Raw genomic sequence first — 53,369 nt, forward strand, 5'->3', positions numbered from 1 at the left:
GGTCCGGCGCGCTGCCGGACGCCGCTACCGCCGGGCTCAGACCGGGACGCCGGTGCCGAGGTGCGCGGCCAGGAACGCGGCCGCGCTCGCCCGCTCGGTGGCGGGCACCTGGTCGTACCGGCCCGCGTGCGCGTGCAGCGTCTTCTCCGTCGAGCCGAGGGCGTCGAACAGCTCGAGCGCCGACGCCCGGTCGAAATCGCTGTCGTGCCAGGGAATTCGGTACTGCACCGGAACGGTGACCCGCCCGGCCAGTTCGAGCAGGGCGTCGTCCACGAAGACCGGCCCGAGGCTGAGTGCCGCGATCCGGGGATCGGCCGCCGCGAGCAGTAACCCGGTGACCACGCCGAGCGTGATCCCGGCGTAGCCGACCGGGGCGTCCGCGCCGATCTCGGGGAGCGCGAGCAGGGCATCGAGCGCGGCCCGGTACTCCGGGAGCGCCCGCTCGGCCACCCACCGGCTGTAGTCGGTGACGATCGGGGCGATGGGCTCGCCCGCCGCCCGCGCCCGGTGAATCGCCTCGCCGCAGTGCAGGTCCCGCTCGGAGCGGGGCCGGTCCCCGTGGCCGGGGGCGTCGAGCGCGGCGACGGTGTAGCCGGCCGTGCCGACGCTGTACCGGGCGCCCGCCACCAGCCCCGGCGCCTTCTTGTGCATGCCGCCCGCGTGCCCGCAGAGCAGCAGCGGCGCTCCCGTATTCGCGGTCGCGGGGGACCAGAGCACGCCGGTGCTCTCGCCCAGCGTGAAGTGCCGTTCGACGACACCGTTCGACGATGTCTCTGCAGTGAAGTGCATGGTCGTGCCTTTCGGGAATGCCTCGTCCGGCGCTCCCGGCGACACCTACGGCTGTCGCCCGACCGTGGACACGAGCGGGAGCACCCACCTGGTTGCTGCGAACATGGGGCTCACCTCCTCGCGTGCGATCACGGTCCTGGGCACGGTAGCAATCCGGGCCCGACACCGTCGACCGATTTATCGGGTCCGGTGCCGCGTCCCGGTCGTCCCGGAACTGGGACTTGTCCGGCCGAACCGCCCTCGGCATCGTCGCAGGTGGGGCCGAAATCGGGGCCACTCCCCGAAATTCGGCGAAATCGATGTCCTTTCAGGGACCAAAGTCCCTAGTCTTCGGTTAGACTTCCAGCGTCCGGGTTCGGCTTGAGCCGCCACGATCCGGGCGATCGGATACCGGTGGTCCGGGTCGGGTTGAGATAAGCAGCCCGGCCCGGCGCCATCCGCCCCTCCCCTGACTCTCACTCCCGCCCCGGCAGCGTCCCGGCCTCGGGCGCCTCGAGCAGGCGGAAACTGCCGAGCACGGTGAGGCCGTGCTGACGGAAACGGGCGAGGACGAGTTGGAGATCGCGGGTGCTGTCGGCGGGGCCGCTCAGCACCGTGGTGCCCGCCGCCGCTCCGGGGGTCGGGATCAACTCCGGGAAGCAGGCGAGCTGCTCGGGCGTCGGCTCGCCCGCGAGTACGAACCGGTACCACTGCGGAGCCACGGGGAACCACCTTCCGTCCTTCCGTGCCCCGCGGGCACCGACCGACCCACCAGTCTCCCCGCCGCACGCCCCGCGCGCCCCGCTCGCGGGCGAATCGGACGCGTTCCACCGCGACCTGTCGTGTTCCGCCCCGGTGTCAGCCCGCCGAATCCGGCTGCGCGCCCGGCAGTTCGCGCAGGATCGCCGCGGCGACGAGGTGGTTGCCGAGGTCGCTCAGGTGCACCCCGTCGCCCTGCCACGGCGCGGCGACCTCCGCGCCCGGCGGCACGCCGGGCGCCATGCCCAGCTCCCGCGCCACCGCCGTGAAACGCGGCCGCACGTCGACGAATCGGGCACCGCACTCCCGCGCGACGGCCGCGCAGACGGTGCCGTACCGGACGAGTTCGTCGTTCAGCGCGGCGGTGTCGGCGCCGGGCAGCCACCCGACGGGCGGCGGGGCGAGCAGCACGACGGCGGCCGCGCGCTCGCGCAGCGCCCGCACCGCCCGGCGCAGGTTCCGCTCGTAGTCCGCGCGGACCTCGGCCGCCGCCGCACCCGAGGAGGGCAGGCCCCACGCGTCATTGGTGCCGCAGCCGAGCACCGCGAACTCGGCGTCGGGCACCGGGCCCGCCTCGATCCGGGCGCGGACATCGGCCGACGTCGCGCCGCCCGCGCCGTGATTCACGCCGCGGATGTCGGTGCCGGGCAGCCGCGCCTGCAGCGCGACCTCGACGAGGTGCGCGAACCCCCGGTACCGCCACCGCGTCACCGTGACCGCGGTGCCGACCGGCGGCAGCCCGTAGGGGTCGTCGAGCGCGGGCGCGTACGCCTCCCCGGCGGCGACCAGGCTGTCGCCCCACCAGGAGATGCGCAGAACGGGGCGCGGATCAGTGGATATGGCTGCCTCCATTGATGTCGACGGTGCTGCCGGTCAGGTAGCCGGCGTCCTCGGAGGAGAGGAAGGTGATCACCGAGGCCACTTCGCGGGTGGTCGCGGTGCGGCCCAGCGGGATGGAGCCGCGGATGGCCTCCTCCTGCTCGGCGGTGCTGCCGACCCGGATGGCGGTGTCCACCGCGCCGGGGGTGACGGCGTTGATGGTGACCCCCGAGTCGCCGAGCTCGCGGGCCAGTGAGCGGGTGAAGCCGAGCACCGCGGCCTTGGCCGACGAGTACGGCACCTTGCCGAAGACGCCGCCGCCGCGCTGCGCCGAGACCGAGGACATGGTCACGATCCTGCCCCACCCGTTCGCGATCATGCCGGGCAGGAAGGCGCGGGTCACCAGGTAGGTGCCGGTGGCGTTGACCGCCAGCACCCGGTTCCACAGGTCGAGGGTGGTCTCCAGGAACGGGACCGGGGAGGTGATGCCCGCGATATTGGCGAGCGCGCCGACCGGGGGCAGCGCGCCCGCGGCGACCTCGGCGGCGACGGCGGCGTGCGCGCGGGTCACCGAATCCTCGTCGGCCACGTCGATCTCGTGGCCGAAGGCCGGCACCGAGTACTCGGCGCCGATCTCCGCGGCGACCTTGGCCGACTTCTCGCCGTCCAGGTCGAGGACGACGACGGCCCAGCCGTCCTCGGCGTAGCGGCGGGCGGTGGCGAGGCCGATGCCCTGGTCGGAGGTGGCGCCGGTGACGACGGCGGTGCGCTGGACGGTCATGGGGTGCTCCTTCGGTGGATGGCGCGCGGCGCCGTCTCGGGCGGCGGCGGTGATGCAGCCCACGCTACGACGCTCGACTGTCAACAGTCAACGGTTACCCGCCGACGGTTGACAGATCGGCGTGGGCGGGGTCACACTGAGCGCACTGTTGACAGTCGACGTAACGTTCCCCTCGGAAGCCGCACCCACGGTGCGCTAGGAGAAGACATGAGCACTGACGCTCTCGGGATGCGTGGCCCCGTACACGGCACGCCGGACGCCAAACGCGTCGCGATCGGCTCCTCGGTGGGCGCCGTGATCGAGACCTACGACTTCATCGGCTTCGGCACCGCGGCCGCGCTCTACTTCGGCACCGCCTTCTTCCCCAGCGGCGACCCGATGGTCGGCACGCTGGCCGCCTTCGCCACGCTCGGCGTCGGCTTCGCCGCTCGCCCGCTCGGCGGCATCCTCGGCGGGCACCTCGGCGACCGGATCGGCCGCAAACCGGTGCTGGTCGCCTCGCTGATCGTGATGGGGCTGGCCACCTTCGCCATCGGGCTGCTGCCCACCTACGCCGCCGTCGGGCTGTGGGCGCCCGCCCTGCTGGTCACCGTGCGGATCGTGCAGGGGCTGGCCTTCGGCGCCGAGTGGGGCGGCGCCATCCTGATGAGCTACGAGCATGCGCCGTGGAGGTCGAAGGGTCGCTACACCGGCATCGTGCAGGCGGGCTTCCCGGTCGGGCTGCTGCTGGCGAACCTGGTCTTCCTGGTCAGCGTGCACCTCGGCGGCGACTGGGCCTGGCGGGTGCCGTTCCTGGCCAGCATCGTGCTGGTCGCGGTCGGGCTGGTGATCCGCTCGAAGGTGCCGGAGTCGCCGGTCTTCGAGGATGTGAAGGAGAGCGGCGCCGTCGTCGCCTCGCCGGTGCTGGAGTCGGTGCGGAAGGACTGGCGCGACATCCTGCGCGGCATCGGGCTGCGGATCGCCGAGACCGCGGGCTACGCCGTCTCGATCACCTACATGATCTCCTACCTGCACGCCACCGGGCTGGCCGGGAAGTCGCAGACGCTGCTGGCGCTCTGCGTCGCCTCCGCGATCGGCATCGTCGCCACCGTCGCCTGGGCCGATCTCACCGACCGGGTCGGGCGCAGGCCGGTCTACCTCGGGGTCTGCGGGTTCGCGGTGCTCTTCGGCATCCCGATGTTCCTGCTCGTCAACACCGGGCTCTTCGTGCTGGTGATCGCGACCTTCGTGATCTCCTACGCGGTCTGCCAGAACGCGCTGGCGGGCGCGCAGGGCGCCTGGTTCCCCGAGCTGTTCGCCGCCGCCCGCCGCGCCTCCGGCGCCTCGCTGGCCTACCAGATCTCGGCCATGGTCGCCGGTTTCACCCCGTTCGCCACCACGCTGCTCTACGTCTGGCTCGGCTGGATCGGCCCGGCGCTGCTCTTCAGCGCCTACGGCGCGATCGGGCTGGTCTCGGCGCTGCTCACCCGGGAGACCTGGGGGCCGGGGGAGCGCCGGATCGCCGCGGCCGCCGACCGCACCCCCGACCCGGGCGCGGCCGCGCGCCCGGTCGCCGACACCAGGGAGAAGGAACTGCTGTGACCACCACCATCGACCGCCGCGCCCTCGTCGACGCCTTCGCCTACCGCATGCGGCACAACGTGCTCGACATGGGTGAGGAGCAGGGCCAGGGCTACGTCGGCCAGGCGCTCGGCGCCGCCGACCTGCTCGCCACCGTCTACGCCCAGCACCTGAACTATCGCCCCGCGGACCCGCACTGGGCCGGGCGCGACCGGTTCCTGCTCTCCACCGGGCACTACGCCATCGGGCTCTACGCCGCGCTCGCCGAGGCCGGGATCGTGCCCCGCGCAGAGTTGAGCACCTACGGCTCCGACGACTCCAGGCTGCCGATGTCCGGGATGGCCAGCTACACCCCCGGCATGGAGATCTCCGGCGGCTCGCTCGGGCACGGCCTGACCGTCGCGGTCGGCATGGCGCTCGGGCTGCGGCACCAGGGCTCGCCCGCCCGGGTCTTCAACTTCCTCTCCGACGGCGAGCTGGACGAGGGCTCGACCTGGGAGGCGGCCATGAGCGCGCACCACCACCGGCTCGGCAACCTGATCGCCATGGTCGACATCAACGCGCTGCAGGCCGACGGCGCCACCGCGGGCGTGCTGAGCACCGAGCCGGTGCCGGACAAGTGGCGGGCCTGCGGCTGGCGCACCTACCGGGTGGACGGCAACGACACCGCCGCGCTGCTCGCCGCCTTCGACGACGCCACCGCGCACGCCGAGCCGCACGGCGCCCCCGCCGTCGTGCTCTGCGACACCACGGTCGGCAAGGGCGTCCCGCTGCTGGAGAACCGCACCAAGGCGCACTTCATGCGCATCGATGAACACGAATGGCAGATCTGCCGCGAGCAGCTCACCGCCGGATACGAGGACGCGAAATGACCACCGCCGCACCGAAGCTCAAGACCTCGGCGATGATCGCCTCGTTCGTCGACCCCGGTCAGCGCACCACCGCCGCCCCCTTCGGGCACGCGCTGGTGGCCGCCGCGCGGGAGAACGAGAAGATCGTCGGGCTCTCCGCCGACCTGGCCAAGTACACCGACATGCACATCTTCGCCGAGGCCTTCCCGGAGCGCTTCTTCCAGATGGGCATGGCCGAGCAGCTGCTCTTCGGCGCGGCGGCGGGCATGGCCGAGACCGGGCTGATCCCCTTCGCCTCCACCTACTCGGTCTTCGCCGCCCGGCGCGCCTACGACTTCCTCTGCCTCGACATCGCCGAGCCCTTCCTGAACGTCAATATCGTCGGCGGGCTGCCCGGGCTGACCACCGGCTACGGCCCCAGCCACCAGGCCACCGAGGACATGGCGATCTTCCGCGGCATGCCGAACCTGACCATCGTCGACCCGTGCGACTCGGTCGACCTCGAGCAGGCCGTGCCGCAGCTCGCCGCCAGCCCCGGCCCGACCTACCTGCGGCTGCTGCGCGGCAAGGTCGCGACCGTGCTCGACGAGTACGACTACACCTTCGAGCTGGGTAAGGCCGCGGTGCTGCGCGGCGGCGCCGACGTGGTGCTGGTGAGCAGCGGGCTGATGACCATGCGGGCGCTGCAGGCCGCCGAGGCGCTGGCCGCGCACCGGGTGGACGTTGCGGTCGTGCATACCCCGACCATCAAGCCCTTCGACGCCGCCACGGTGCTCGCCGAGATCGACACCCCGCGGCTCGCGGTCACGCTGGAGAACCACACCGTGATTGGCGGGCTCTTCGAGACCGTCGCCGCCGAGGTGGTCAAGGCCGGGCTCGGCAGGCGGGTGGTGCCGATCGGGCTGCCCGACGAATTCCTCGACGCGGGCGCACTGCCGACGCTGCACGACCGCTACGGGCTGAGCACCGATCGGGTGGTCGCCCGGGTGCTGGCCGAGCTGGGCTGACCGGGACGGCTCGTGCCGGGGCGGGCGCGAGCCGTACCATTGTCGACAGACTGCTGTCGACAGTCGCCCGCTGACACCTGGAGGCACACGCATGGTCGCCCAACCCGCCGGACTGCTCGGACTGGAAAAGACCAGCCTGCGCCAGCAGGCGGTGGCCGCGCTGCGCACCGCCATCACCAGCGGCGCGCTCGCCCCGAGCAGCCCGCTGGTGGAGACCGAGCTCTCGGAGAAGCTCGCCATCAGCCGCGGCACGCTGCGCGAGGCCATGCGGCAGCTCCAGCAGGAGGGGCTGATCGTCGCGGGCGCCCGCGGCAGGCTCTACGTCCGGCACCTGGACGAGAAGGAGATCCGCGACATCTTCGCCGTGCGGGCCGCGCTGGAGTCGCTCGCCGTCCGGGAACTCGCCGAACGCCACGACCGCGCCGAGGTGCTGCCCCCGCTGCACACCGCGCTCGCGGCCATGACCCGCGCCGAGTACTCGCTCGACGAGCGCATCGAGACCGACCTCGAGTTCCACCGCGTGCTGTGCAGGCTCACCGGCAACGAGACCCTGGTGCACTCCTGGCAGTCGCTGGAGGGCTCGATCCGCATGTCCATCATGTGGGCCGGGATGGACAAGGCGGTGGGGAACATGGATGTCGGGCGGCACAGCGCCATCGTCGAGGCGATCGAGACCGGGGACGCGGACCAGGCCGCGGCCGCGGTGCGGCACCACATGGCCACCGCCGCCGACAACCTCGTCTCCTAGCGCGCGCGGAGCCCGTCGAGCAGGACGCGGGTCGTGCTCTCGACCCACTCCGCGGTGAGCCCGTCCGGCCCGCGGATGAGCATGGCGGCGAGCGCCGAGCCGATCACCACCTCCAGCAGGACGGCGCCGTCGAAGCCGGGCCGCAGCTCGCCGCGCTCGACGGCGGCGGCGAGGTGGCCGTCCAACCCGCGCCAGCCGTGCAGGGCGAAGCGGTCGAGCAGCCGCTGGTTCAGGGTGGCGTCCGCGGCCGCCTCGCCGATCAGGCCGGGGACGGCGAGCCGGGCCAGCGGTGAGGTGAGCAGGGCGGCGCAGCGGGCGACGATGGCGCGCAGGTCGGTCTCCAGTGCGCCGGTCGCCGCGACGGCGGAGGTGTCGGCGTCCCGGAAGACCGCCTCGTGCACCAGGTGCGCCTTGCCCGGCCAGCGGCGGTAGACGGCGGGGCGCGAGGTACCGGCCCGGTCGGCGATGGCGGCCATGGTGAGGTCGGCGTACCCGACCTCGGCGAGCAGCTCGGCGGCGGCGCTCAGGACCGCCGCATCGATCCTGGTGTCGCGGGGTCTGCCATTCTCGCCCGTCATTTCCGTGACACGCGTAACGTTTCGCCGGTGGGCACTCCCGTCACCGACCTGGGCGACATCACCGACGACAGCTTCGGCGGCAAGGCGGCCGGGCTCGCCGAACTGATGCGGCTCGGCCTCCCGGTGCCGCCCGGCTTCGCCATCGCCGACGCCGCCGCGGTCCCTGCTGCTGCCGTCATGGAACGATTCTCGCGCATGCGGGCCGCCGGATCGACGCCGGTGGCGGTGCGCTCGTCGGCCGCGGGGGAGGACGGCGCCGAGCTCTCCTTCGCCGGGCAGTACGAGACCGTCCTCGGGGTCGGCACCGAGCGGGACCTGGTCGCGGCGGTACACCGCTGCGTCGCCTCGGCCGAGTCCGGGCGCGCGGCGCACTACGGCGCGGGCGGCGCCATGCACGTCGTGGTCCAGCAGCTGGTCGACGCGGCGGCGGCCGGGGTGGTCTTCACCGCCGACCCGGTCTCCGGGCGCCGCGACCTGCTGGTGATCGATGCCGTGCACGGGCTGGGGGAGAAGCTGGTCGACGGCTCCGCGCGCTCGGACCACCACGTGCTGACCGCCGACGGCACCCCGGTGAGCAACGAGCTCGGCGCCGAGCCGGTGCTCTCGCCCGACCAGCTCGACGCGGTCCGCACGGGTGCCCAACGGGCCGCCGCGCACTGGGGTCGGCCGCTCGATCTGGAGTGGGCCATCGACCGCGCCGGGAACCTGTGGTGGCTGCAGGCCCGCCCGATCACCACGCTGCCCGGCGAGCTCGACGAGATGGACACCCCCGTGTCGGCCGGGCACGTCTACACCCGCTGCAATATCGGCGAGATGATGCCGGGTGCGTTCTGCCCGCTCACCGCGTCGGTCAGCGGGCACGCCATCGACTACGCCATGCAGATGGTGCAGGTGCAGGGCGGGGTGCAGAAGGGGTACGAGGAGCGGTGGCCGCAGGTCGGCTACTTCTACGGCCACATGTTCCTCAACCTCACCGAGGGCACGGCGCTGAGCTCCGGCATCCTCGGCAACTCGCGCGAGCAGTTCTCCCTGTCGATCTGCGGGCGGGTCGTCGACGAGCTGGAGGCGGCGCCGCCGAAGCCGTTCCTGCGCCGGCTGCGCAACACCGTGCGGCTGAGCGCCTTCACGCTCAGCGTCGGGCCCGCCATCCGCAGGCTGCCCGCCGAGATCGACGGGTTCCCGGTGCTCTCCGGCCGCGATCCGCGGGTGCTCCTGGCCCGGCTGGAGGCCGGGGTCGAGCTCTACCGCCGGGTCACGCTCACCCACGTCCGCTCGTCGTCGCGGGCGGCGGTGGCGGCGAACATCCTGGAGGACCGGCTGATCCGGGCCGCGGTACGGCGGGGTGCGAGCGAGGCGGACGGGCGCGCCGAGGCGATCCGGCTGCTGGCCGGGGCGGCCGACGTGGAGAGCGTCGTCATGGTCGAGCAGCTCACCGGCGTCGTCACCCTGCTCGCCCGCGACCGGGACGCCGCCGCGGAGTTCCTGGCCGCGGCCCCCGCCGCGGCCGTCGAGCGGCTGGTGGCGGCGGACACCCCGGCCGGGGCGGCGCTGCGCGCCTTCCTGGACCGGCACGGCCACCGCGGCTACCGCGAGCTGTGCATGCGCGACCCCTCCTGGGCCGACGACCCCGACGGTCTCGGCTCGATGATGCAGATCATGCTGCGCGCCCCCGCGCCGGATCGGGACGAGGCCGCGGCGCCCGGCCCGCGCGGCGGCGCCGTGCGGCTGCTCGCCCGCCTCGCCCGGGGCGGTGCCAGGGGTCGGGAGGAGACCAAGTCCAGGATGGCCCAGGTCGCGCACCGGCTCAAGCGCGGCTACCGCTACCTCGGCACGGTGCTGAGCGAGCGCGGCGACCTCCCCGACCCCGACCTGGTCTTCTTCTTCGATCGCGCGGAACTTGCGCGGCTGGTGGCGGGCGACACCGCCCTCGTGGCGCGGGCGGAGCAGCGCCGCAGGGCGCTGCCGTTCCAGGCCGCGCTGCACTTCGCCGACGTCTCGGTGGGGCGGCCGGAGCCGGCGCCGCCGCGCGCCGTGGTCGCCGTCCCGGCCGACGGGGAGGTCGTCGGCCGTCCCGCCGGGCGCGGGGTGGTCGAAGGGACGGTCCGGGTGGCGCACTCGGTCGTGGCGGCGCGCGACCTGCGCCCCGGCGAGGTGCTCGTCGCCCCGGTCACCGACGTGGGCTGGACCCCGTACTTCGCGGTGATCGCCGCGCTGGTCACCGATATCGGCAGCTCGGTCTCGCACGGCGCCGTGGTGGCCCGCGAGTACGGCCTGCCCTGCGTGGTGAACACCCTGGTGGCGACGGTCGCGCTGCGCACCGGCGACCGCGTCCGGGTGGACGGCGACCGCGGCGTGGTGACCCTGATCGACCGGCCCTGAACCGAATCCGAGGAGTGAGAACGTGCAGCACGTGCCCGGGGTATTCCCGCTCGACGAGTACCCCATCCACCAGATCCCGGCGCCCATCGAGTGGGTGGGCGGCGACCGCAACTTCTACGACCGCTCCTACTGGAACGCGCTCGACCACTCCGGCGAGCTCATGCTGATCACCGGCATCGGCTACTACCCGAACCTCGGCACCAAGGACGCCTTTCTGGTGATCCGCCGCGGCGACGAGCAGATCGCGCTGCACTTCGGTGACAAGATCGACAGCGACCGGCTGAACCAGCACTGCGGGAACTACCGGCTGGAGGTGGTCGAGCCGCTGACCACGTCCCGGCTGGTGATCGCCGAGACCGAGGGCGTCGCCGTCGACATGACCTGGCGCGCCGCCTTTCCCGCGATCCCGGAGCAGCGCCACGTCATGCGCTCGGGCAGCCACCGCACCATCATCGACGCGCAACGCTTCGCGCAGGTCGGCGCCTGGGAGGGCACGATCAGCATCGACGGCACCACCTACCCGGTGACCCCGGACCGCTTCACCGGCACCCGCGACCGCTCCTGGGGGCTGCGCCCGATCGGCGAGGCCGAGCCCGCCGGACGCCCGGCCGACCCGCCCTTCGGCGGCATGTGGTGGCTCTACGCCCCCATCGCCTTCGAGGACTTCGCCGTCGTGATCATCATCCAGGAGGACGCCGACGGCGAGCGCAGCCTCAACGACTGCCACCGGATCTGGCCCGACGGCCGCACCGAGCAGCTCGGCTGGCCGCTGGTCTCCACCCGCTACCACCCCGGCACCCGGCTGCCCGCCACCGGGACGCTGGCGCTGCGCACCCGCGACGGCGTCGAGGTGCGGCTGGAGCTGGAGTCGAAGCTGTTCCTCGCCATCGGCGTCGGCGGCGGGTACAGCCCCGACCCGGACTGGCTGCACGGCCAGTGGCACGGCGAGAAGTTCACCGAGCGCCGGAACTACGACATGACCGCGCCCGAGGTGGTCGGCAGGCTCCCCTTCGGGCTCACCGACAATGTCGGGCGCGCGGTCTGGCACGAGGAGGGGCGGGAGCCGCGGGTCGGCTGGGGGCTGTACGAGCACGGCGTGATCGGCGTGCACCGGCCGAGCGGCTTCACCGACTTCTTCCAGGCGGCGCCGGAGTAGCGGCTACGTCGCGGCGCTGCGCTCGCTGTCGAGGCGGTTCATCACCCAGCCCGCGCTGGCGCCGTGCACGAGCACGGACAGCACGATGGTGAAGGCGGTGACCGCCCAGATGGTCTCGCCCGCCTGCCCGAAATCGGTCTGCGCGAGCGCGTAGGCGACGTAGTACACCGAGCCGATCCCGCGCACCCCGAAGAAGGCGGTCACCCGGCGCTCCCTGGCATCCAGCTCCGGGCAGCGGCGCAGCGACAGCCAGGCCGCGGCCGGGCGCACCACGAAGACCAGCAGGATGCCGAGCAGGGCGCCGCGCCAGTCGAGCGCGGCCAGCAGCCCCGAGGTGAGCGCCGCGCCGAGCAGCAGCAGCACGACCAGGGTGAGGACGTGCTCCAGCTGCTCGACGAGGCTGTGCATCTCCTCGTGGTAGTCGTTGTCGCGCTCGATCCGCCGGATGGCGATGGCGCAGGCGAAGACCGCGATGAAGCCGTACCCGCCGATCAGCTCGGTGAGGCCGTAGACCGCGAGCACGGCGGCCAGCGCCACGATCGGCTCCCCGCGGTCGGCGAGCCTGGCATTGCGGATGGGGAAGCGGAAGAAGCCGCGGCCGAGCAGGTCGCCCGCGATCCAGCCCGCGGCGGCGCCGACCACCACCTTGCCGATCAGGTCCCACGCCACCCAGCCCGGCAGCCAGGTGAGGAGGGGGCCTGCGGTCGCGAGCATGATGGCGAGGTAGACGAAGGGGAAGGCGAGGGCGTCGTTGAGCCCGGCCTCCGAGGTGAGCGCGAACCGCACCTCGTCGTCCTCGGAGTCCGCGCCCTCGCCCGGCGTCGGCCCCTCGACCTGAACGTCCGAGGCGAGCACCGGGTCGGTCGGGGCGAGCACCGCGCCGAGCAGCACCGCCGCCGCGGGCGGCAGCGCCACCGCCCACCAGCCGAGCACCGCCACCGCCGCGATGCAGACCGGCATGGCGATGAGCAGCAGGTGCCAGGTGGAGCGCCAGGTCCGCCAGTGCAGCGGCCGGTCGATCGCCAGCCCGACGCCCATCAGCGCGACGATCACGCACAGCTCGGCGAGGTGCTCGATCACCGCCGGGTGTGAGAGCGGGGAGACCACGTCGATGCCGGTGCGCCCGATCGCGAGCCCGGCCAGTGCCCCGATCCCGACCACCAGCATCGGTGCGGTGATCGCCCGATCCTTGAACAGGCGGGGGAGGGTCGCCGCCAGCAGCAGCGCGATTCCGGCGGCCAGGTAGGCGCCTTCGATATCGTTCTCGGTCATCGCCGCGCCCGGCACCCATCTCTCGAAGCAGTAGCTCTGCTCTACCCGGCTGGACAGGAACCGAAACGGGGTATGCCGGTGCGGGTGTCAGCCCCCGGCGGCCTCGGGTTCGATCAGCGCGCGCAGCCGGGTGAGCGCCGCGCGCAGCCCGCGCATGTCGGCGGCGCCGAGGTGCGCGGCCCACTCCCGCTCCACCTCGGCGGCGACGGCGTTGCCGAAATCGGCGGCCGCCCGGCCGCGCGCGGTGAGCAGCACCAGCCTGGCGCGCCGGTCCGACGGGTCGGGGACCCGCTCGACGTAGCCGCCGCGCTCCACCTGATCCACCAGGAAACCCGCGGTCTGCTTGGTCACCTGGGCGCGCTCGGCGAGCGTGGTGAGCCGGGTGCCGTCCCGGTCGACCTGCGCGACCACCCGCGCCTGGGCCACCGTGATGTCACCGAAGCCGCTCGCCGCCAGCGCCGCCAGCACCCGCTGCTCCATGGCCCTGGCGGCGATCTGCATCAGCAGCCCGACATTCAGCTCCTCCGCCATCCCACTCCTTGACATCGGTACGAGAGGCTGACGATAATTGGTCAGACTCACTGACTAATACTAGCGGAGGTGTCACCATGGCCGCCTCGGTCGTCGTCGAACCGGATGTCGCGTGGCGGATCATCGCCGAGCAGCGCCGCGCCATCGCCGAGCTGCTGGCCGGGCTGGCGCAGGCGGAGTGGGATCGGCCCTCGCTCTGCGCGGGCTGGCGGATCCGCGAGGTCGCCGCGCACGTCGCCGTCACGCCGGACCCGCCGCCGCTCGGCGTCATCCTGGCCACCGCCGTGCGGGCGGGCGGGAACTACAACCGGATGGTCGACCGGCTCACCCGCCGCTCTTCGGGTCGGCCGACCGACGAGATCGTGGCGAGCCTGCGCGCACACGCGGATTCGCGCCGGTTGCCCGCGCTCACCAACTACCGCAATATCCTGATGGACACCCTCGTGCACGGTCAGGACATGGCGATTCCGCTCGGGCGCGCGCTCCGGGTCGACCCGGAGGCCGCCGCGGCGGCCGCCGCGCACGCGGTCACCGTCGGGCGGCCGGTCTTCGACCCGCACCGGCTGGACGGGATCGGCCTGTGCGCCGACGACGCCGGGTGGCGGCACGGCGCGGGACCCGAGATCCGCGGCCCGGCGCTCGCGCTGCTGCTGGCGATCACCGGCCGTACGGCCCGGCTGGACGAGCTCTCCGGGCCCGGTGTGGCGCTGCTCGCCGCGCGGCTCTCGTGAGACGAGCGCGTATGGAGTGATCCCGTGAACCATGTCCCGCTCGGCGGCTACGTCGCCGCGCTCGCCCCCGAACGCGGGGGATCACGCCGCGCGCCGTGGCTACTGGGCCGCGGGCGGGGTGCGTGGCCGCCACGTGCTGACCCCGTGACCGGCGATTCCGCTGCCCCCGTGGATGCGGACACCGCAGGGCGTGGCGTGCGCGCACCGCCCGACCGGTAATCCCTCGGCGCGATCCCGTGCTGTCGCTTGAACGCCGCGCTGAGCGCGAAGGCCGTTCCGTACCCCACGTGGTGCGCGATCGTTTCGACGGTGTCGTCGGAATCCCGCAACCGCTCCGCGGCCAGCGCCAACCGCCATTCGGTCAGGAACGCCATCGGCGGGAGGCCGACCAGCGTGGTGAAGCGCCGGGCCAGCGCGGCCCGCGACACCCCCACCGCCGCGGCCAGCTCGGCCACCGTCCACCGGTGCGCCGGATGCTGCTGGAGCAGCCGCAGCGCGCCGCCGACCAGGGGGTCGCGGTAGGCGGCGTACCAGGCCGGTGCGGTCCCGCGCGCGAACCAGGCGCGCAGGGCGCCGGTCACGACGAGGTCGAGCAGCCGGTCGAGCACGACGCTCCGGTCGCGCGCCGCCTCGTCGCCGAGCAGCGCGAGGGTCCGGTGGTCGAGGTCGTGGTCGCGCAGGACGACGAGTGGCGGGAGTGCCTGCAGCAGGCGGCGGCTCACCACGCCCGCGGCGGCGTAGCTGCCGTGCACGAGCAGGAGCGGACCGGCGGCCCAGCGGCGCGCGCCGGTGCCGGTCAGGTCGCCGAGCAGCTCACCGCTCGGCGCCGCCCGCCGCTCCTGCGCGGCGGCCACCGCCCGCGGCCCGGCCGCCGAACTGTCCGCCACCACGTGGGCCTCGCCCCCGCGGACGATCGCGAGCTCGCCCGGGTCGAGGCGCTGCGGGCGGTGGTCGGCGGTGACGAGCACGGCGCCCCCGCGGACCGGCACCACGACGGACAGCGCCGCCCGCGCCGGAATGTGCAGTGAGGGCGGGGCCGCGGCGCGCGGCGCGCGGTGGATCACGGCAGCGCGCCGAGGAAGGCGCGGAGCCGGGCCGCGAGTTCGTCCGGCACCTGCATGGGCAGTGAATGCGTCGTGCCCGGCCACAACTCGGCCTCGATGGCCGCGGTCGCGGCGCGCCGGACCGCCCGCTCCCCACCGGCGAGGGACCGCTCGGCGACCGCGATGTAGGTGGACCCGGCCAGCGCCGCCAGCTCGGCGTCGCCGAGCGGCCGCGGGACCGGGAGCGCGCCGCGGTACTGCTCGGCCGCGATCCGGATCATCTCGCCGACCGGCGTCGCCGCCCTGAGCTCCGCCACCGGCACCCCGCCGATCGCGGCGAGCGCGTACTCGCGCCACGCCCGCCTGCCCGGCAGCGTCGCCACCGTGGCCCAGAAGAAGGTCGCGGGCGGCGGCAGGCGCAGCGTGAACACCGGCTCCACCAGCAGGAGCGAGGCGAGCCGGTGCGGCGCGTGCAGCGCGACCGCCGTCGCCGTCGCGCCGCCGAAGGAGTGCCCGAGCAGGTGCACCCGCCCGCAGCCGAGCGCGGCCAGCGCTTCGTCGACCCAGCGGGCCTGGTCGGCCATGGAGGTCAGCGGGGCGGTCTGCACCGAGAGCCCGGCGTCCCCGATCGCGTCCAGCGCGACGAGGGGCCGGTCCAGCGCGGGGAGGTGCGCGGACCACATGGGTGCGCCGGAGCTGCGCCCGGGGAGCAGGACGACCGGGTCGGCGGTGCCGTCGTGCCAGGTGTAGGTGCGGACGGTCCCGTAGGAGGTGGGGACATCGTGGATGCCGCTCGGCTCCGGCCCCTCGGCCAGCGCTCGCCGGTACGCCCGCTCGTACGCGCGCTCGCCCTCCGGTGAACGGAACCGCCCCAGCTGCACCATGGTCTCCCCTTCGGCGTGCTCTCGTCGAAAAGGCTACCAATACGATCGTATTGGAGCAATATGATCGTATTGCCGACGACCGAGGAGGGGTATGCCGCCCGAACCCGAGAAACGCGCCGTCATCCTGGCCGCGGTCTGGTCGGTCATCGCCGACCGGGGGATCGCGGCGCTCTCCTTCCGGCACGTCGCGGCCGCCGCGGGCGTCTCGGTGGGGCTGGTGCAGCACTACTTCGGCTCGAAGGACAACCTCGTGCGCGCGAGCGCGGCCACCATGATCGACGGCTCGGCGCTCCGCTTCGCCGAGCCGCCCGCCGACCCGCGCGCCGAGCTGCGCCGCCTGATCGCGCACTCGGTGCCCGCGACGCCGGGCTCCCGGCGCGGGGTCGGCGTCTGGTACGCCTACATCGCCGCGAGCGTCGCCGACCCCGAACTCGCCGCGCTGCTCCGCGCCGCCAAGCGCGGGCAGGAGCGGAGCGCGGCCGAGCTGATCGCCGCCGCCGCGCCCGGCATCGAAGCAGGCTCGGCCGCACGGCGCTTGGTCGCGCTCGCCGACGGCCTCACCGCCCGGGTCGTCACCGGCGACCTCGAGCCCGCCGAAGCCGTTGCCGCGATCGACGCCGCCCTCGCCGATCTCGGGTGATCGCTACCACCCGAACAGCACGACCACCCCCGCGACCCAGCCCGCCCGGCCGGCCCGAGCAGTGCCGTGCGGCTGGTGCCGTCGGCATCGAACGGCGCGATCGACGCCGCTTTCGACAAGCAGCGGTGGTGGAGCGCGGCGCTCGCCCGCGAGCTACTGCACTGAACGGGCGGCGGCCGCGGCGGCGGGCTCGCGCAGGAAGGCGAGCAGCTCGGCATTGACCTCCGCCGGGCGTTCCTGCTGCACCCAGTGCCCGGCGCCGGGGATCATGACCTCGCGGTGCGGCCCGGTCAGGATCTCGCCCATGCGGTGCCGCGGCGTGGTGAGCAGGGTGAAGTCGTCGGTGCCCGCGAGGAAGAGCGCGGGCACGTCGATGGCGGGGGCGTCGGCGAGCAGCTCCCAGTTGCGGTCGATATTGCGGTACCAGTTCAGCCCGCCGGTGAACCCGGTGCGGGTGAACTCGGCGACGTAGTGCGCGAGTTCGTCGGCGTCGATCCAGTCCGGGTCGGTGTCGGGCTCGGGCAGCCGCGCCACGAACCCCTCCGGGCCCGGCGCCACCAGCCGGAGCATGGCCTCCTGCGCCTTCGGGTCGGCACCCGCGCGCAACCCGCTGAGCAGGCGGCGGAGCGCGGTGGCCGGGTCGGCGTCGAGCTCGGCGTCGGCGGGGCCGACCTCCTGGAAATACAGCATGTAGTAGAAGTTCTCGCCGAACCGCCTGGCCAGGATCCGCATGGGCGGCGCGGGCGGGCGCGGCGTCGGCGGCACGCTCAGCACCGCGACGGCGCTGGTCCGCTCCGGGTGCAGCTGCGCGAACCCGGCGGTGACGGTGGCGCCCCAGTCGTGCCCGACGACCACGGCCCGCTCGGCCCCGACGTCGTCGAGCAGCCCGGCGAGATCCCCGGTGAGGCAGGCGATGTCGTAATCCTCGACGGCCTCGGGGCGGTCCGAACCCCCGTAACCGCGCTGGTCGGGGGCGAGCACGTGATACCCCGCCGCGGCGAGCACGGGGATCTGGTGCCGCCAGGAGTACGCGAGTTCCGGGAAGCCGTGCGCCAGGAGCACGACGGGTGCGCCGCGGTCACCGGCCTCGGTGACCCGCAGCGTCACACCGTTGGTGCGGACCGGACGTTCGATGGGGCGATACATCCCCCCAATCAACCACAGCCCGCCCGCGCTACTCCCGGTGCAGCCGCTCGCGCACCGCCGCCATCCGCGCTGCCAGCTCGTCCGGGGCGATGAGGCCGCGCTCCAGCAGCGTGTGCGCGGTGACCACCGCCGAGCGGGTGCGGACCGGGAAGTCGCGGTAGACGGTCTCGCCGAGCGCGTCCTCGGCGTGCCTGCGCTCCAGGTTGTCCAGCGTGCCGCGCCAGGAGAGGCACTCGCAGGTGGCCTGCATGCTCGACTCCCACGGATCGGGCCTGCGGTCCAGGTCGGGCAGTGAACGTTCGCGCTCGGTGCCCGACGGCAGGGTATCGAGCAGGACGGCATAGGGCGCGGTCATGCGCGGGCCTCCCCGTGCATGGCGTCCTCGGCCTGGCTCGGCGGCTTCTGCGCGGTCCACCCGACCTGGGGCAGCGCGACCCCGATCATGGTGTCGCGGGTGACGATGGCAGCCAGCTGCTCCTCGGTCCAGCCCTCGGTGCCCGCCGGGCGCATGGGCATGACCATGAACCGCGACTTCTGGTTGGAGTCGTGCACCCGGACGTCCACCTCGGCCGGGAAGTGCAGCCCGAATTCGGCGAGCACCTCGCGCGGCCTGCGCACCAGCCGCCTGCGGTAGTTCGGCGTTCGGTACCAGTCCGGGGACATGCCGAGCACCGGGCGCGGGTAGCAGGAGCAGAGCGTGCAGACGATGACGTTGTGCACCTCGGGGGTGTTCTCCAGGACGTAGAAGAACGTGTAGTCGCTCGGCGTGCCGGAGCCGGTGGGGTCGCGCCAGTCGATCCCGACCTCCCTGCAGGTCTCGGTGCCGTCGGCGAGCAGCCGCGCCTTGAACTCCGGGTCGGTCCATGCCTTCGCCACCAGCTTCGAGCCGCCGTGCGGGCCGACCGTCTCGGCCCACTCGGCGAAGCGGCGGTGGTCCTCGCGGGAGAACAGCCCCTTCTCGATGGCGAGTTCGCGGATCGCGGTCTCCAGCACCTCGAATTCGCTGATCTCGCCCGCGGTCTCGATGGGCGCGTGGTCGTGGTCGTGGTCGTGGCTCACTGCGTGTCGTCCTCCTGTGCGGGGGTCAGCCAGTGTTCGGAGATCTCGGTCTGCAGGGTGTCGGCGGGGAAGCCGGTGTAGCCGGGCCAGAGGTCGTGCTGGCGGAAGCGGACCACGTAGAACGGCTCGGTGCGGCCGTCGTCGCGGCCCCACGCCTCGTCCTCGGGGATCACCCACTCCGGGCGGTGCTCCACGACGGTGCCGGTGCGGCCGCGGGTGTAGAGCTGGGTGCGGGTGTGGAACAGGGTGGTGGCCTCGCGCACGGTGACCCGGTCGCCGACGGCGAAGCGGCGGCCGGTCACCGCTGCACCCGCCGGGCGCGGACCTCGTCGAGCTTGGCGCTCAGCTCGTCCGGGGTGACGTACCCCTTGACCACCAGGGTCTTGGCGGCGACCAGGGCCCAGCGGGCGTAGTAGGGCAGGCCGAAGTAGAGCGTGGCGCCGAGGTCGTTCTCGGCGCGGCGGCGCTCCTCGGAGTTCCACACGCCGCGCCAGCCCAGGCACTCGCAGGTGACGTAGGTGTTCATCTCCCACTCCTCCTCGGTCTTCTCCAGGTAGGGGGCCGGGAGGTCGGGCTGGCCGCCGACGTCGTGCAGCACGTGCCGCAGCGCGGCGAACAGCTCGCCGGAGATCTCGTAGGGGGAGTCCAGCGGGGTGCGCGACACCGGCGCGATACCGGCCACGCGGGCGGCGAGCTGGTCGAACTGTTCCGGTGCGCTCATGGCGGCTCCGCGAAGGTGTCGGTGATGCCGGTCACATTTGATGCTCTTAGAACATAACACGTGCTCGCGGTGGTGACGTTTACGCCGCCGCGGCGGTGGAAATGCGGGGGCACAGTTCATCGGGACAGGGGACGGCGCAGATGGTCGCGGGATTGTCGAGGGCACGGCTGCTGGTGGCCACGCTGGGGTTGGCGCTGCTCGCCGGATGCGCCGAATCGCCGCCCGAGCAGCTCGGCCGGGAGGACCGCGCGGCCGCCGTCCCGGTCTTCGAACTGCACATGCCCGAGCAGGTCTGGCAGCGCACCGACACCCGGCTCGGCGAACCCGGCGTCGAGGAGCCGGTCACCCTCGTCCCCGAGCCGGACGGCATGGTCCGCATCGACCTGACCGGCGAGCAGATGGTCGACTACCTCGTCGCGCTGGACCACAACGCGCACGGCGGCATCTCCGCCGACGACCCCGAACTCGCCACCGCCGTCTACGACCTCGTGGTCCGGGTGATCGACACCATGCCCGCGCCCGCGCCCGGGCAGCCCGCGCCCAGCATCGTCGTCCCCGCCGCCGTGCTGCCCCCGGCCTGACCGCCGGATGGCGCTCCGGGGGCCGGGTCTGGTCTACTGTCCCGACCTCGAAAGCCCGGCCGGGCCGGGGCGCGCCGCTCCCGGCGACTCCACCCACGCTCGAGGCGAGGCACGAATGACAGTGACATCCGAGCACGACCTGCGCGAACTCTTCGGGCAGTCGGTGGCCGTCGCCGCGACGCTCGCGGGCGCGGAGCACGTGCTCGAGGCCGCCAACCCGGCCTTCTTCGCCGCCATCGACCGCGCGCCGGACGGTGTCGGGCGCCCGCTCGCCGCCCTGCTGCCCGGCGGCATCGGCGGTGACGTCCTCCCGGTGCTCGACCGGGTGTACCGCACCGGCGTGGCCGCCACCGTCCGGGACCTGCGGGTCGTGCTCGGGTCGGGGGCGGCCGCGCGGGAGGCGTTCTTCGACATCACCGTCGAACCCCGCGCGGGCGGACTCCAGGTGATCGGCGTCGAGACCACCCAGATCAAGCACGCTCAGCGGCTCCTCGCCGAGCAGCGGCTGCTGGTCGAGCACATCGCCAGGCAGGCGCCGCTCACCGAGGTGCTGGACGGCATGGCGCGCTCGATCGAGGGCCTGGTCCCCGAGCCGGTGCTGGTCTCGGTGCTGCTCGCCGACCCGGACGGCGCCCACCTGCGCCACGGCGCCGCCCCCAGCCTGCCCGACTTCTACAACGCGGCCATCGACGGCATCGCCACCGGCGACGGCGTCGGCTCCTGCGGCACCGCGGCGCACCGGCGGCAGCCGGTGATCGTCACCGACATCGCCACCGACCCCTTCTGGGACGACTTCCGCGCGCTCGCGCAGCGCGCCGGGCTCGCCGCCTGCTGGTCGACACCGATCCTGGCCAGGGACGGCGGCCTGCTCGGCACCTTCGCCATGTACCACCCGCGCCCGCGCGTCCCGCAGGACAGCGACCTCGCGCTCGCCCGGATCTTCGCCCGCACCGCCGCGCTCGCCATCGAACGGCACCGCATCGAGCAGGCCAAGGCCGAGGCCGAGGCGCGCGCCGAGGCCGCGCGCGCGGAGCTGGCCCGCGCGCTGCGCGCCGAGCACGAGCTGCGCGCCGACGCCGAACAGCGGGCCGAGGCGGCGGCCGGGCTCGCGGCGCGGCTGCGCTCCGCCGCCGCCGCGCAGGTGGCGGCGCCGCACCCGGAGCGGTGCCAGCTCGGCGGACCGGAGGGGTGCGCGGCGGCGGCGGAGATCAAGGTCGCGGATTCGTGGGGTGATTCGGCGTGGGGGTGTCCCGCGCACGCCGAGGAGGCGCTGCTCAACGTGCGGTCGGTGTTCATCGCCAGCGAGGAGTTGGGCGGGCTCGCGGCCTACCTGGGGCGCTGATCTCGAAGGGCCGCACCGTGGTTGCCGTTCGGCGGATGCCGGTAGGTTGGAAGAGTTGTGGACGAGTCTCGTGGCCCGGGGGGATCGATGCGCGCCGACTGGCGGGACGGTGAGCGGTTTCTGGTGCGTTCGGTGTCGTGGGGCGGGGGCAGCCCGCACCTCGACCTCGCCGAGGTGGGTTCGGCGACCCGCGCCGCCGTCCCGCTGATCGGCACGACCCTGGCGTTCACCGTCCCCGACACCGGCCCGTTCTGCCTCGGGCGCGCGGTCTTCGCGGCCTCCGGCGAGGTCACAGGGCAGGACTGCCCCGGCGCGCGGCGCGCGGTGACCGGGCGGCAGTGCGCCGAGTGCGCCGCGGCCGACGAGTTCCGCTTCATCCACCACGTGCACCGCGGCGGGTACGTCCCGGACGGGTTGCGCGAGTACGTCGCCCGCCCGCACTGGGTGTACATCGCCACCTTCGCCGACGGCTCCAGCAAGGTCGGCACCGCGGTGCACGCACGAAAGCGGACCCGGCTCGACGAGCAGGGCGCCGTCCGCGCCACCTACCTGGCCTGGGCCGACTCCGGGGTCACCGCGCGGGAGTACGAAGACCTGGTCTCCGGTGCGCTCGACATCGTGCAGAGCAAGCGGCGCAGCGCGAAGCTGACGGCGCTGGCGCGGCCGCGGCCCGCCGCCGAGATCGAGCGGGCGCACGGGTGGGCGGTGCAGGAGGCGCGCGAGGTCCTGGAGGGCGCCTCGGCGGTGCTGCCGCTCGAGCCGTGGGAGCCGCCCGCGGAGCACGCCGGGGTCGCCGGGGCGAGCGATGCCTACCCGCACGCCCTGACGTCGGGGGAGCACTGTTTGACCGTGGTGGCGATGGTCGGGTCCGTGGCGTCGGTGACGGTGAACGGGGAGCCGGAGCTCTTCCTCGCCGATCTGGGGGTGCTGGTCGGGCGGCACGTGGTGCCGGGACCGGTTCGCTCGCCGGGGATCTCGACCCAACTCGGGCTGTTCTGAACTCGGCCGATGAATTCGCGGTTCCCGAGCGGTCGGAGCACATGACACCTCTAGCAAAGGAGACTGCCATGGCGGAGCTTCTCGTCGACTTCATCACCTCCCTCGACGGATACGCCTCGGGCGAAGGATGGCCCGGGTTCTGGGGCCTCGAGGGGCCGGAGTACCTCGCCTGGCTCGGTGAACAGCCGGAGGTCACCTACCTGATGGGGGCGAACACCTACCGCCTGATGTCGGGGTTCGCCGCGGGCCGGGTCCCCGACGGCCAGGACGAGTTCCGGCCGGAGGAGGAGGCGTCCGTCGACGAACTCACCCGGGCGACCAAGGTGGTGTTCTCCGCCACGCTCGAGGAGCCCCTCACGTGGGCCAACGCCACACTCGTCCGGGACGACGCCGTCGCGGCGGTCCGCGCCCTCAAATCGAGCGGTTTCGGGCTGCTCAGCACGATCGGCAGCCTGAGCCTGTGCCGCTCCCTGCTGCGCGCCGGGCTCGTCGACCGGTTCCGGGTCGTGATGTTCCCGGTCATCACCGGTGCCACCGGCGCGGAACGGATCTACGACGGCTATCCGGACGTCGCCCTCGAGATGATCGAGCACCGCACCTTCGACCGCGGCATCCAGTTGGTCGAGTACAAGCCCCGCGTCCTCGACCACCCCCCGCTCGCCCCGGGGGCCTCGTAGCGCTGCCACCCGAGCACTGCGACGGCTCAGGTGCGGAGCTGGAGCAGGAGGTAGGCCGCCAGTGAGGGGCCGTCGGTGATGACCCCGGCGCGGATCATCCCCTCCACCTCCCGCCGGGAGAACCACCGCTGCCGCATGTCCTGCTCGGTCTGCTCCCGGCGCGGCTCGCCCGGCACCAGCTCCGTCGCCAGGAACACCTCCGCCCCCTCGCCGGTCATGGAGTTGGCCGAGTGGACACGGCCGAGCCGTTCCCACCGGCCCGCGGTGAATCCGGTCTCCTCGACGAGTTCGGCCGCGGCCAGCTGCTCCGGCGTGCCGGAGACGCCTGCCGGGAAACCGCCCGCGGGAAACTCCCACGACCGGGCCCGCAGCGGATACCGGTACTGCTCGACCAGGTGGAACCCGTCGTTCTCCATCGGGACGACGAGCGCGAAGTCCGGCTTGTCGATCACCGAGTAGATCCCCGAAGACCCGTCCTCGCGCTCGATCCGATCCTCGCGCAGCGACAGCCACGGGTTCTTGTAGATCACCTTCGACGACAGCGTCCTGATCGACATCCCGCCATTCTCGCGGAGCCGGGCGCGTCCGGCGGGTCTGCTGTGCTCGGGACGGGGTAGTACCAGGTCACGAGGGGTGGCGCCGAGGAAGGGAGATCGAGGATGAACGGCTCGACGAAGGAGATCGGCTCGACGATGCCGTCGCAGATCTCGATGCGGCTCTCGGTGTTCGACCGCTTCGCCACCGCGGCGAGCGCGGCGGTGTCCAAGGCGGCGTTCTTCGTCTGCTGCGTGGTGCTGGTGCTGGTGTGGGCGCCGAGCATCCTGGTGCTCGGCGACGTCGACACCTGGCAGCTGGTGATCAACACGGCCACGACGATCATCACCTTCCTGCTGGTGGCGCTGCTGCAGAACACCCAGAGCCGCTCCGACGACGCGGTGCAGCACAAGCTCAATGCCATCGCGGACGCGCTCGGCGACCTCATGGACGAGCTCAGCGTCGACTACCCCGAGCTGCGCAGGCACCACCGCGAGCTGGACGACGCGGTCGGGCTGGAGGAGCGGGAGTCGTCCTGAGCCCTTCCGGTTTACACGTGTATAGCCTAGTGTCTGGACCATGGTCGAAACGGGAATCGGACGCCGCTCGCTGGGCGGTCGCTCGGTCGATACCGCGGATCGGGTGCTCGACGCGGGGTTGGCGGTGCTGCGCGAGCAGGGGTACGACCAGCTCTCCATGCGGGAGGTCGCGCGGCGCTCCGGGCTGACGCACGCCACCGTCTACGGCTACTTCTCGGCCAAGCAGCACCTGGTCACCGAGCTGTACTGGCGCCGGGTCCAGCGGTGGTGCGAGCAGCCGGTCGAGGGCGCGGCGCCGCTGGCCCGGCTGACCGGCGTCTTCACGGAGCTCGGGCAGCTCATGTCGGAGGAGCCGGAGCTGAGCGTCGCCGCCTCCGCCGCGGTGCTGAGCCGCGACCCGGACGTGGCGCGGCTGCGCACTTGCATCGGCACGGCGCTGACCGGCCGGTTGCGCCGCGCCGCCGGATCCTCCGGCACGCCGGAGATCCTGGACGCGCTGAGCATCGCCGTCAGCGGCGCCATGATCCAGGCGGGCATGGAGTACGGCTCCTACACCGACCTGGCCGAGCGGCTGACCGCGGTCGCCGCCCTGCTGCTGCGCGGCTGAGCATGCGGGTCCTGATCACCGGCGCGACCGGTTTCGTCGGCGCGTGGACCGCCGAGGCCGTGGACCATCACGGGCACCAGGTGCGGCTGCTCGCGCGTGACCCGGCGCGGGCCGTCGCGGTGGCGGCCGAACTCGGCTTCGACGGCAGCGACATCGTCCGCGGGGACATGACCGACGCGGAATCGGTGCGCGCGGCGCTGACTGGCTGCGATGCCGTCATCCACGCGGCGGCGGTGGTGGCGCTCGACCCCGCCGCCGCCGACCGGACGATCCGCGCCACCGTGGTCGGCGCGGAGAACGTGCTCGGCCAGGCGGTGGCGGCCGGGCTCGACCCCGTGGTGTCGGTGTCGAGCGCGGTGGCGCTGTGGCGTCCGCGCTGCCCGCTGCTGCACCCCGACCTGCCGCCCGGCGGTGGCGCCGACGCCTACGGGGTGGCCAAGGCGCGGGTCGAGCGGTACGCGCGCGGGCTGCAGCGCGATGGGGCGCCCGTCGTGATCACCTACCCGAGCAGTGTGCTCGGCCCTGCCGTCGCCGGGCGGTTCGGCGAATCCGGCGACGCCGTCGGCGCCTTCCTGCGGTCCGGGATCCCCGGCCGGGGCGCGGCGTTCTCCGTTGCCGACGTGCGCGATGTCGCGCAGGCGCATGCCCTGCTGCTCGAGCCGGGTCGCGGCCCGCGGCGCTACGTGATCGCCGGGCACCACGTCACCGGTGCCGAACTCGCTGCCGAGCTGAGCACGGTCAGTGGCCGCCGGGTGCGCCACCACCGCCTTCCCGATGCCGCGCTGGTCGCCGCGGGCACGCTCGCCGACCGGTTCCGCGACCGGCTCCCGCCGAGCCTGCGCAAGCTCGGCGCCGCCGGCGTTCGCTACCTCGTCGACTCGCCGCCCGCCGACAACTCCGCCGCCGAGCGCGACCTCGGCCTCACCTTCCGCCCGGTCCGGCAGACCCTCGAGGATCTGCTCGCCGACCGGAAACGACTGCGCGCCACGCGCTCCTGAAAGGACACCCATGCCCCGCTTCCCCCGCGCCGAACTCCAGGAAGTCGTCGACCGCTGGCTCGCGGCCAATATCGAGGCCGAGCGCACCGGCGACTGGCGGCCACTGGCCGACTTCTTCGTCGCCGACGGCAGTTACGGCTGGAACATCGGCCCTACCGACGACGTCATGTGCGTCGGGATCGACGAGATCCGGGAGATCGCCTTCGGCCAGGAGATGGCCGGGCTGCTCGGTTGGCGCTACCCGTACCAGCGGGTGCTCGTCGATGATGAGCAGGGCGAGGTGCTCGGCTTCTGGAAGCAGGTCGCCACCGACCTTGACGGGGTCGAGCACGAGGTGTACGGGCTCGGCGGGTCGTGGTTCGGCTATGCCGGGGACGGGAAGTGGGCGTGGCAGCGCGACTTCTTCGACTTCGGGCACGTCGCGGACCTGTACATCCGGTTGCTGAAGGCGGGGAAGGTGTCGGCCGAGTTCTCGGAGCGGATGGCGAAGAATGCCGGCGCCGGGCGCTTGCCGGGCTGGTATCCCCTCGGCGCCACCCCGTCGCCGCTGTGGCCGCCGTCGGTCGCCGCGGGGTGATGGCCGCGGCGGGCGGGTGCGCGGCCCCTGGCTGCCCGTGTCGGGATCAGCGAAGCTGCTCGCCATCGATCCAGACGTGCCTGACCAGGGCCCCGTCCGGGGCATCGAGCGCCGTGTCGAGGGGCGCCGCGAGGAGGACGAGGTCGGCGGGGGCGCCGGGGGTGATGGAGCGGGGGCGGAGTTCGGCGTCGCGCAGGAAGCCGTCGAGCACAGTCCGGACCGGGACGCGTTCGCCCGCGCCGAGTTCGCGGGTGGCCGCGGCGCGCATGATCTCCCACGGGTCGAGCGGGCCGTAGGGGGCGTCGCTGCTCGGCAGGACCGGTACCCCCGCGGCGAGCAGCCTCGCGTAGGGGTAGAGGAAAGGCAGGTCGTCGGGGTCGACCTCGGCGCGGTAGCGCTCGCGGTTGGCGACCGCGAACGCGGGTTGGGTGACGACGGTGAGGCCGCGGAGGGCGGCGGGGTCGGGGATGACGGCGCCGTGCTCGATCCGGTCACCGGGCAGGATTCCGACCTCGTCCAGTGCGGCCAGGGTCAGGAGCAGCGAGACCCGGGTGACGCAGTGGACGGCCACCGGGAGGCCGCGGTGGTGCAGGGTCGCAATTCGATCGCGGAGTTCGTCGTAGAAGGGGAGGTCGTGGTCGTGCAGGAGCAGTTTGCGCTCGCCGAGCAGGGTGACCCGCTGGGGTAGGGCCGGGGCGTCGGCGAGGCCCGGGGTGGCGTCGGTGACGCCGGTGATGCCGAACGCGGTGAGTTCGCGGCCCAGCGCGGTGAGATCGCCTCGGCGAGGCCAAGTTCCGCGCAGGAGGTCGTCCAGGCGCCACAGCCGGCCGGTGGGTTCGCCGGAGGCGTCACGCTCGATGCCGGGTAGGTGGGGGAGGGGGGCGAGCTCGGCCAGTGCGGCGGTGTTGAGCATCCAGAGGGCGCCGGAGCGGTGCTGGACGCGGACGGGGCGGTCGGGGACGAGCCGGTCCAGGGTGTGGCGGTCGACCGACACGCCTGCTCCGACGGCACGGACGCGGGGTGCGTCCGTTCCGCGCAGAGCGTCGAGACCTGTTGTGCAGTCGACGGATTCGCGGGAGGCCGCCGTGCTGTGCAGGTGGATGTGGTGGTCGTGCAGGCCGGGCAGGAGCACGGCGCCGTGACCGTCGACCTCGGTCTCACCGTCGGCGCGCAGGCCCGGCCCCACTTCGGCGATCACCCCGCCGCGCGGACCCGGCCCTGCTCCGGCGGTCACTCGGTCGCGCGGAGTCGGCTCTGCTCCGGTGACCACGCCGTCTTGCGGGCGTGGCCTTGCTCCGGTGACCACACCGGCGAGCGGGTCCGGCCCTGCTCCGGTGATCACGCCGGCGTGCGGGGCCGGTCCGGTTTCGGGAGCTGCGGCATCGGCGAGGCGCACGTCGACGCCGGTGGTTCCGTCGGCCAGCGAGACATCGCGGATCAGCCAGCTCACAGGAACGTCTCCAGCGCGTGCGCGCCCGGCGGCGGAGCCGAGCCCGCCGCTGCGCGCGGCGCGGGTTCGCGGACCGGGAACGTGCCTGCCTCGCACTCGACCCACCATCGGCCGTCGCGCGGAAACACGGTGTGGGCGGGGACCGGTCCGGCGGCGGCCGCGGCCGCGAGGTCGTGCATGGAGATATCGATGAGCCGGGCCCGCTCGTCGAGCAGCGCCTCGGCCGCCTCGGCGGCGGCGACGGCGCCGGTGAGCGGGTCGGCGAGCGCGTCGCCGCCGGGGATCGGGGTACCGTCGGCAGTACCGTGCAGCCCGGCGCAGGCGGCGATGTCGTCGCCGAACCCGACCCGGTCGGACCCGCGCCCGCGCGCGGTGATCGACAGCCACGAGACCCCGGAAGCGACCAGCGCCTCGGCGTCGAGGCCGAGCCTGCGCAGCGCGCGCGGGCGGGACGCCTCCACCACCAGGTCGGCGCCCGCCACCAGCCGGGCCAGGTTCTCTCGGCCGGCGGGGTCGTCGAAATCGACGGTGACGCTGTACTGCCCGTGGTGCATGAGGTCGTAGAACCCGGTAGGCCCGGTGCGGGCGCCGTCGGGGCGGGTGCGGCTCTCGACCTTGATCACCTCGGCGCCGGTGCGGGTCAGCAGGTGGGTGCAGAGCGGGCCCGCCCACAGCGCGCTGAAATCGATCACGCGGGGCCGTTCGGTGCGGCGGGCTCGGCGGCCGCCGGTGCCGCGGCGCACCGGTTCCCGCGCGGAGGGGGAGTCCAGCGCACCGCCGGGCAGCCCGAGCAGGGCGATGCGCTCGTCGGCGGCGCGGGCCGGTAGTTCCCGCGCCCACGCGGCGAGCGCGGCCCAGGGATCCGCGCAGTCGTCGGTCTCGACCAGCGCGGGGACGAGCGCGATGTCGTCGGGGCGGGCCAGCGACAGGCCGACGTACCCGTCGCGGGCGGGTAGCGCGCGGAAGCGGCCGCCGCACGACCAGGGGGCGTTGCGGGTGAAGCCGGTGAACGCGGCGCGCTCGCCGAGCACGGAGACGCCAGGCAGCGCGGGTGCGTGGCCGGTGCGGGCGGCCGCGGCGGCGGCCACCCGCGCCAGCGCCCGCTCGACGACGAGCGCGGGCGAACCGGGCGTGACCGCGGGCGGCCCGCCCGGGTAGCCGGTCAGCGCCATCGCGCCCGAGCGCGCCCACGCGGCAGGCGCCGATCCTGCCCCCGCCGAGCCGGGAGCGGTGCCAGTTCTCGCTCCTCGCGCCCGAACGGGTCCACTGGGCTCGGCGGTGGTATCCGGCACGTTGGCCTCCTGCCCGCCGCACCCGGCGGCATCCGGCCTGCCCGCGCCCTGTCCGCTGGGCTCGGCGGCGGCGGTATCCGGCATGCTCGCGCCTACCTCGAATCCCGCAACTCGTCGGCGAGCCCCCAGCGCACCGCGGTCTCGGCGTCGACGGCGGCCCCGGTCAACACCATCCACGCCGCCCGCCACCGCCCGATCCGATGCACCACCCCGACCGTCCCGCCCGCCCCCGGCACCAACCCCATGGACAACTCCGGCAACCGCAACCGGGTATCGGCGGCCACGTGCACGCGGTTCGCGAAGGCCGGAACCTCGACCCCCGCCCCGATGCACGACCCGTGCAGGTGGGCGTGCACGGTGGTGCCCGGCCGCCGAGCCAGCCGGTGCAGCGCGTACCCGGCACTGCGCTGCAGCCGGACCGCGTGCGAGGTGGGGGCGTGCGTGGCGGTGCCGAACTCGTCCAGGTCGCCACCGCTGCAGAAATCCGGCCCGGCGCCGTGCAGGTGCACCTCGGTGATGCCGGGATCGAGCGCGGCGATGTCGAGCGCCTCCAACAGGGCGTCGCGGACCCCGCGGGCGAAGGCATTGCGCCGCTCGGGGCGGTTCAGCGTGAGGTCGAGCCGGTTCCCGGTGCGCTCGGCCAGCACCGGGGGCGCGGCGGGCTCCGGCACGGCCCGCACCGGGCGGGCGGCCCGCCAGGCGGCGAACTCGTCACCGGCGAGCAGCACGGAGTAGGCCAGCGACTCCGCGACCAGCGCCTCCGCCACCGACGCGGCCGCGGTGAGCCGCAGCAGCCCGGTCATGGCGAGCGCGGCCAGCGGTGCCCGCTCCACGGCGTCGGCGATCAGCGGCAGGCTGCCCGGCTCGGCCACCACCAGCGGCGACCACTCCTCCGGCGCGAGGGTGCAGGTGAGCGCGGCCAGCAGCGGATCGGCCGCGGGCGGTGGGCGCCGGGTGGCGACGCCGATCGCGACCGGGCTCGCCGGGTGGGCGAGCACGGCGGTCGCGGCCTCGACCGCCGGTGCGTCCCACGATGTCCCGTCCAGCTCGACCACCAGCAGCGGAGTCGACGGCACCCCGTCGGAATCGAGCGTGCTGACCGAGGAGCCGAGCGCGGTGTCGGCGAGCTCCGCCACCGAGAGGGCGGTCGATGTCGGTGCCGGTGTCATCGCTCGATGGTCGCACGCCGCATTCCGGTTGCGCTCGGCGGTGAACGTGTGTTCACCTCAGGGGGAACGTTCGTTCGTCTCGGTAAGGAGCCTCCGTGCACAGTCCGGCGAAAGCGCCGCCGAATCGGCTGCTCACCGCGGTGCTCTGCCTCTCCGGGATCGTGGTGGCGCTGCAGCACACCCTGGTGGTGCCGCTGCTCGGCAAATTCCCGGAGATCCTCGGGGTCGACTACCCCAGCGCCTCGTGGCTGGTGACGATCACGCTGCTCAGCGCCGCGGTGGCGACGCCGATCCTGTCCCGGCTCGCGGACATGTTCGGCAAGCGGCTCATGATGCTGGTCTCACTGGCCACCATCGTGGCCGGGTCGCTGCTCGCGGCGCTCGGCGGGACCTTTCTCGCGGTGCTGGTCGGGCGCGGACTGCAGGGGCTGGCCTCGGCGCTGGTGCCGATCGGCATCGCCATGCTGCGCGACGAGCTGCCGCGCGGCAAGGTCGCGGGCGCGACGGCGCTGATGAGCGCGACGCTCGGGATCGGAGGGGCGCTGGGGCTGCCGCTGCCCGGCGTGCTCTACGAGCACCTGGGCTGGGAAGCGATCTTCTGGCTCTCCGCGGGCGCGGCGGCGCTGCTCTTCGGTGCGGTGCTCGCCGTGGTGCCGGAATCCGCGGTCCGCACGCGCGGCCGGTTCGACGTCGGCGGCGCGGTGCTGCTCTCGATCGCGCTGGTGGCGCTGCTGCTGGTGATCTCCAAGGGCGGCGCGTGGGGCTGGACCAGCGGGTACACGCTCGGCGCCGCGGCGGTCGCGGTGCTCGGCTTCGCCGTCTGGTTCCCGTTCGAGCTGCGGGTCAGCCTGCCCATGGTCGACCTGCGCACCTCCGCGCGCCGCCCGGTGCTGCTCACCAATGTCGCGGCGCTGCTCTGCGGCATCTCCATGTACGCGAACATGCTGGCCACCACCCAGGAGCTGACCATGCCCGCGAGCACCGGGTACGGCTTCGGGCTCTCGGTGCTGGCGGCGGGGCTGTGCATGATGCCCGCGGGGCTCATGATGGTGGTGTTCGCGCCGGTCTCGGCGCGGATGATCGGGCGGATCGGGGCCAAGTACACGCTCATGATCGGCACGGGGCTGCTCGCGGTCGCCTACGTGGGGCGCGCGCTGCTCAACGGCTCGGTGCCGCTGATCATCGGCGGCGCCATGTTCGTGGTGGTCGGCACCGCCATCGCCTACGCGGCCATGCCCATGCTGATCATGGGGTCGGTGCCGATCACCGAGACCGCGTCGGCGAACGGGCTGAACACGCTGCTGCGCTCGGTCGGCACCGCGATCTCCAGCGCGCTCATCTCCGCGCTGCTCACCACGGTCACGGTCCAGGTGGGCGGGGAGCGGCTGCCCGCGCTCGCCGCCTTCCAGCTGGTCTTCGTCATGGCGGCGGTCGCGGCCGCGGTGGCGACGGCGGTCGCGTTCTTCATCCCGCGGGTGGAGCCGCCCGCCGACCCGGTGCCCGACGACGAACAGCTCCCGGACGAGCTGGTGGTCACCGGGACGGTGCGCGGCAGCGGCGGCGAGCCGATCCGGCACGCGGTCGTCACGGTGCTGCGCACCACCGGCGAGCCCGCGGACTGGGGGCGGGCCGACAACGCGGGCGAGTTCACCGTGGTGCTGCCCGCGCCGGGGCCGTACCTGGTGATCACCGGCGCCGACGGGTGGGCGCCGGAATCGCAGGTCATGGAGTTGGCCGCGGACTCGGGGCCGCCGAGCGTCGTGCTGACCCGGCGGCTCAGCCTGCACGGCAGGGTCACCGCGGCGGGGGAGCCGTGCGCGGGTGCGGTGGTCAGCCTGGTCAAGGCCAGCGGGGAGTATGTGGCCGCCACGGTCACCGACGGCGACGGGGGCTACGAGCTGGCGCAGCCGGCGAGCGGGCGCTACCTGGTGACCGTGCTCGCCGCCGACCGGCGCACCGCCACCAGGCACGTCGCCGTGCTGACTCGGCCCACCGCGGTCGACTTCGAGCTGGAGCACGCGCTGCAGGCGGCCCGGTGAGCGACCGATCCTCCCGGGACGCCGTGGTCGCGGCCGCGCGCGAGCTCTTCGCGCGGCGCGGCTACACCGCGACCACCATCAAGGACGTCGCCGCCGCGGCGGGCTGCTCGCCCGCCCTGGTCATGAAGCTGACCGGCAGCAAGGCCGAGCTCTTCGCCGCCGCCGACCCCTCCGCCGCCGCGCTGGAGGAGCCGGTGCCGCCCGCGGGCGAGCCGCCCGGCTTCCTCATGGTGCGGCGGCTGGTGGAGCGGCGCCGCGCCGACGAGCCGGAGCCGTGGGCGATGGCGCCGGTGCTCATCCGGGAATCCGACGACCCGGCGCGCACCCGCGCCGACGTCCGCGCCCGCTACCTGGACGCCGTGGCGGAGCGGATCGGCGACATCGCGCCGGACCGGCTGCGCGCCCAGCTCGTCATGGCGCAGCTGCTCGGGCTCGCCGCCGCGCTCCGGCACCTCGAGCTGCTCGACCCCGCCGCCATCGACGACGAGACGCTGATCCGGCGCTACGGCGCGCTGGTCCAGCGGATCATCGACGGAGAGGGGTGAGCACCTACTCGCCCAGCGCCGCCAGCCCGGCCGCGACCAGCGGCTCGACCGCCCGGTGCGCGTGCTCGAACCCGTCGCCCTCGGTGGCCCCGGCCCGGTGCCGGTGCGTGATCCCCTCGGCGATCACCGCCAGCTTGAGGTGCGCCAGCCCCAGGTAGAAGCCCCAGTCGCCGAGGTCGCGCCCGGTGCGCTCGGCGTACCGCTGCGCGATCGCGTCGGCGCCGGGCAGCCTGGCGCTGGTCCACGCCGCGGTCTCGCCGATGATGGCGTCGAGCGCGGAGTGCCGGTAGGTGCACATCTGGGCCAGGTCGGCGAGCGGGTCGCCGAGCGTGGAGAGCTCCCAGTCCACCACCGCCGCGACCCGCCCCGGCGCGGCCAGGATGGTGTTGTCGATGCGGTAGTCGCCGTGCACGATCGAGACGGCCGAGTGCGCGGGGATCGCGGCGGCGAGCCGGTCGTGCAGCCGGTGCAGGTCCGGCAGCTCGCGCGTCCGCACCCGCTCCCACTGTCGCGCCCAGAGCGCGACCTGCCTGGTCAGGTACCCCTCCGGGCGCCCGAAGCCGGCCAGCCCGACCTCGCCCGGCTCGACCTCGTGCAGCGCCGCCAGCACCCGGATCAGCTCGTCGGTGCAGGCGGTGATCTCGGCGTCGGAGAAGGCGTCCAGGTCGTCGGCGGTGCGTACGACCCGCCCCTCGACGAACCCGGTGACCGCGAACTGCGCGCCCATGACCTGCTCGTCGGTGCAGAGCGCGACGGTCGGCGCCACCGGGACGCCGCTGCCCCGCAGCGCGGCGCAGACCCGGTACTCGCGGGCCATGTCGTGCGCCGACGGGGTGAGCCCGGCGGTGGGCGGGCGGCGCAGCACCCAGCGGGTGCGGTCGTCGGCCACCAGGAAGGTCAGGTTGGACTTGCCGCCGGAGATGAGCTCGGCCCGCAGCTCGCCCTCGATCGCCACGTCCCGCTCGGTGAGGAACCGGTGCAGCGCGGCCAGGTCCAGCCCCTCGTGCACGGTGGCGGTCACTGCGCCTGCTCCCGCGCGGCCCGCTTGGCGGCGCCGACGACGCGCTTGGCCAGCGCCCAGCGGTGCACCTCGGACGGCCCGTCGTAGACCCGGAACGGCCGGACCTCGCGGGAGAGCCGGGCCAGCGGCAGGTCGTCGGAGACGCCGAGCCCGCCGCACATCTGCACCGAGCGGTCCACGATCCGGCCGATGGCCTCGGCGCCGAAGGTCTTGGCGATGGCCGTCGCGTTCGCGGCGGCGTCGCCCTGGTCCAGCTCCCAGCAGGCGCGGACCAGCAGGGCCCGGGTGGCGGCGATATCGATCTCGTTGTCGGCGACCAGCTGCTGCACCATGCCGAGATCGCCGAGCGCCGAGCCGAAGCCGCGGCGCCGCGCCACGTGCGCGACGGCGATGTCGTGCGCGCGGCGCGCGGCGCCGAGCCAGCGCATGACGTGCGTCATGCGGGCCGGGCCGAGCCGCACCTGGGCGTAGGCGAAGCCCTCGTCGACGGCGCCGAGCACCGCCTCGTCGGGGACGAAGAGATCGTCGAAGAAGACCTCGCAGTGCCCGCCGATCATGGACTTGTCCAGCGTGCCGATGTGCCGGTCCACCCGCAGCCCCGGCGCGTCGGCCGGGGTGAGGAACATGGTGGCGCCGCCGCGGTCGCCGGGCGCGCCGGAGGTGCGGGCCATGACGATGAAGAACCCGGCGCCGTCCGCGCCGGTGATGAACCACTTGTGGCCGTTGATCTTCCAGCCGCCGGGCGCCTTCTCCGCGCGGGTGGTGAGCGCGGAGGGGTCGGAGCCCGCCCCCGGCGCGGGCTCGGTCATGGCGAAGGCGGAGCGCTGGTCGCCGTGCGCCAGCGGCGCCAGGAACTGCTCCTTCTGCCCCTGGCTGGCGACGTGCGCGAGCAGGTGCAGGTTGCCCTCGTCCGGCGCGGCGATGTTCACCGCGAGCGGGCCGAAGAGCGAGTAGCCCGCGGCCTCGAAGACCGGGGCGCGGTCGCTCATGTCCAGCCCGAGCCCGCCGTACTCGACCGGCGCGTGCGGGGCGAAGATGCCGCGGCTCTTTGCCTCGCCCTGCAGCTCGACCCGGATCTTGTCGGAGCCCGCGACGGCGATGTCCCCGCCGTTCGCGTCCTCGACCGGGAGCACCACCTCCCGCACGAAGGCCTCGGTGCGGGCGACGAGGCCGGTGACCTCGTCCGAATACGACAGCTCCACGGTCATGACGCTCCCGTCGGGTCTCGCCCGCCCCTCGGCCGGGTGCGGGCTAATGACCATTAGCCTAACTTGCCGCCGTGCGGACCGCCCAGGGAGGTGTGGTCACCCGGATTCGGCTACTCGATGATTGCCGACGTCCCCCCGGGCGCGATCGGGAGGCGTAGCCACCGCTCCGCGGGGCATTCCGTGCCGAACCACCTCTGGCGAGGGCCCGCCGGGCTCTCGCGGTCGGAAGGAATGCCCGGTGCCCCTCACGCTCGCCGAGATCGCCCGTCGTCTGCGCTGCCCGCTCCCGCCGGGGACCGGGGCCGAGGTCGTCACCGACGTCACCGCCGACTCGCGGGCGGTCGAGCCGGGCATGCTCTGGTTCGCGCTGCCCGGACAGCGCCACCACGGCCTCGACTTCGCGGAGCAGGCGCTGCTGCGCGGCGCGGTGGCGGTGGTCAGCGACCGGCCCGCGCGTGCCATCCCGACCCTGGTCGTCGCCGCCCCGCGCCCCGCGCTCGGCCCGCTGGCCGCGCTGCTGCACGGCGACCCCTCGCGGCACCTGCCGGTCTTCGGGGTGACCGGCACCAACGGCAAGACCTCGACCACCTACCTGCTCGACGCCGGACTCGCGGGCGCCGGGGTCCCGCGCGGGCTGCTCGGCGGGATCGTCGCCAGGACCCCCGCTCGCTCCGAACCCGCGAGCCGTACCACCCCCGAGGCCGACGTGATCGCCAGGCACCTGGCCCGCTGCCGGGCCGACGGCGCCCGCGCCGCGGTGCTCGAGGTGTCGTCGCACGGCCTCACCGAGCACCGGGTGGACGGCACGCACTTCGCCTGCGCCGCCTTCACCGGGCTGGCCCGCGACCACCTGGACCACCACGGCTCGATGGAGAGCTACTTCGCGGCCAAGGCCGCGCTCTTCGACCCGGCGCGCAGCGAGCGCGCGGTGGTCGCCGTCGACGACGCCTGGGGGCTGCGGCTGGCCCGGCGGGCGCTGCTGCCGACCGTCACCTGCAGCACCACGCCCGGCGTCGCGGCGGACTGGTGGGCCACCGACATCCGCGCCGGGCTGACCGGGACGAGCTTCCGCGCGCACGGCCCCGACGGCTCCTTCCCGGTGCGGCTGCGGCTGCTCGGCACCCACCAGGCGCGCAATGCCCTGACCGCGCTGGCGGTGCTGGCGGGCGCCGGGTTCGACCCCGAGCTCGCCGCGGCGGGCATGGCCGAACTCGGGGTGGTGCCGGGGCGGCTCGAGCGGGTCGACGTCGGGCAGGACTTCCTGGCCTTCGTCGACTACGCGCACAACGAGGACGGCCAGCGCGCGGTGCTGGCCTGGGCCAGGACCGCCACCGCGGGCAGACTCATCGTGGTGATCGGCGCGACCGGCGACCGCGATCCCGGCAAGCGCGCGGTGCTCGGCCGGACCGCGGCGCACCGCGCAGACCTCGTGGTGGTCACCGACGAGAGCCCCGAGCACGAACCCGCCGCCGAGCTGCGCCGCCAGGTGCTCGCGGGCGCCACCGGCGGCGAGGCCGTGGAGATCGCCGACCGCGGCGCCGCCATCCGGCACGCGGTCGCCGCGGCCCGCCCCGGCGACCTGCTGCTGCTCGCGGGCCGCGGCGCCGACACCGTCCAGCGCTACGCCGCCGCGACCAGGCACTTCGACGACCGCGCCGAGCTGGCGGCCGCGCTCACCGAGCGTCAGCCCCCGCTCGACCCGAGCAGCCGGGCGGCGAGCCGGGCCAGCGGGCGCTGATACGCCGAGCCGAGCACCCGAACCAGCAGGTCGGTGGCGTGGGCATCGGCCCCGACCAGGATCCTGGCCCGGCCGCGGGCGGTTGCGTCGAGGATGGTCCGCGCCGCCCGGTCGGGGTCGGTGCGGGCCATCCGGTCGAAGAGCTGGGCCAGGTGCGCCAGCTCACCCGGATCGGTGCCGGTCGCCCTGGTCGCGATCGGGGTGCGGACGCCGCCGGGGTGCACGCAGGACACGGTCACCGGCTGCCCGGCGAGCAGCATCTCCAGCCGCAGCGATTCGGTGAAGCCGCGCACCGCGAACTTGGCGGCGTTGTAGGCGCTCTGTGTGGGCGCGGCGAACAGCCCGAAGATGCTGGAGGTGTTCGCGATCCGCCCGGCGCCGGAGGCGATCAGGTGCGGCAGGAACGCCTTCGTCCCGTGCACGACGCCCCAGTAGTCGATGTCCATGACCCGGGCGAGGTCCTTGACATCGCTGTTCGACACGGTCCCGGCGAAGCCGACCCCGGCGTTGTTGAACAGGTCGTGCACCGCGCCGAACCGCGCGACCACCGCCTCGGCGAACCGCAGCACCTGCTCGTACTCGGCGACGTCGACGACGCCGGTCTCGACCTCGGCGCCGAGCGCGCGGCACCCGTTCGCGGTCTCGGCCAGGCCGTCGGCGTCGACGTCGCAGAGCGCGAGCCGCGCTCCCCGGCGCGCGAGTTCGGCCGCCATGCTGCGGCCCATCCCGGACGCGGCGCCGGTGACGACGGCGACGCGACCGCGGTACTGCTCGGACATGTTCTCTCCGTTCGGGATTCGATCGGCCGCGCGGCTCAGCCGTCGATGCGGTCCAGGTAGGCGCGGCGCCGCTTGGCGTCGTACTGCCCGGGGTCGCGGCCGACGAAGCGGCGCTTGACCGCGCGCAGCGCCGCCTCCGGGACGCCCTGCTCGACCGTGCCCATCGGTGCCAGCCAGCGCGGGATGGTCACCTCGGCGCGCCGGTGCCGCACGGTGTCGGCGATGGCCTCGCCCACCTCGCCGGGTTGCAGCGTCGGCTGCAGCGCCAGGTTCACCCCGGAGGTGAGTTCGGTGTGCACGGCGGCGGGCATGACGGTGGTGACGGTGACCCCGGTGCCGTCCAGCTCGGCGCGGACCGCGCGGGAGAGCGCGGCGACGGCGAACTTGGAGGCGCAGTAGACCGCCGCGCCGGGCGTGGTCACCTTGGCCGCCATCGACGCGACGTTCACGATGTGGCCGCGCCCGCGCGCCACCATGTCCGGCAGCGCCAGGCTCATCCCGTTCACCACCCCGCCGACATTGATCGCCAGCTCCCGGTGGTGCCCGGGGAGGTCGAGCTCGAGGAAGGGGGCGAGCCGCATGATGCCCGCGTTGTTGACCAGGATCTCCACCGGCCCGCTCGCCGTCGCGGCGGCCAGGAAGGCGGCGAAGCTCTCCGGGTCGGTGACGTCCAGCGGGGCCGCGTGCCCGCCGATCTCGGCGGCCGTCGCCTCGGCCGCGGTCGCGTCGATGTCGCCGATCCAGACCCGGGCGCCACGGGTGGCGAGCGCCAGCGCGGTGGCCCTGCCGATACCGCGCGCCCCACCGGTGACGCAGGCCGTCACGCCGTCCAGCCGGGTCATCGCCGCACCTCCGGCCGCGGCGCGCGCATGGCGAAGTAGCCGATCGCGCGGACCACGCCGGCGGTCGAGATCATCTGCGCCCGGCCGAGGTACACGCCGGGCACCAGCTCGACGATCTCGTCCCGCACCCGCTCCATCGGCACCACCCGGCTGCCGGGGTTGCCGAGCGCCGGGTCGGTGTAGGTGACCGCGACGACCTGGTTGTGCGGGGCCAGGATCGCCTTCTCGACCCGGTGCGTGAAGCGGAAGCCGCGGTACACCGAGCCGGTGCGCACCCAGCCCCGGTACCCGGGGACCGCCGCGCGCAGCGCGAGGTAGGCGAGCCGGTTCAGGCGGTTGGCGCCGGTGCCGGTGGCGGCGTCGAAGCTCTTGCCGACCCAGCCGGGCTCGATCGCCACCACCGGGTTGAGCAGCGCCAGCGCCGGGATGCCGAAGAGCTTGCCGACCACGATGCCCTCGTAGTCGCCGTGCAGCTCCGGCGCGGTGCCCGCGGCGAAGAGCGCGTCGAGCAGTGCGCGGTCGTCGGCGGCGCTTGCCGCGAGCACGTGGTCCCAGCAGGCGAGGCGGGCCCTGGCGGGGGCGGTCGCGGTCAGTTCGCGGAGCTCGTCGAGCAGCGCCGCGGGGTGATCGCCGGTCTCTCGGGCGATCGCGCTCGGGAAGGTCACGGGATTCCTTTCGGGGAGTGCGTCAGGCCGCGGCGGTCGCGGCCGCGGGGCGGATGTGCGCGCGGGCGAAGCGCGCGATCTCGGCGGTGAGCGCGCGGCTCTCCGGCAGGTAGGGGAAGACCACCGGGAAGGCGTGGATCTGGCCGTACCAGAGGTGCAGCTCGCAGGGCACTCCCGCCGCGGTGAGCCGGGCGGCCATGACCTCGGAGTCCAGCCGCAGGAACTCGTCGTCGCAGGCGGCGAGCAGGGTCGGCGGCAGCCCGGCCAGCGCGCCGTCGACGGGGGAGAGCGTCAGGTCGACCCGGCCGTCCCTGGTGCAGCCCAGCTCGGCGATGCGCGGGAAGGCCGCGGTCGGCAGGTACGCCTCGGTGGCGGCATTGCGGTGCGCGAGCTTGGTGGTCAGGTCCAGGTCGAGCCAGGGGCTGAGCGCGACCACCGCGGCCGGGGCGGGCAACTGCGCGGCGGCGGCGGCGATGGCGGTGCTCAGCGAGAGGAAGCCGCCGACCGAGTCACCGGCGAAGACGACCGACTCCGGGGTCGCGCCGCGCTCCAGCAGCCAGCGGTACCCGGCGAGGCAGTCCCGCACCGACTCCGGCACCGTCGCGGCGGGCAGGTACCGGTAGCGCACCTGCAGCACCGGCAGCCCGGTGGCCGCGGAGAGCTCGGCGGCGAAGCGCCGGTGCGTGTGCAGCCCGCCCGCGACGAAGCCGCCGCCGTGGAAGTAGAGCAGCGCGCCCGCGCCGAAGCCGTCCGGCACCCTCGCGGCGCGCACGATCGCGCCGCGCACGGCGCCGTCGGCGACCGGCTCGACCCGGACGGCGGTGCGCACCGGGAGCAGCCTGGCCCCGAGGTCGACCAGCGGGGTCGCGCGCAGTACCAGCGGCGAGAGGGGCAGCAGGCTCAGCGCCGGGCGCACCAGCCCGCGCACCGCGGTGGTCGCGAGCTGGGAACGCAGGCTGGGCCTGCGCCGCGCGCCTGCGCCGAAGTGGTGCCGGGCCGGTGGAGTCATGGGCGTCGCCTCTCTGGGGCCTCCGAAGAAGATGAAGCAAGCGTTTCATCTTGAAACGGTTGATGTCAATACCGGCCCGGGATGGGAGGATCGCCGCATGAGCTCTCCGAAGCTGTGGCGCGGGCAGACCCTGCGGGACCGCTCCCTGGATCGCCGCGAGCAGATGCTGGACGTGGGCGAGGAACTGCTCGGCACCGGCGGCGCCGCCGCCGTTACCACCCGCGCCGTCATGCGGCAGACCAACCTGAGCCCGCGCTACTTCTACGAAACCTTCGACACCCGCGAGGATCTCGTGATCGCGGTCTACGACCGGGTGGAGACGCGGCTCTTCGAGCGCATGCGCGAAGTCTCCGTCGCCGCCGGGCTGCGCGCCGCCATCAGGGAGATCTTCGAGATCTGCGCGCGGTACTTCGAGGAGGACCCCGGCCGCGCCCGCATCCTGCTCCGCGAACCGCTCGCCGACGACACCCTGCGCGCGCACAGCGCCGACCGCGCCCCCGCCTTCCTCCGGCTGCTCATCCCGGTGCTCGGGGCCGAGGCGGGCGCGGTGGTCCCGGCGGGCGACGAGGATCTGGCGCTCGGGGCGGCCGCGCTCGGCGGCAGCCTGGTCTCGCTCTACCTGGAGTGGACCGACGGGCGGCTCCCGGTCGGGCGCGACCGGCTCGCCGAGACGGCGGTCTCGGTGGTCTTCGCGGTGCTCGGGGCGGTGCGCGAGCAGGGCTGACGGGGACGGGCCCTTGACAAGGGCGGGCCACAAGTTGAAACATGCGCTTCATATTGAAGCGCCCGTTACCGCTTGCTGTCCGCCCGGAAGGACCCGCGCCGATGACCACCGAACCCCGAACCACACCCGACCGCGCCATCGTGATCATCGGCGCGGGCATCGCCGGGATCGGCATGGCGATCCTGCTGCGCCGCAACGGCATCGAGGACTTCACCGTGCTCGAACGGGCCGACGACATCGGGGGAGTGTGGCGGGACAACACCTACCCCGGCGTCGGCGCCGACGTGCCGTCGTTCAGCTACCAGTACTCCTTCGAGAAGAACCCGAACTGGTCCCGGCTCTTTCCCAAGGGCGAGGAGATCAAGGCCTACCTCGACCACTGCGTGCGCAAGTACGACATCGCGCGGCACATCGAGTTCGGCACCGAGGTGCTGGAGCGGCACTGGGACGAAGACGCTCGCGTGTGGCACCTGCGCACGAGCGGTGGCGAGTTCACCAGCCGCTACGTCATCAGCGCGCTCGGCCCGTTCGTGAACGCCCGCACCCCCGCCATTCCCGGGCTGGACGACTTCACCGGCACCGTCATGCAATCCCAGCACTGGGACCACGACCGCGACCTCACCGGGCTTCGGGTCGGCGTGGTCGGCACGGGCGCCAGCGCCGTGCAGCTGGTGCCGCACGTCGTCGAGGACGCGGCGCACCTGAGCGTATTCCAGCGCCGCGCCATCCACGTGCTGCCCAAGCTCGACCTCCCGGTGCCGGAGCCGGTGCAGCGCGCGCTCGCCGGCGTGCCCGGCGCGCAGAACGTGCTCCGCTACGCCTTCACCGCCCAGGTCGAGGCGCTGCTGGTCGCGGTCGCCGCCTACGGCCGCTCGGTGGCCCCGCTGGCCCGCGGCCTCTCCGCCACCAGCAGGGCGCTGCTGCGCACCCAGGTCAGCGATGCCGGGCTGCGCGCGGCGCTCACCCCCGACTACGACTTCGGCTGCAAGCGCCCCAGCGTCTCCAACGCCTGGTACCGCACCTTCGCCAGGGACAACGTCACCCTCGTCACCGATGCCATCGAGCGCGTCACCGCCACCGGCATCCGCACCGCCGACGGCGCCGAGCACCCGCTCGACGTCCTGGTGCTCGCCACCGGCTTCCACTTCGCGCACGAGCCGGTCAACTACCGGATCTCCCCGGTGCGCACCTCCGACGGCTTCGACCTCGCCGAGTTCTTCGAGCACGAGCCGCTGCAGTCCTACGAGGGCGTGAGCCTGCCGCAGCTGCCGAACGCCTTCTCGCTCTTCGGCCCCTACTCCTGGTCCGGCGGCTCCTACCACGTCATGGTCGAGACCCAGGCCAACCACATCATCCGGGTGCTGCGCGAGGCCGGGCGCCGCGGCGCCGAGCGGGTCGCGGTCCGTCCCGAGGCCAATGCCAGGTTCCTGGAGTTCGTCCGGGCCCGCGCCCGGAACTCGCTGCTCGCCATCAGCAACTGCGCCCCCGCGGGCAGCTACTACTTCGACCACCACGGCGACTTCAGCTCACTGCGCCCCACCACCGGGCTGCAGGCCTGGTGGACCAGCCGGACCTTCCCGCTCGACGACTACACCTACGCCTGAGCCAGCGCCCGCACGAGCAGGCTCGCGATCACCGCCTGGCCCGCGGTGGCGAAGTGGATGCGGTCCGCGCTGAGCAGGTCGGGGCGATCGTTGAGCGGGTGCGCCCAGCAGTCGGCGACCACCGCGCCGTGCGCCGCGGCCAGGGTGCGGGTGAGGTCGTTGAGGCGGGCGACGCGCTCGGTGAAGTCCGGGTAGGCGGAGAGGGAGAAGGCTCGGCCGAGGGTGAAGACGCTCAGCTGGGCGCCGGTGCCCGCCGCCCAGGTGTACATGGCGGCGAGGTCGTCCTCGATCCGGTGCCAGTCCGGGGTGCGGCGGATGATGTCGTTGGCGCCGCTGTTGAGGTGCAGCAGGTCGGGGGCGAAGGTCTCGATCCTGGTGGTCTGCTCGCGCAGCGCCTCGGCGGTGGTGGCGCCGACCCGCGCCGTGTTCAGGTACGCCAGGTCGGTGTGGACCAGGCGCAACGCGCGCTCGACCCGGGCGGGCCAGCCGAGGTCGGCGTAGCCGGGGGTGGCGTCGCCGACGCCGAGCGAGAGGCTGTCGCCGAAGACGCCGAAGCGCCGCCACGGGGTGGCGGCGAGCAGCGCGGCGGCCGCCTCCGTGTCGAGCACGTGCGGGTCGGCGGTCTCGGTGGTCGTTGGCGCATCCGTCGGTGGCACGGACCCCTCCCGGTGAGTTGGAAAATCGAACTCACTCAGCGTGCGGGAGTCGGTTTGAAAAAGCAACCCAGTCGGGTGGACAATGAGGCCATGCCCGCGGCACCCACCGGGAAGACCCCGCGCGACTGCACGATCGCCGACGCCCTCGAGGTCGTGGGCGACCGCTGGAGCCTGCTGATCGTCCGCGAACTCTTCTACGCCGAGCGGCGCTTCACCGAGATCGTGCGCAATACCGGGGCGCCGCGCGATATCGCGGCCACCCGGCTCCGGAAGCTGGCCGAACACGGCGTGCTCGACCGCGAGCAGTACAGCGAGCGGCCCGCCCGCTACGCCTACCGGCTCACCGCCGCGGGGCGGGCCCTCGCTCCGGTGTTGCTCGCGCTGAAGCGGTGGGGGCACGAGTACGTGCGGGACGGCGCCGATCCGGTGCGGTTCGACCACACCTGCGGGCACGAGTTCGTGGCCGAGCTGCACTGCGCGGCCTGCGGGGCGGCGTTCGAATCCGGGTCGCTCACCCGGAACTCGCCCGCCTAGCAGGCCGCGCAGGCCCGTCAGGCGGCGAAGAGCGCCAGGCGCGGCGACTCGTGCACGGCGCTGTAGTGCGCGGCGTCGCCCTTGACCACCCGGCTTGGGGTGCCGTGGACGTCCACCGGGACATCGCCCGCCAGGGTGATGCGGTGCAGCCTGCGCTCCTGGCCGCCGTAGTCGGCGATGCCGTAGTGCTGGGTGGCCCTGTTGTCCCAGATCGCGACGTCGCCGAGCCGCCAGTTCCAGCGGAACGTGTTCTCCAGCTTAATGATCCGAGCCTGGAGCAGCTGGTAGAGCGCGTGGAACTCGGCGGTGCCGAGCCCGGTGAAGCTCTTGGCGAAGTGCCCGAGCAGCAGCGCGCGCTCGCCGGTCTCCGGGTGCACCCGCACGACCGGATGCACGGTCTCGTACTCGGTGCTGGTGAACTCCTGGTAGTTGGCGGGCGTGCTCCGCCCCGGCGTACTGGCCTGGGCGGCGTAGTCGTAGAGGTTGCTGTGCGTCGCCCACAGCTCCTCGGTGAGCGCGCGCAGCGCGGGCGGCAGCTGCTCGTAGGCGGCGACGGTGGAGGCCCAGGTGGTGGCGCCGCCGTACCCGGGCAGGGTGACGGCGCGCAGGATCGACGCCTTGGGGATGCGGTCGACGAAGGTGACGTCGGTGTGCCAGCTGTTGGCCGCGTTGTCGATGGTGAGCAGCCTGGCGCCCTTCGAGGTCAGCGTCGGGTGCGGTTCGGTCGGCGTGCCGAGCAGCGCGGCGAACTCGTACTGCGTCTCGTCGTCGAGCTGGTGCTGGCCGTCGACGACGACGACCTTGTTGATCGCCAGGGCCAGCCGGATCGCCTCGACCCGCTCGGCGGGCAGGTCGCCCGCGAGCCGGACGCCGCCGATCCGTGCGCCGATGTGCTCGCCGAGCTTCTCGACGGTGATCCCGGCCTGCCGGTAGATCTCCGCCGCGCCCGCTTCGCGGTCGGCCCTGATGTCGTTCTGCGCGAGTGTCATGGTCGTGTTCTCCTCATTCGCCGAGCAGGAAGTTGCCGATGTATTCGCGGACGCTGTCGCTGCTCGGCGGGTGGAAACTCCCGGCGCGCACGTCCCGGTAGAGCCGCTCCAGCTCGTTGCGGCGGTGGATCGACCCGCCGCCGCCGATCTCCAGCGCGAGATCCACGACCTCGCGCGCGGTGCGGGTGCCGTGCTCCTTGACCGCGAAGAGCGCGAGCAACAGCCGGTCGCCGAGGTCCTCGCCGCGGTGCAGCTGCCCGGTGACGTGGTCGAGGTGCGCGGTGGCCGCCGTCAGCGCCAGCTCGGCCTCGGCCGCGTGGTACCGCACGTACGGCTTCCCGCCCACCGGGCGGTCGCCGAGGCTCAGCACGTTCCTGGTCCGCGCCGACTCCAGCGCCACGTCGAGGGCGCGGCGCGCGATGCCGAGGTAGACGTTGACCAGCGCCGGGATCGCCCACGGCAGGATCGAGGCGATGAACGGACCCGGGTTCGCGCCCTTGTCGTAGCGGTCGACCACGTACTCCTCGGCCACGAACACGTCGGTGAGCACGGTGTCGTGGCTGGCGGTCGCCCGCACGCCGAGCGTGTCCCAGGTCTCCACCGTGCGCACCCCCGCGCTCTCCCGCGGGACGAAGGCGTGGATGATCCGCGGCCGCTCCGGGTCGCTGTCGTCGCGGGCGTGGATGCCGAGCCAGTCCCAGGCGGGCGAGAGCGAGGTGAAGATCTTGTGCCCGGTGACCCGGTAGCCGCCCTCCACCGGCACCGCGCTGGTGGTGGAGTCCTCGATGGCCAGGTCGTTGCCGCGCTCACCGTGCCCGGAGGCGATCACCTTCCCGGCCGCGACCTCGTGCGCCAGCCAGTCCAGCGAGCTGTCCCCGGCGGCGATCCGGTCGGCGAGCGGGCCGGTCCAGTACAGGTGCATGTTCACGCCGAGCGCGGTGGCGGGCGCCCAGTACGCCAGCGCCCGCTGCGCCCGGTTGAACTGCGGCAGCGCCCACCCCAGCCCGCCGTGGCTCACCGGGATCGCCGCCCGCAGGTACCCGGCCGCGCGCAGCGCCTCGAGATCCTCGGTGAAGAACCGGTTCTCCCGGTCGTACCCCGGCGCCCTGGCGTGGAATTCGCGGAGCAGCTGCTCGGGCAGGACGCCGGGCGCCTGCGCCTCCTGAACCGGTGGTGCGGCGAGATCTGTCATGGCGCACTGTCCCCTCGTCGTGCGTCCCCCGTCTGCGGGCGACGTAGCAGGGACGACGGTAGGAGGCGGCGGTGCGCGGCGGAAGGAATCGAGTCAGCGCGAGTGCAACGCTGGGCGCTGCGGCGTTGCGCGTCAGCGCATTACGCGCCGCCGCCGAGCCCGAGGAGCTCGGTGTTGCCGTGCTTCGCCGCCTCGGTCTCCAGCGTGGTCCCGCGCCGGAACGGATCGCCGGTGCCGGTCGTGATCAGGTCGTGCAGGCTGGTCGTGAGGTAGGCGCCCCAGGCATTCGTGCAGATGTCGTAGCACTCTCCGGACGGGCGCAGGCCGACGTGGGTGAAGCGGATCTCGGTGCGGCCGTCGCGCTCGGTGAGGTCGAAGACCACGTCGGTGTCCTCCCACTCCGCGGTGTCCGCCACGAAGGACAGGGACGAGTCGGTGACGTGCCAGACCAGCCGCCGGCCGGGGACCGACTCGGTAGTGGTCATGGTGCAGCGGTGCGCGCCGGGCACCTCGAAGCGGTAGCTGTCGCCGACCGTCCCGGTGCTGCCGACGATGGTCTCGGACCACCAGCCGCGGACGTCGTTGATCGCGGCGAAGGCCTGCGCGGGGGTGGCGTCGACGGTGATGGTGGCGGTGAAATCAGCTGTGCTCACCGGTGTTTCCTTCCTGGGAGTCGAGATGGTGACGGAGGGCGGCGAGCGGGCCGTCCCAGTCCCGCGCCAGCGCGGCGAGGAACTGCTGGGCGACCCGCATCGGGGCGGAGTCGAGGCGGTAGCGGACCCGGCGGCGCTCGCCGGGCTCGGCGATCACCAGCCCCGCCTCGGCGAGCAGCGCGAGGTGCTTGGCGATCGCCTGCCTGGTGATGGGGAGCCGGTCGGCGAGGTCGGTCGCGGTGGCGGGGCCGTCCGCGGCGAGCCCGGCCAGGATCGAGCGCCTGCTCGGGTCGGCCAGCGCGACGAAGACCCGCTCGGCGGTGGCCTCGGGCTCAGGCGGCATCGAGGTAACCGGCGAGCTCGGCGAGCTCCTTGCCCCAGCCGTCGGTATTGCCGTCGAAGGCGACCTTGTGCGCGTCGTCGGTGAGCTGCGCGAAGCCGGTCTCCACCACGGTGAGCCTGGTACCGGCGCCGGTTTCCTCGAGCGTGAACTCGACGTAGGTGCGGCGCGGATCCTCCTCCGGCAGGCCGTGCACGTGCCAGGTGAAGCCGAAGACGCTCGGCTCCTCGACCCGCTCCACCCGCAGGTGCTCGGTGTGCTCGCCGTCCCAGGTCAGCTGCGCGGCGCCGCCGGGGCGCAGATCGATGGCGGCGCTGTGGCCGAACCAGGAGCCGAGGCCGTCGGCGGTGGTGATCGCCGCCCAGACGGCGGCGGGCGGGTGCGCGAGGTCGAGGGTGCGGACGATGCGATCGGGAAAGGCCATGATGTGCTCCTCTATAGCAACCGTTGGATTGCTATAGAGGCTATTGCAACCCATTGGTTGCGTCAAGGCCGGTGTGGGTTCGACGGATTCGGTCACTTGTCCAGATGGGCGGCGGCAGGGGGTTGTCGCCCCGCCGCGCCGGTACCTACCATCCGGTAACCGGCCGCGTGACCCGTTGCCGGCGTTCGGAACCTGCCACCGAGGACTGTGCGACGATGCCTTCTCACTCCGGCGATCTCGGGATCTCCCGCCGCGACCTGCTCGGCGGCGCCGCCGCTGCCTGCACACTCGCCGCGCTGGGCGCGGCTCCGGCCTGGGCCGCGCCGCACGGCGGCGATGCCGATGCCATCGTCGTCGGCGCCGGGCTCGCCGGGCTGGTGGCGACCAGCGAACTCGTCGCCGCGGGCAGGCGCGTGCTGCTGCTGGACCAGGAGCCGGAGGCGAGCCTCGGCGGGCAGGCGTTCTGGTCGCTGGGCGGGCTCTTCCTGGTCGGCTCGGTGGAGCAGAAGGTCGCGGGCATCCGCGACTCCTTCGAGCTGGCCCGCGCGGACTGGTTCCGCACCGCGGGCTTCGACCGCGGGGTCGACGACCCGCTCGGCGAGGACCACTGGGCCGCGCGCTGGGCGGAGGCGTACCTGCACTTCGCCGCGGAGGAGAAGCAGGCGTGGCTCTTCCGGGAGGGCATGCGCTGGGTGCCGATCGTGGGCTGGGCCGAGCGCGGCGAGGGCCCGGACACGCCGGGCAACTCGGTGCCGCGCTTCCACATCACCCTCGGCACCGGGCCCGGGGTGGTCGAGCCGTTCGAGCGCAAGGTGCGGCAGGCCCCGGCCCGGCTGCTCACCTTCGCCTTCCGGCACCGCGTCGACGAGCTGGTCACCACCGGCGGCGCGGTCTCCGGCGTGCGCGGCGCGCTCCTGGAGCCGAGCACGGCGGCGCGCGGCACGCCGAGCTCGCGCACCGAGGTCGGCGAGTTCGAGCTGCGCGCGCCGATCGTGATCGTCACCTCCGGCGGCATCGGTGCGAATCACGATCTGGTGCGGCGCAATTGGCCCGCTCGGCTCGGCGCCCCGCCCGCGCGGCTGATCACGGGGGTGCCCGCGCACGTCGACGGCCGCATGCTCGGCATCACCGAGGCCGCGGGCGCGCGGCTGGTGAACCGGGACCGCATGTGGCACTACACCGAGGGCATCGCCAATCACTCGCCGATCTGGCCCGACCACGGCATCCGGGTGCTCGCCGCGCCCTCATCGATGTGGTTCGACGCCACCGGGCAGCGCTTCCCCAGCCCCGGCATTCCCAGCGTCGACACGCTCGGCACGCTGGAGCTGATCGCGGCGACCGGCCACGACTACTCCTGGTTCGTGCTGAACAAGCGGATCGTCGACAAGGAGTTCGTGCTCTCGGGCTCCGAGCAGAACCCGGAGCTCACCGCGAAGGACCTGATCGGCTACCTCGCCATGCGCGCCTTCAACGACACCCCGCCGCCGGTGCGGGCCTTCCTGGACCGGGGTGCGGACTTCGTCGTCGCCGACACGCTGCCCGAGCTGGTCGCGGGCATGAACCGGCTCGCGGGCACCGACCTCGTCGCGCTCGACCGCCTACATGCCCAGATCGGCGCCCGCGACGACGAGATCGACAACCCCGCGAGCACCGACCCCGGGATCGTCGCGCTGCGCCGCTCCCGCGCCTACATCGGCGACAGCCTCGCCCGCACCACCGAGCCGCACCGCCTCCTCGACCCCGCCGCCGGGCCGCTCATCGCCATCCGGATGAACATCCTCACCCGCAAGACGCTCGGCGGGTTGCAGACCGACCTCGCGGGCCGGGTGCTCGACTCCGCGGGCGCGCCGATCCCCGGGCTGTACGCGGCGGGGGAGGCGGCCGGGTTCGGCGGCGGGGGAGTGCACGGCTACCGCGCGCTGGAGGGCACCTTCCTCGGCGGCTGCCTGTTCTCCGGGCGCGAAGCGGGCCGTGCCGCCGCCCGCGCGAGCGCCTGATCCTCGGGCCTTATGCTCTGCAAATGTCGACGGCGGGTTTTCTCCTCCTCATCGCGGCGCTCTTCCTCGCCGTGGTGCTTGTCATCGGGTTCATCGCCTACAGCGCGTCGCGGGTCAAGGACACCTCCCGATCCGGGGAGTGGTCGGCGGCCGACAGCGACCTGCCGGACACCGGCGGCGACTCGGGGAGTGCGGGCAGCTGCAGCAGCGGGTCCTGAACCCGATGCGCCGCAACGGCTTCGGGGGATCGACGATTGCATTTCGCGGCGACGGCGGTAGCATGGCCGGCGATGCGGCTCGTGCCGTCGGTACGAATCGCATCGATCTCGGATACCGAGCTGCCGAGGCCTCCGGGTCTCGGCAGTCTCCGCCGGAGGGCTGTCTAGTATGTAAACATTGCGCTATGCGCATCAATCTATAGACCGGGGCTGACGGTATCCGACGGAGTTGTCGGCTCGTGTCCCGCCGGGAGCGCCTCGCGCGGTCCGGTTCTTCGGCCGACGTCGACCACCGTCTCCGGGCGCCGGGAAACACGCTTCGACCACAGCGTTCGTGACCTCGCGGTCTCGACCCGGTCTCGACCGCCGCCGGCGACCCACGAACGGGTAACAGCCTGGCCGCGCGCCGATTTCGATCGGCACCACCCGATCTCCGCCGCACCGCCCGTATTGCCGCGCCGACCCCCGCGGCCTACGGTCGAGGCCCACGAAAGTCGTGATCACGGCGAGCGCGTGCCCGCCGGATCGGGGTCCCCGGGGAGTTCGCGATGGGTCAGAAGCCGAGGCCGACCACGGCGCCGGGGCGCGTGCGCCCGGTGTGCCTGCGGGACTACTGGGCGCACCCGGCGCGGGTGCTGCTGGTCGAGGACGACCCGGCGACCGCGGAGATGATCGCCATCGTGCTCGCGGGCCAGCGCCTGATCGTCGACCACCTCGCGGCGGGCGCGCAGGCCGCCGCGCACGCCCGCCGCCACCGGCCCGGGCTGATCCTGCTCGACCTCATGCTCACCGACCTGCACGGCGTCGCGGTGTGCCGGGCGCTGCGCGCGGTCTGCGCGGCGCCGATCGTGATCGTCTCGGCCACCAGGGACGAGGGGGTGATCGCGGCCGCCATGGCCGCGGGCGCGCACGGCCACCTGCCCAAGCCCTTCGCCGTGCACGACCTGCTCGCCCAGGTCGACAACCACCTCCCGCCGACCGCTGCACCGCTGCCGATCACCATGCCGCTCGGCATCGCGGCGGCATCTCCGCTGGTAGACGCGGTAGCGGGGCAGCTGCCGCACTGAAACCTGGTACCGGGCACCGGGTTTGTCTTACGCTGTACGGGCTTGGGGGAACGGATCGACCCGGGAGAACGATGGCCAGCCTCGAACAGCGCTACACCGATCTCGTCGAGGCCATCGGGGAGCTGGCCACCGTGCCCGATCCCGACCGGCTGACGGAGCTGCGCGCGCAGCACGCCGAACTCGACGCCCAGTGCAGGCGCGCCGCGCTGAACGCGCACGAGCGGCACCGTGCCCGCCGCGCCAGCCTGGAAGCCGACCGGCTGCTCGGCGAGGCGGAGGCGCGCGCCCGCACCGCCGCCTCGCCCGCACCGGCCGCGCACTCCGCGACGGCGGGCGGCGGGCTGAGCCCGGACACCCTCTCCCACCTGCGGGCGGCGCTCGACCGCTACCAGGACCGGAGCCGGTCGCACTAGCGCGGCGCGCAGTTCACCGGGCGCGGCCGGGTCGCATCAGCGCGGGCGCGGAGCTCAGCGGGCGCAGCCGGTCGTGCCGACGCGGGCGCTGAGCTCAGAGGGCGCGCAGGCGGGCGCAGACGGTGCGGTAGATGGCGGTGAGCCCGGCATCGGTGCGGCCGGGCGCCTCCGCCTCCACCCACTCCTCGAACGCGAGGTGCAGCGCGATCTGCGCGACCGAGAGGATCATCCGCAGCCGGGCGCGGTCCGCCGCGGTGCAGCGCTCGTCGAGCAGCGTCAAGGAGCGCTGGGTGCTGCTCGCGTGCCGCGCGACCGCGGCGCGGCTCAGCGCGGCGTCGGTGGCGACCAGCCGCTGGATGCGCCGCGTGGTCGCGGCGACCTCGCTCTGCTCGTCGTCACCGATGCTCGCGACCACCCCGGCGAAGACCGCCTCGACGTCGGCGAGCGTCAGCGCGGCCGGGTCCGCGGTGCGCAGGCGGCGGTCGAGCGCGTCGTCGAAGCCGTACACGTCGAAGAGGACGCACTCCTCCTTGGTGCCGAAGTAGCGGAAGAAGGTGCGCTGGGAGATGCCCGCCGCCGCCGCGATCTCGTCGACGGTGGTGCGGTCGGCGCCCTGGCGCTCGAACAGGGTGAGCGCGGCGGCGCGGATCTCGATCCGGGTGGCATTCCGCCTGCGGGCGCGCAGATCGGGCGCGGCCTGGGAGTTCACCGGCTCAGAATACGCACGGGCATCCGATGTCAACATGGCAGTCGCTGACAAGATTGATAGTCTTCCTCGGTACCAGCGCGACGAGCGATCGGAAGAAGCACGTGACACAGACCGAGGTGGCGGCGAGCGGTGGCACCACCGGCGAAGCCGGGGGCAGGCGGGGCGCGATCCTGCTGATCGGGTTGCTGCTGATCGCGGCCTTCGTGGTGATCCTCAACGAGACGATCCTGAGCGTCGCGCTGCCGACCCTGATGGCCGACCTCGGCATCACCGCGGCCACCGCGCAGTGGCTGACCAGCGGTTTCCTGCTCACCATGGCGATCGTCATCCCGACCACCGGGTTCATCCTGCAGCGCTTCACCATGCGCGCGATCTACATCGTCGCCATGGCGCTGTTCACCGCGGGCACGCTGCTCGCCGCGCTGGCGCCGGGGTTCGAGGTGCTGGTGGTGGCCAGGGTGGTGCAGGCGGCGGGCACCGCGCTGATGATCCCGCTGCTCATGACGACGATCCTGAACGTGGTGCCCGCGGAGTCGCGCGGCCGCACCATGGGGCTGGTGTCGATCGTGATCTCGGTGGCGCCCGCGGTCGGGCCGACCGTCTCCGGGCTGATCCTGCAGTCGCTGAGCTGGCGCGCCATGTTCTGGATCGTGCTGCCGATCGCGGTCGCGGTGCTCATCCTCGGCGGGGTGTTCGTGCGCAATGTGACCGAGCCGCGGGAGGCGCACCTGGACTACGTCTCGGTGCCGCTGGCCGCGCTCGGCTTCGGCGGGCTGGTGTACGGGCTGAGCAGCATCGGCGAGGCGGCCTCCGGGCACACCCCGGTGCCGCCGTGGGTCTCGCTCACCGTCGGCGCGGTCGCGCTCGCGCTCTTCGTGGTGCGGCAGCTGAAGCTGGTCGACCGCGGGCGGGCGCTGCTCGACCTGCGCGCCTTCGCGATCGGGCCGTTCCGGCTTGCGGTCGCGCTGATGGCCAGCCTGATGCTGACGCTGTTCGGCGCACTCATCGTGCTGCCGATCTACCTGCAGAACGTGCTCGGGCAGGACGTGCTCACCACCGGGCTGGTGCTGCTGCCCGGCGGGCTGGTCATGGGGCTGCTCGCGCCGGTGGTCGGCGCGCTGTTCGACAAGTGGGGCGCGCGGCCGCTGGTGCTGCCGGGAACCATCGTGCTCAGCGCGGGCGTCTGGGTGCTGGCCACCCTGGACGAGCACTCGTCGATCGGGATGGTGATCGCCGCGCACGTGGTCGTCAGCATCGGTATCAGCTGCGGGCTCACCCCGCTCATGACCTCCGCGCTCGGCTCGCTCCCACCCGAGCTGTACTCGCACGGCAGTGCGACGGTGAGCACCATCCAGCAGGTGGCGGGGGCGGCGGGCACCGCGCTGTTCATCACGATGATGACGCGCGGGACCGAGTCGGCGCTGCGCGCGGGGAGCGAGGCGGTCGCGGCCACCGCGGACGGCGTGCACACGGCGTTCCTGGTGGCCGGGGTGCTCTCGCTGGTGCTGGTGGTCGCCGCGGCGATGGTGCGGTCGCCGAAGAAGATCGCCGCGGAGTAGCGCTGCGCCCCGGTCGCGGGAGCGCGCGGCTCCGACCTGCGCGGTCGTGGATGAAGGTTTTCTCATCTTCGACTCATCGAGGGGTCATGCGGATCGGCCATAGTGTCTTGTATGTCCGGATCACGCCTCTTCGCCGCCATCCTCGCGACCCTCGGCGCCACCGCGGTGGTGCTCGCCGCCTTCGCCTTCGCCCGCTCGCCGGGGCCCGATGTCGAGGGCGACCCGGTCTCGGTGTCCATCGCGCCC

Annotated in this window: 59 protein-coding genes (1 of these 59 running past the window's edge); 28 read left to right on the forward strand and 31 right to left on the reverse strand. The window is 73.6% G+C overall.

Translation table 11 applies throughout. The features are described 5' to 3' along the window. Window positions 1–36: 36 nt before the first annotated feature. The 4 genes from ACFUUZ_RS17660 to ACFUUZ_RS17675 form a co-directional block, all read right to left on the reverse strand. Window positions 37–789, reverse strand: a complete 753-nt coding sequence (locus ACFUUZ_RS17660) for an alpha/beta hydrolase (RefSeq protein ID WP_378697363.1) — start codon at window positions 787–789, stop codon at window positions 37–39. A 455-nt stretch (window positions 790–1,244) separates the two neighbouring features. Continuing rightward, window positions 1,245–1,490 (reverse strand): hypothetical protein, encoded by a 246-nt coding sequence (locus ACFUUZ_RS17665; protein WP_378697365.1) that lies wholly within the window; start codon window positions 1,488–1,490, stop codon window positions 1,245–1,247. Window positions 1,491–1,626: 136 nt separating this feature from the next. Continuing rightward, window positions 1,627–2,379, reverse strand: a complete 753-nt coding sequence (locus ACFUUZ_RS17670) for an SGNH/GDSL hydrolase family protein (RefSeq protein WP_378697367.1) — start codon at window positions 2,377–2,379, stop codon at window positions 1,627–1,629. Then, window positions 2,357–3,127, reverse strand: coding sequence for an SDR family NAD(P)-dependent oxidoreductase (locus ACFUUZ_RS17675; RefSeq protein ID WP_378697368.1), 771 nt, complete (start codon window positions 3,125–3,127; stop codon window positions 2,357–2,359). The genes ACFUUZ_RS17670 and ACFUUZ_RS17675 overlap by 23 nt, the downstream gene beginning before the upstream one ends. 207 nt (window positions 3,128–3,334) lie before the next feature. On the opposite strand from ACFUUZ_RS17675, the gene ACFUUZ_RS17680 reads away from it, so the two are divergent. From ACFUUZ_RS17680 to ACFUUZ_RS17695, 4 genes are all read left to right on the forward strand, one after another. Further along, window positions 3,335–4,708 carry an MFS transporter gene (locus ACFUUZ_RS17680; RefSeq protein WP_378697369.1) on the forward strand — a complete coding sequence of 458 codons (1,374 nt, stop codon included), beginning with the start codon at window positions 3,335–3,337 and terminating at the stop codon, window positions 4,706–4,708. A 47-nt stretch (window positions 4,709–4,755) separates the two neighbouring features. Further along, entirely contained in the window at window positions 4,756–5,559 is an 804-nt protein-coding gene (locus ACFUUZ_RS17685) for a transketolase (protein WP_378697514.1), read from the forward strand. Further along, the gene (locus tag ACFUUZ_RS17690) at window positions 5,556–6,545 is read left to right on the forward strand and encodes a transketolase family protein (RefSeq protein ID WP_378697370.1); all 990 of its coding nucleotides are present in this window, start codon (window positions 5,556–5,558) and stop codon (window positions 6,543–6,545) included. The genes ACFUUZ_RS17685 and ACFUUZ_RS17690 overlap by 4 nt, the downstream gene beginning before the upstream one ends. A 91-nt stretch (window positions 6,546–6,636) precedes the next feature. Further along, window positions 6,637–7,293, forward strand: coding sequence for a GntR family transcriptional regulator (locus ACFUUZ_RS17695; protein ID WP_378697372.1), 657 nt, complete (start codon window positions 6,637–6,639; stop codon window positions 7,291–7,293). Here ACFUUZ_RS17695 and ACFUUZ_RS17700 read toward each other — a convergent pair. Then, window positions 7,290–7,871, reverse strand: a complete 582-nt coding sequence (locus tag ACFUUZ_RS17700; protein WP_378697373.1) for a TetR/AcrR family transcriptional regulator — start codon at window positions 7,869–7,871, stop codon at window positions 7,290–7,292. The genes ACFUUZ_RS17695 and ACFUUZ_RS17700 overlap by 4 nt on opposite strands. A gap of 27 nt (window positions 7,872–7,898) precedes the next feature. Here ACFUUZ_RS17700 and ACFUUZ_RS17705 point away from each other — a divergent pair, with 27 nt between their 5' ends. Together ACFUUZ_RS17705 and ACFUUZ_RS17710 are read left to right on the forward strand one after the other, a co-directional pair. Then, window positions 7,899–10,250 (forward strand): PEP/pyruvate-binding domain-containing protein, encoded by a 2,352-nt coding sequence (locus ACFUUZ_RS17705; RefSeq protein WP_378697374.1) that lies wholly within the window; start codon window positions 7,899–7,901, stop codon window positions 10,248–10,250. Window positions 10,251–10,281: 31 nt separating this feature from the next. After that, window positions 10,282–11,406 (forward strand): hypothetical protein, encoded by a 1,125-nt coding sequence (locus ACFUUZ_RS17710; protein ID WP_378697516.1) that lies wholly within the window; start codon window positions 10,282–10,284, stop codon window positions 11,404–11,406. A gap of 3 nt (window positions 11,407–11,409) precedes the next feature. Here the strand turns inward: ACFUUZ_RS17710 and ACFUUZ_RS17715 are convergent, their stop codons facing one another. Both ACFUUZ_RS17715 and ACFUUZ_RS17720 read right to left on the reverse strand, forming a co-directional pair. Next, window positions 11,410–12,678 (reverse strand): cation:proton antiporter, encoded by a 1,269-nt coding sequence (locus ACFUUZ_RS17715; RefSeq protein ID WP_378697375.1) that lies wholly within the window; start codon window positions 12,676–12,678, stop codon window positions 11,410–11,412. 87 nt (window positions 12,679–12,765) lie between these two features. Next, window positions 12,766–13,209 carry a MarR family winged helix-turn-helix transcriptional regulator gene (locus ACFUUZ_RS17720; RefSeq protein WP_378697377.1) on the reverse strand — a complete coding sequence of 148 codons (444 nt, stop codon included), beginning with the start codon at window positions 13,207–13,209 and terminating at the stop codon, window positions 12,766–12,768. A gap of 77 nt (window positions 13,210–13,286) precedes the next feature. On the opposite strand from ACFUUZ_RS17720, the gene ACFUUZ_RS17725 reads away from it, so the two are divergent. After that, the gene (locus ACFUUZ_RS17725; protein WP_378697379.1) at window positions 13,287–13,940 is read left to right on the forward strand and encodes a maleylpyruvate isomerase family mycothiol-dependent enzyme; all 654 of its coding nucleotides are present in this window, start codon (window positions 13,287–13,289) and stop codon (window positions 13,938–13,940) included. A gap of 47 nt (window positions 13,941–13,987) precedes the next feature. Here ACFUUZ_RS17725 and ACFUUZ_RS17730 read toward each other — a convergent pair whose 3' ends face one another. Continuing rightward, window positions 13,988–15,004, reverse strand: coding sequence for an AraC family transcriptional regulator (locus tag ACFUUZ_RS17730; RefSeq protein ID WP_378697381.1), 1,017 nt, complete (start codon window positions 15,002–15,004; stop codon window positions 13,988–13,990). Beyond that, window positions 15,001–15,867, reverse strand: a complete 867-nt coding sequence (locus ACFUUZ_RS17735) for an alpha/beta fold hydrolase (protein ID WP_378697383.1) — start codon at window positions 15,865–15,867, stop codon at window positions 15,001–15,003. Before ACFUUZ_RS17735 ends, ACFUUZ_RS17730 begins: the two co-directional genes overlap by 4 nt. Before the next feature lie 91 nt (window positions 15,868–15,958). Between ACFUUZ_RS17735 and ACFUUZ_RS17740 the strand changes: the two genes are divergently transcribed. After that, entirely contained in the window at window positions 15,959–16,507 is a 549-nt protein-coding gene (locus ACFUUZ_RS17740; protein ID WP_378697385.1) for a TetR/AcrR family transcriptional regulator, read from the forward strand. A 153-nt stretch (window positions 16,508–16,660) separates the two neighbouring features. On the opposite strand, the gene ACFUUZ_RS17745 is transcribed toward ACFUUZ_RS17740, so the two are convergent. From ACFUUZ_RS17745 to ACFUUZ_RS17765, 5 genes are read right to left on the reverse strand one after another with little or no spacing between them, the layout of a single operon-like run. Next, the gene (locus ACFUUZ_RS17745) at window positions 16,661–17,653 is read right to left on the reverse strand and encodes an alpha/beta fold hydrolase (RefSeq protein WP_378697387.1); all 993 of its coding nucleotides are present in this window, start codon (window positions 17,651–17,653) and stop codon (window positions 16,661–16,663) included. A gap of 28 nt (window positions 17,654–17,681) precedes the next feature. Beyond that, complete coding sequence (locus ACFUUZ_RS17750; RefSeq protein ID WP_378697389.1) at window positions 17,682–18,008, reverse strand: ScnB; 327 nt, start codon at window positions 18,006–18,008, stop codon at window positions 17,682–17,684. Beyond that, the gene (gene scnC, locus ACFUUZ_RS17755; RefSeq protein ID WP_378697391.1) at window positions 18,005–18,712 is read right to left on the reverse strand and encodes a thiocyanate hydrolase subunit gamma; all 708 of its coding nucleotides are present in this window, start codon (window positions 18,710–18,712) and stop codon (window positions 18,005–18,007) included. The genes ACFUUZ_RS17750 and scnC overlap by 4 nt, the downstream gene beginning before the upstream one ends. Next, window positions 18,709–19,014 (reverse strand): SH3-like domain-containing protein, encoded by a 306-nt coding sequence (locus ACFUUZ_RS17760; RefSeq protein WP_378697393.1) that lies wholly within the window; start codon window positions 19,012–19,014, stop codon window positions 18,709–18,711. The genes scnC and ACFUUZ_RS17760 overlap by 4 nt, the downstream gene beginning before the upstream one ends. Continuing rightward, the gene (locus ACFUUZ_RS17765; protein WP_378697395.1) at window positions 19,011–19,433 is read right to left on the reverse strand and encodes a hypothetical protein; all 423 of its coding nucleotides are present in this window, start codon (window positions 19,431–19,433) and stop codon (window positions 19,011–19,013) included. Before ACFUUZ_RS17765 ends, ACFUUZ_RS17760 begins: the two co-directional genes overlap by 4 nt. Before the next feature lie 140 nt (window positions 19,434–19,573). On the opposite strand from ACFUUZ_RS17765, the gene ACFUUZ_RS17770 reads away from it, so the two are divergent. The 4 genes from ACFUUZ_RS17770 (at window position 19,574) to ACFUUZ_RS17785 (ending at window position 23,032) form a co-directional block, all read left to right on the forward strand. Beyond that, window positions 19,574–20,014, forward strand: a complete 441-nt coding sequence (locus tag ACFUUZ_RS17770; RefSeq protein WP_378697397.1) for a hypothetical protein — start codon at window positions 19,574–19,576, stop codon at window positions 20,012–20,014. Window positions 20,015–20,129: 115 nt separating this feature from the next. Next, complete coding sequence (locus ACFUUZ_RS17775) at window positions 20,130–21,356, forward strand: GAF domain-containing protein (RefSeq protein ID WP_378697399.1); 1,227 nt, start codon at window positions 20,130–20,132, stop codon at window positions 21,354–21,356. 87 nt (window positions 21,357–21,443) lie between these two features. Beyond that, window positions 21,444–22,355 (forward strand): DUF2797 domain-containing protein, encoded by a 912-nt coding sequence (locus ACFUUZ_RS17780; RefSeq protein ID WP_378697401.1) that lies wholly within the window; start codon window positions 21,444–21,446, stop codon window positions 22,353–22,355. Window positions 22,356–22,423: 68 nt separating this feature from the next. Beyond that, entirely contained in the window at window positions 22,424–23,032 is a 609-nt protein-coding gene (locus tag ACFUUZ_RS17785) for a dihydrofolate reductase family protein (protein ID WP_378697403.1), read from the forward strand. 26 nt (window positions 23,033–23,058) lie between these two features. Here ACFUUZ_RS17785 and ACFUUZ_RS17790 read toward each other — a convergent pair whose 3' ends face one another. After that, on the reverse strand, window positions 23,059–23,589 hold the full coding sequence (locus tag ACFUUZ_RS17790; protein ID WP_378697405.1) for an NUDIX domain-containing protein: 531 nt from the start codon (window positions 23,587–23,589) through the stop codon (window positions 23,059–23,061). Between the two features lie 102 nt (window positions 23,590–23,691). Here ACFUUZ_RS17790 and ACFUUZ_RS17795 point away from each other — a divergent pair, with 102 nt between their 5' ends. The 4 genes from ACFUUZ_RS17795 to ACFUUZ_RS17810 are packed head-to-tail and all read left to right on the forward strand — an operon-like array spanning window position 23,692 to window position 26,287. After that, window positions 23,692–24,105 carry a low affinity iron permease family protein gene (locus ACFUUZ_RS17795; protein WP_378697407.1) on the forward strand — a complete coding sequence of 138 codons (414 nt, stop codon included), beginning with the start codon at window positions 23,692–23,694 and terminating at the stop codon, window positions 24,103–24,105. Window positions 24,106–24,145: 40 nt separating this feature from the next. Further along, window positions 24,146–24,712, forward strand: a complete 567-nt coding sequence (locus tag ACFUUZ_RS17800) for a TetR/AcrR family transcriptional regulator (protein WP_378697409.1) — start codon at window positions 24,146–24,148, stop codon at window positions 24,710–24,712. Between the two features lie 2 nt (window positions 24,713–24,714). Next, complete coding sequence (locus ACFUUZ_RS17805) at window positions 24,715–25,710, forward strand: NAD-dependent epimerase/dehydratase family protein (protein ID WP_378697411.1); 996 nt, start codon at window positions 24,715–24,717, stop codon at window positions 25,708–25,710. A gap of 10 nt (window positions 25,711–25,720) precedes the next feature. Further along, the gene (locus ACFUUZ_RS17810) at window positions 25,721–26,287 is read left to right on the forward strand and encodes a nuclear transport factor 2 family protein (protein ID WP_378697413.1); all 567 of its coding nucleotides are present in this window, start codon (window positions 25,721–25,723) and stop codon (window positions 26,285–26,287) included. A gap of 46 nt (window positions 26,288–26,333) precedes the next feature. Here the strand turns inward: ACFUUZ_RS17810 and ACFUUZ_RS17815 are convergent, their stop codons facing one another. Genes ACFUUZ_RS17815 through ACFUUZ_RS17825 form a run of 3 tightly spaced genes read right to left on the reverse strand, consistent with a single transcriptional unit; the run spans window position 26,334 to window position 30,198 of the window. Next, on the reverse strand, window positions 26,334–27,737 hold the full coding sequence (locus ACFUUZ_RS17815) for an amidohydrolase family protein (RefSeq protein ID WP_378697415.1): 1,404 nt from the start codon (window positions 27,735–27,737) through the stop codon (window positions 26,334–26,336). Further along, window positions 27,734–29,113, reverse strand: a complete 1,380-nt coding sequence (locus ACFUUZ_RS17820; RefSeq protein ID WP_378697417.1) for a CoA transferase — start codon at window positions 29,111–29,113, stop codon at window positions 27,734–27,736. Before ACFUUZ_RS17820 ends, ACFUUZ_RS17815 begins: the two co-directional genes overlap by 4 nt. 8 nt (window positions 29,114–29,121) lie before the next feature. Continuing rightward, window positions 29,122–30,198, reverse strand: coding sequence for an enoyl-CoA hydratase-related protein (locus tag ACFUUZ_RS17825; protein WP_378697419.1), 1,077 nt, complete (start codon window positions 30,196–30,198; stop codon window positions 29,122–29,124). 95 nt (window positions 30,199–30,293) lie between these two features. On the opposite strand from ACFUUZ_RS17825, the gene ACFUUZ_RS17830 reads away from it, so the two are divergent. Both ACFUUZ_RS17830 and ACFUUZ_RS17835 read left to right on the forward strand, forming a co-directional pair. Then, window positions 30,294–32,237, forward strand: a complete 1,944-nt coding sequence (locus tag ACFUUZ_RS17830; RefSeq protein WP_378697421.1) for an MFS transporter — start codon at window positions 30,294–30,296, stop codon at window positions 32,235–32,237. Then, window positions 32,234–32,782, forward strand: coding sequence for a TetR family transcriptional regulator (locus tag ACFUUZ_RS17835; protein WP_378697423.1), 549 nt, complete (start codon window positions 32,234–32,236; stop codon window positions 32,780–32,782). The genes ACFUUZ_RS17830 and ACFUUZ_RS17835 overlap by 4 nt, the downstream gene beginning before the upstream one ends. A gap of 4 nt (window positions 32,783–32,786) precedes the next feature. Here the strand turns inward: ACFUUZ_RS17835 and ACFUUZ_RS17840 are convergent, their stop codons facing one another. Then, window positions 32,787–33,803: a phosphotransferase family protein gene (locus tag ACFUUZ_RS17840; protein ID WP_378697427.1), complete on the reverse strand. Its 1,017-nt coding sequence runs from the start codon at window positions 33,801–33,803 to the stop codon at window positions 32,787–32,789. Continuing rightward, window positions 33,800–35,011 carry an acyl-CoA dehydrogenase family protein gene (locus ACFUUZ_RS17845; protein WP_378697429.1) on the reverse strand — a complete coding sequence of 404 codons (1,212 nt, stop codon included), beginning with the start codon at window positions 35,009–35,011 and terminating at the stop codon, window positions 33,800–33,802. The genes ACFUUZ_RS17840 and ACFUUZ_RS17845 overlap by 4 nt, the downstream gene beginning before the upstream one ends. Before the next feature lie 238 nt (window positions 35,012–35,249). Here ACFUUZ_RS17845 and ACFUUZ_RS17850 point away from each other — a divergent pair, with 238 nt between their 5' ends. Further along, window positions 35,250–36,749, forward strand: a complete 1,500-nt coding sequence (locus ACFUUZ_RS17850; protein ID WP_378697431.1) for a Mur ligase family protein — start codon at window positions 35,250–35,252, stop codon at window positions 36,747–36,749. On the opposite strand, the gene ACFUUZ_RS17855 is transcribed toward ACFUUZ_RS17850, so the two are convergent. The 4 genes from ACFUUZ_RS17855 to ACFUUZ_RS17870 are packed head-to-tail and all read right to left on the reverse strand — an operon-like array spanning window position 36,695 to window position 40,044. Further along, complete coding sequence (locus tag ACFUUZ_RS17855; protein ID WP_378697433.1) at window positions 36,695–37,528, reverse strand: SDR family NAD(P)-dependent oxidoreductase; 834 nt, start codon at window positions 37,526–37,528, stop codon at window positions 36,695–36,697. The two genes, ACFUUZ_RS17850 and ACFUUZ_RS17855, sit on opposite strands and share 55 nt — an antisense overlap. A gap of 35 nt (window positions 37,529–37,563) precedes the next feature. Beyond that, the gene (locus ACFUUZ_RS17860) at window positions 37,564–38,370 is read right to left on the reverse strand and encodes an SDR family NAD(P)-dependent oxidoreductase (RefSeq protein WP_378697435.1); all 807 of its coding nucleotides are present in this window, start codon (window positions 38,368–38,370) and stop codon (window positions 37,564–37,566) included. Then, window positions 38,367–39,035 carry a hypothetical protein gene (locus ACFUUZ_RS17865; protein WP_378697436.1) on the reverse strand — a complete coding sequence of 223 codons (669 nt, stop codon included), beginning with the start codon at window positions 39,033–39,035 and terminating at the stop codon, window positions 38,367–38,369. Before ACFUUZ_RS17865 ends, ACFUUZ_RS17860 begins: the two co-directional genes overlap by 4 nt. A 22-nt stretch (window positions 39,036–39,057) precedes the next feature. Beyond that, window positions 39,058–40,044: an alpha/beta hydrolase gene (locus ACFUUZ_RS17870; RefSeq protein ID WP_378697438.1), complete on the reverse strand. Its 987-nt coding sequence runs from the start codon at window positions 40,042–40,044 to the stop codon at window positions 39,058–39,060. 97 nt (window positions 40,045–40,141) lie between these two features. On the opposite strand from ACFUUZ_RS17870, the gene ACFUUZ_RS17875 reads away from it, so the two are divergent. Together ACFUUZ_RS17875 and ACFUUZ_RS17880 are read left to right on the forward strand one after the other, a co-directional pair. Continuing rightward, on the forward strand, window positions 40,142–40,768 hold the full coding sequence (locus ACFUUZ_RS17875; protein ID WP_378697440.1) for a TetR/AcrR family transcriptional regulator: 627 nt from the start codon (window positions 40,142–40,144) through the stop codon (window positions 40,766–40,768). A gap of 101 nt (window positions 40,769–40,869) precedes the next feature. Then, window positions 40,870–42,372: a flavin-containing monooxygenase gene (locus ACFUUZ_RS17880; protein WP_378697442.1), complete on the forward strand. Its 1,503-nt coding sequence runs from the start codon at window positions 40,870–40,872 to the stop codon at window positions 42,370–42,372. Here ACFUUZ_RS17880 and ACFUUZ_RS17885 read toward each other — a convergent pair. Continuing rightward, on the reverse strand, window positions 42,363–43,028 hold the full coding sequence (locus ACFUUZ_RS17885; protein ID WP_378697444.1) for an SGNH/GDSL hydrolase family protein: 666 nt from the start codon (window positions 43,026–43,028) through the stop codon (window positions 42,363–42,365). The genes ACFUUZ_RS17880 and ACFUUZ_RS17885 overlap by 10 nt on opposite strands. A gap of 90 nt (window positions 43,029–43,118) precedes the next feature. Here ACFUUZ_RS17885 and ACFUUZ_RS17890 point away from each other — a divergent pair, with 90 nt between their 5' ends. After that, window positions 43,119–43,562, forward strand: a complete 444-nt coding sequence (locus ACFUUZ_RS17890) for a winged helix-turn-helix transcriptional regulator (protein WP_378697446.1) — start codon at window positions 43,119–43,121, stop codon at window positions 43,560–43,562. Between the two features lie 17 nt (window positions 43,563–43,579). Here the strand turns inward: ACFUUZ_RS17890 and ACFUUZ_RS17895 are convergent, their stop codons facing one another. The 5 genes from ACFUUZ_RS17895 to ACFUUZ_RS17915 form a co-directional block, all read right to left on the reverse strand. Beyond that, entirely contained in the window at window positions 43,580–44,551 is a 972-nt protein-coding gene (locus ACFUUZ_RS17895; RefSeq protein WP_378697448.1) for a TauD/TfdA dioxygenase family protein, read from the reverse strand. 13 nt (window positions 44,552–44,564) lie between these two features. Next, window positions 44,565–45,743 (reverse strand): acyl-CoA dehydrogenase family protein, encoded by a 1,179-nt coding sequence (locus ACFUUZ_RS17900; protein WP_378697450.1) that lies wholly within the window; start codon window positions 45,741–45,743, stop codon window positions 44,565–44,567. Between the two features lie 140 nt (window positions 45,744–45,883). Continuing rightward, on the reverse strand, window positions 45,884–46,396 hold the full coding sequence (locus ACFUUZ_RS17905) for an SRPBCC domain-containing protein (protein WP_378697452.1): 513 nt from the start codon (window positions 46,394–46,396) through the stop codon (window positions 45,884–45,886). Continuing rightward, entirely contained in the window at window positions 46,383–46,739 is a 357-nt protein-coding gene (locus tag ACFUUZ_RS17910) for an ArsR/SmtB family transcription factor (RefSeq protein WP_378697454.1), read from the reverse strand. Before ACFUUZ_RS17910 ends, ACFUUZ_RS17905 begins: the two co-directional genes overlap by 14 nt. Then, window positions 46,729–47,160 carry an SRPBCC domain-containing protein gene (locus ACFUUZ_RS17915; protein WP_378697456.1) on the reverse strand — a complete coding sequence of 144 codons (432 nt, stop codon included), beginning with the start codon at window positions 47,158–47,160 and terminating at the stop codon, window positions 46,729–46,731. The genes ACFUUZ_RS17910 and ACFUUZ_RS17915 overlap by 11 nt, the downstream gene beginning before the upstream one ends. Window positions 47,161–47,375: 215 nt before the next feature. Here ACFUUZ_RS17915 and ACFUUZ_RS17920 point away from each other — a divergent pair, with 215 nt between their 5' ends. The 4 genes from ACFUUZ_RS17920 to ACFUUZ_RS17935 all read left to right on the forward strand — a co-directional run bounded on the left by ACFUUZ_RS17920 (window position 47,376) and on the right by ACFUUZ_RS17935 (window position 50,855). Continuing rightward, window positions 47,376–49,157 (forward strand): FAD-binding dehydrogenase, encoded by a 1,782-nt coding sequence (locus tag ACFUUZ_RS17920; protein WP_378697458.1) that lies wholly within the window; start codon window positions 47,376–47,378, stop codon window positions 49,155–49,157. Window positions 49,158–49,180: 23 nt separating this feature from the next. Beyond that, entirely contained in the window at window positions 49,181–49,375 is a 195-nt protein-coding gene (locus tag ACFUUZ_RS17925; RefSeq protein ID WP_378697460.1) for a hypothetical protein, read from the forward strand. A gap of 548 nt (window positions 49,376–49,923) precedes the next feature. Continuing rightward, entirely contained in the window at window positions 49,924–50,442 is a 519-nt protein-coding gene (locus ACFUUZ_RS17930; protein WP_378697462.1) for a response regulator, read from the forward strand. A 71-nt stretch (window positions 50,443–50,513) separates the two neighbouring features. Next, a complete protein-coding gene (locus ACFUUZ_RS17935) occupies window positions 50,514–50,855 on the forward strand; it encodes a hypothetical protein (protein ID WP_378697464.1) in 342 nt (113 codons plus the stop codon). A 94-nt stretch (window positions 50,856–50,949) separates the two neighbouring features. Here ACFUUZ_RS17935 and ACFUUZ_RS17940 read toward each other — a convergent pair whose 3' ends face one another. Beyond that, a complete protein-coding gene (locus ACFUUZ_RS17940) occupies window positions 50,950–51,564 on the reverse strand; it encodes a TetR family transcriptional regulator (RefSeq protein ID WP_378697466.1) in 615 nt (204 codons plus the stop codon). 101 nt (window positions 51,565–51,665) lie between these two features. On the opposite strand from ACFUUZ_RS17940, the gene ACFUUZ_RS17945 reads away from it, so the two are divergent. Both ACFUUZ_RS17945 and ACFUUZ_RS17950 read left to right on the forward strand, forming a co-directional pair. Then, entirely contained in the window at window positions 51,666–53,123 is a 1,458-nt protein-coding gene (locus ACFUUZ_RS17945; protein ID WP_378697468.1) for an MDR family MFS transporter, read from the forward strand. A gap of 111 nt (window positions 53,124–53,234) precedes the next feature. Then, on the forward strand, window positions 53,235–53,369 hold the beginning of the coding sequence (locus tag ACFUUZ_RS17950) for a hypothetical protein (RefSeq protein WP_378697470.1). Its footprint extends 231 nt past the window's final position; only the first 135 of its 366 coding nucleotides appear in the window; it begins with the start codon at window positions 53,235–53,237; its stop codon lies off the right edge, out of view.

This window comes from Nocardia sp. NPDC057353, from assembly GCF_042667085.1.
Classification (GTDB): domain Bacteria; phylum Actinomycetota; class Actinomycetes; order Mycobacteriales; family Mycobacteriaceae; genus Nocardia.

Coding starts and splice junctions, on each gene's coding strand:
- ACFUUZ_RS17660 (WP_378697363.1), bottom strand. CDS start 789: ATGCACTTCACTGCAGAGACATCGTCGAACGGTGTCGTCGAACGGCAC.
- ACFUUZ_RS17670 (WP_378697367.1), bottom strand. CDS start 2,379: ATGGAGGCAGCCATATCCACTGATCCGCGCCCCGTTCTGCGCATCTCC.
- ACFUUZ_RS17675 (WP_378697368.1), bottom strand. CDS start 3,127: ATGACCGTCCAGCGCACCGCCGTCGTCACCGGCGCCACCTCCGACCAG.
- ACFUUZ_RS17680 (WP_378697369.1), top strand. CDS start 3,335: ATGAGCACTGACGCTCTCGGGATGCGTGGCCCCGTACACGGCACGCCG.
- ACFUUZ_RS17685 (WP_378697514.1), top strand. CDS start 4,756: ATGCGGCACAACGTGCTCGACATGGGTGAGGAGCAGGGCCAGGGCTAC.
- ACFUUZ_RS17690 (WP_378697370.1), top strand. CDS start 5,556: ATGACCACCGCCGCACCGAAGCTCAAGACCTCGGCGATGATCGCCTCG.
- ACFUUZ_RS17695 (WP_378697372.1), top strand. CDS start 6,637: ATGGTCGCCCAACCCGCCGGACTGCTCGGACTGGAAAAGACCAGCCTG.
- ACFUUZ_RS17700 (WP_378697373.1), bottom strand. CDS start 7,871: ATGACGGGCGAGAATGGCAGACCCCGCGACACCAGGATCGATGCGGCG.
- ACFUUZ_RS17715 (WP_378697375.1), bottom strand. CDS start 12,678: ATGACCGAGAACGATATCGAAGGCGCCTACCTGGCCGCCGGAATCGCG.
- ACFUUZ_RS17720 (WP_378697377.1), bottom strand. CDS start 13,209: ATGGCGGAGGAGCTGAATGTCGGGCTGCTGATGCAGATCGCCGCCAGG.
- ACFUUZ_RS17725 (WP_378697379.1), top strand. CDS start 13,287: ATGGCCGCCTCGGTCGTCGTCGAACCGGATGTCGCGTGGCGGATCATC.
- ACFUUZ_RS17735 (WP_378697383.1), bottom strand. CDS start 15,867: ATGGTGCAGCTGGGGCGGTTCCGTTCACCGGAGGGCGAGCGCGCGTAC.
- ACFUUZ_RS17740 (WP_378697385.1), top strand. CDS start 15,959: ATGCCGCCCGAACCCGAGAAACGCGCCGTCATCCTGGCCGCGGTCTGG.
- ACFUUZ_RS17745 (WP_378697387.1), bottom strand. CDS start 17,653: ATGTATCGCCCCATCGAACGTCCGGTCCGCACCAACGGTGTGACGCTG.
- ACFUUZ_RS17750 (WP_378697389.1), bottom strand. CDS start 18,008: ATGACCGCGCCCTATGCCGTCCTGCTCGATACCCTGCCGTCGGGCACC.
- ACFUUZ_RS17765 (WP_378697395.1), bottom strand. CDS start 19,433: ATGAGCGCACCGGAACAGTTCGACCAGCTCGCCGCCCGCGTGGCCGGT.
- ACFUUZ_RS17770 (WP_378697397.1), top strand. CDS start 19,574: ATGGTCGCGGGATTGTCGAGGGCACGGCTGCTGGTGGCCACGCTGGGG.
- ACFUUZ_RS17775 (WP_378697399.1), top strand. CDS start 20,130: ATGACAGTGACATCCGAGCACGACCTGCGCGAACTCTTCGGGCAGTCG.
- ACFUUZ_RS17780 (WP_378697401.1), top strand. CDS start 21,444: ATGCGCGCCGACTGGCGGGACGGTGAGCGGTTTCTGGTGCGTTCGGTG.
- ACFUUZ_RS17785 (WP_378697403.1), top strand. CDS start 22,424: ATGGCGGAGCTTCTCGTCGACTTCATCACCTCCCTCGACGGATACGCC.
- ACFUUZ_RS17790 (WP_378697405.1), bottom strand. CDS start 23,589: ATGTCGATCAGGACGCTGTCGTCGAAGGTGATCTACAAGAACCCGTGG.
- ACFUUZ_RS17795 (WP_378697407.1), top strand. CDS start 23,692: ATGAACGGCTCGACGAAGGAGATCGGCTCGACGATGCCGTCGCAGATC.
- ACFUUZ_RS17800 (WP_378697409.1), top strand. CDS start 24,146: ATGGTCGAAACGGGAATCGGACGCCGCTCGCTGGGCGGTCGCTCGGTC.
- ACFUUZ_RS17805 (WP_378697411.1), top strand. CDS start 24,715: ATGCGGGTCCTGATCACCGGCGCGACCGGTTTCGTCGGCGCGTGGACC.
- ACFUUZ_RS17810 (WP_378697413.1), top strand. CDS start 25,721: ATGCCCCGCTTCCCCCGCGCCGAACTCCAGGAAGTCGTCGACCGCTGG.
- ACFUUZ_RS17820 (WP_378697417.1), bottom strand. CDS start 29,113: ATGCCGGATACCGCCGCCGCCGAGCCCAGCGGACAGGGCGCGGGCAGG.
- ACFUUZ_RS17825 (WP_378697419.1), bottom strand. CDS start 30,198: ATGACACCGGCACCGACATCGACCGCCCTCTCGGTGGCGGAGCTCGCC.
- ACFUUZ_RS17845 (WP_378697429.1), bottom strand. CDS start 35,011: ATGACCGTGGAGCTGTCGTATTCGGACGAGGTCACCGGCCTCGTCGCC.
- ACFUUZ_RS17855 (WP_378697433.1), bottom strand. CDS start 37,528: ATGTCCGAGCAGTACCGCGGTCGCGTCGCCGTCGTCACCGGCGCCGCG.
- ACFUUZ_RS17860 (WP_378697435.1), bottom strand. CDS start 38,370: ATGACCCGGCTGGACGGCGTGACGGCCTGCGTCACCGGTGGGGCGCGC.
- ACFUUZ_RS17870 (WP_378697438.1), bottom strand. CDS start 40,044: ATGACTCCACCGGCCCGGCACCACTTCGGCGCAGGCGCGCGGCGCAGG.
- ACFUUZ_RS17875 (WP_378697440.1), top strand. CDS start 40,142: ATGAGCTCTCCGAAGCTGTGGCGCGGGCAGACCCTGCGGGACCGCTCC.
- ACFUUZ_RS17880 (WP_378697442.1), top strand. CDS start 40,870: ATGACCACCGAACCCCGAACCACACCCGACCGCGCCATCGTGATCATC.
- ACFUUZ_RS17890 (WP_378697446.1), top strand. CDS start 43,119: ATGCCCGCGGCACCCACCGGGAAGACCCCGCGCGACTGCACGATCGCC.
- ACFUUZ_RS17895 (WP_378697448.1), bottom strand. CDS start 44,551: ATGACACTCGCGCAGAACGACATCAGGGCCGACCGCGAAGCGGGCGCG.
- ACFUUZ_RS17900 (WP_378697450.1), bottom strand. CDS start 45,743: ATGACAGATCTCGCCGCACCACCGGTTCAGGAGGCGCAGGCGCCCGGC.
- ACFUUZ_RS17910 (WP_378697454.1), bottom strand. CDS start 46,739: ATGCCGCCTGAGCCCGAGGCCACCGCCGAGCGGGTCTTCGTCGCGCTG.
- ACFUUZ_RS17915 (WP_378697456.1), bottom strand. CDS start 47,160: ATGGCCTTTCCCGATCGCATCGTCCGCACCCTCGACCTCGCGCACCCG.
- ACFUUZ_RS17920 (WP_378697458.1), top strand. CDS start 47,376: ATGCCTTCTCACTCCGGCGATCTCGGGATCTCCCGCCGCGACCTGCTC.
- ACFUUZ_RS17925 (WP_378697460.1), top strand. CDS start 49,181: ATGTCGACGGCGGGTTTTCTCCTCCTCATCGCGGCGCTCTTCCTCGCC.
- ACFUUZ_RS17930 (WP_378697462.1), top strand. CDS start 49,924: ATGGGTCAGAAGCCGAGGCCGACCACGGCGCCGGGGCGCGTGCGCCCG.
- ACFUUZ_RS17935 (WP_378697464.1), top strand. CDS start 50,514: ATGGCCAGCCTCGAACAGCGCTACACCGATCTCGTCGAGGCCATCGGG.